Below are 57,017 nucleotides of genomic sequence, written 5' to 3'. Positions count from 1 at the left end.
ACGCGCAGGCGTTGCGCGACTCAATCCGAGACGGCAGCGCAAAAGGGTACACGGAGATTCTGGCAAAGGGCGAACTCACGATTGGCGGGTTCGACTGCTCGGGCCAGGTTAGCGAACTGCGCGTAGAGGAGCACGCTGAAGAAGACACGTCCGTCCCTCTTGACCTGACGAAATGCTTCGCCTCCGCCACGACTGAATACCTCATGCAGTCAAGCCGCCGGGGAGACGTTGTGGTTGCGGCCCCGCCCGGATTCTACTTCGCGAAGCAATCGGACCGCTACGCGAGCCACTTTTTGCGTGCGGAATCGCTACTGAGCGGCACGAGTGAAATTGAGTTACTTGCGTTGACCGTGCTGCCGCGCTTCTCAAAATTCTGCGCAGAGGAGCAGTCGGCAGCCACCATCCGCATCTTCATTGACTCCATGGCTATCTGGCCCGTTGCGCAGATGGTCGTCCAGATGCACTGCGCCAAGAATGAAGCGGCTAGACGCTGCACCATCGAAAGCTTCAGGGGCTATGAGGGACTCGCGAACTGGGGAGTGCAGCCCGGGGCCGCATTCGTCATCATCTCTGCTTCAACATCCGGCGGGCTAGAGGATAAGGTACGGCGCAAACTTGGTAAGTCAAAGAACGTTCAGCTCGTAACCCTTCTGGGGCTCGAGTCCAGCACGGACAACAACGGCGCAGCTGCAACGGACGGCGTGCAGTCGTCGTATTTGTACCGCGTGCCCCGCAAACTCTCTGGCGAACCGGGGCTCGACGGATTGCGTCCGGAATTTCTGCCAAACGTCACGAGCCTGCCCGCAGGGGCCGAGAGCGTACGCGTCATCGGCGAGCGGTTTTTGAGCCACAACAACAAGCCGAAGCTGGTTCGCCTAGCTCATAAATCTCTGTCTGCGGGAAACAAGCGCACTCTCGCCGAACTGGCAGAAGCGCATACAGTGCTCGTCGGCAGGCGCAAAGCCGTGGGAAGCAAATGGTGGTCGCTCTCACTTGACGTCAAGGCGCTGCTGGAGCGCCACACGACCGTAGTCGCCGAAGACGGCTGCCTGCTTCAGGATTGGATTCGCAACTACGCCGCGCCCGGCCCTACTGTTATCGTCTACCCGAAGGATTTGACGAATGGTGCACCCTACAATCTCCGACTTGCGCAGCGGATTGACGCAATACTCCAAGAGCGCGCGCCGGGGACAACGACGCGCATCGTTGACCACCTCACCTTGGAAAACCCTGGAGAGGAACTCGCCGTCTTCCTGAAAACCGCGGCTGCCATTGTCGCCAGCCCAATCGTGTCGAACGGGTTTATCTTCAAACAGATAAGCGCAACGCTTCGTATCGTTCAAAGGTCCGGGCCGAGGCTCTATATTGCGCTGGCAGCTCTGCCAGAGTCGGAAACTCGGTTCAAAGAACTCACGAGCGACATTGGCTCGAATTCCGCCGACAGCGCCTATCGGTTTAAGCACGCGTTCGTGCTTCCCGTGGGACGTGTCAACAGGGCCATCCAGTGGGATGACGAAGTAACGCTTATCGACGAACTCATCGAAACATGTGAAGCAAAAAGCGTCGACGTTCCTGAACGGTTGACTCGTCGACGCGACGCCTTGCAAGCTTCGGAGGGGCTTTCCGATGAGCTAGCTTTCTTGCCTTCAGCGCGAGGCGAGCCACAACCGCTCTCAGCCGGATTTCTCCTCTGGAACGAGGGCCACACCCTCGCTGGCGACAACTTCGGCGCAGGGGTCCTTCTCACGGTTGCGACCTTCCTCGAAGCCTCGAGATGTGCACGCTCTGGCGACCCGGAAACATCGCTACGCAGCGGCGTGTTTCAGCATACATTGATTGAGCCGGCGACATTCACGCGGTTCAACGATGGCGCAATCCAAGCCGCATTGCTCCGAGCAGCCTACGCGTCAGAATTGGACTATTCCGTTGACAGAGGTGCTAGCAGGGATATGACTCGCTTGATTGCAAAGTTTATCGAACTGCACACGTCTCCTGCAGGCAGTGCAGCGCCGGAGTTTGTTCTGGCACTATTGCTCAAAAAATTGGTTTTGCATCGTGATGATGTTCCGGTTATCAAAGATGCGTGTTCTGGATTGACCGGCTGGTTCGGGGAGCTGGCAAAGCAGCTTTTCAATTGACGCTAGGCGCGGTTGACTGTGCCTGAGCGTCTGGCGCGCCGCGGGAAGTGCTCGCTAGACCGCCGCAGGTCGATGGAACTCAATCAATAACTTGCACGAGGGAGCATCGTGGTGCCAGACAACCAGAAATCCACCGCGCCGTTGTGGCCATCATCTCGACCCCATTCGAGAACCGACACCATTGGTACGTAGCTCTGACGCGGGCAACACGCTCGGTCTGCGTGTTGGCGCCGAGCGCGAGTTTCAGCATTTGGATATACACCGACGCCCGTTGGGTCGTCATGAGAATCCATGCAGCCATGCTTCGACTACGTCTTGTCGCCAACGAAGGAGTTCCTGGTCATAAAGTTGAGCGCGCGGTGGTAACAGCCACGGGCGATGTTTTGCTCGCAAGATGATTGTGCGCAAGGAAAGGCCGAGCAGGTCAGCGAGTTCGTTGGCATCGAGATAGTCGTAAGGCGGAGAAGCGGAGGCTGATTTCATACAGCCTATAGCGCAACAGGTTTAGACACTCGATTTAACTGCAACCAAATCCGTCACGGCCCCGGCCTCCGTTGCAGAGGACTTTTTGTCGCGCGCTGCCCGGCAACTTTCCAGCGTTACCTGACTGTCATTGGCGAATGCAAACTGGAGCCGGCCTTTGCCTCAGCTACATTTCAGGACGCGCTGACGGCATTCGTCCTGACGTCAGGAGCGTTCGTGCAGCCAAGCTTCGGCTACGTCTTGTCGCCAACGAAATAACTGCTGGTCGTACAGGATTGCACGCTGGGGCAAAAGCCAAGGTTGACGCGTCACCCGCAGGAAGACAGCTTGGACCGATATGCCAAGCAGTTCCGGAAGCTCTAGAGCATCAAGGTAGGTGTAAGCTGAGTTCGGTTTCGAAGAGTTCATGCCACGTGTAGTACACCGCCTTATACGTTTTTGCAGCGGCGCCAGGTCAACAGCAGTCAATCACTAACTTGCAGTTTCCCTGAAGGGAGCATCTCGGTGTCTGAAAACAAGAAAGTCAGCGCGCCGTTGACCGAGGCAATTGCGACTGCGCTTGCATCGCTCGTTGGCGACGCGCAGGCCGAACGGCCAAGGGCGCCAAGCCATTCGGACCTTGCATTCCTGTTCCGAGCCCACGGACTTGAAGAACCAGACCCAGCAAAGCAGGGCTCTACTGGAAAAGCCAAGCGCGTTCGGACGGTCCTTTACTGGGCCTTGGAATTCGACAGGGACGCTGGCGAGCGACTCGTGGCCGCCATCGTTTCTCAGGTTCGAGGCAAAGGCGGGTTTCGACCTGACTCCGAAAACTACGCTGGAGCCGATGCCATCAAAAATCTGACTGACGCGTTTCGGTCAGAGGGGTATGAGCTGGCTCCGGACGGCGTTCTGAGAGCGATTCTGCTTGATGGCATGTCGGGCGCGGAGTTGACCGAAGCATTAAATGCATATGTCCGGCGCGCCAAGACCGGTGCCGGCGACGCAGCCTTGGTGACAGGGACTGGAAAAGACCTCTTGGAAGCGGTCTTGGGTCATATCCTGACCGAGCGAGTAAAGGGCTATTCGGCGAGCAGCAACTTCCCGAGTTTGCTGGCCGCGGTATTCGAGCGCCTTGGGCTGGCCTTGCCGGTGCCAGGCCAGCCACCACCTGCGGGCGAGCCTGCACAACGCCAGGTTGAACGGTCCTTGTTTGAACTGGCGATTGCGCTCAATAGACTGCGTAACAAGGAAGGAACAGGACATGGCCGCCCGTGGCTGTCGTCAGTATCAGACAGCGAGGCTCGCCTCGCTATTGAAAGCATGGGTGCAATTGCGGAGTTTTTGCTGGCAAGGCACGCGGAGTACCGCTGAGCGATTCGGTATAGCCAGCGGCCTTACCAGCTCAAGGCGTTCCTTGCCGGGCCACGCCTCAGCTTCCGACAAATTCGAATGCGCAGTCGTATGTCTCGCGCAAATAAAGCTCGGTTACCCCGAGCAGCTCGAGCTGCGCAGCACTAACGTCCTCGTTCAAAACACCCGGCTGCACGACGTAAATTTTGAGTGATAGCCGACTAGAGCGAAGCGACCGCGCAACGGTGGAGAGCGCCTTCAAGTCACCTCGTTCGAATCGCGTGCGTCCGCTGCGTTGCCGACCGACCTCGCGGTGCTGCAGGTGCTTGAACAATCGCTCGGGTTCGCCCTTCCAAAAGACACTACGCTGCGCCTGGCCACAAACCACATAAAGGTCATCAACGCGCGCCCCAGCCCTGTCACCTCCCGAGTACTTACAATGATAGAAGGAAACCGCGACCTGGCCAGGGAGAACCTTCATTGCAACTACGTCAGCCATCTCGCCGGAGCCATCATCATCAAAGATGATGTCCAGTCGGTCCTCGCCTTGGTGCGCAAGGAGACTTTCGATAACTCTTCGTTGAATCGAGTCCGCGTCTTTGTCTGCACCCTGCGATTCTTTCCGGATGTTCACGCCGTCCCAATCCCAGGCGACAAGACGTTCGCGTTCGAATGCGACCCGACGCTCAGTCGCGGGAAGCCTGAAAAGCTCGTTGTGAACGAGCGTTGAACCATCAGCGAAGTACAAACTAGGCGGCTCGGCACGGAACCACTCATCCAACGGTACGCGCTTGCGCCCCGATACGACATGCGCCGCAGTACCCCCAACGAGTACATAAGACACATCGTCAGCCGAGAAACGCACCTCATACACGGAGTCGCCGTTTGGCGTTCTGAGCCGCAAGCTTAACGGACCGTCCGCAGCGGTCGAAATCGGCTGAAGGTCAACGTCATAAAGAGCACTCAGCGTTCCGTCGATATCGACTTCGACGGCGTCCTCGCGCCGGTGCAACATTTCCTCACTCCAGTCGACGGCTATCAGCACAACCGCCGGCCGCGCCGAGACGACTTCCGGAATGACGACATTCCTGAAAATGTCTTCCGTGGAAATATCGGGATTGTTTAGCTTTTCGCCGACCTCATGACACCACTTCACCCATTTTGCAAGGTCGTAGGCGATACGATGTGACCAGAGGCGTCCCTTTTGAGAACAGCCTACCGTGACCCGCTCACCGCCTTCGTACCCACGACCGAACAAGTTAGATTTCGACCGGTTCTGGCGCAAGGCCAACGTGAGTGCATTCCCCACGTCGGCGCCGCTATACATCGAAAATTGGACCGTCTTGCTTATCAGATGGCGTAGCCCGAGGTTCATAATGAGAAACCTCGTTACGCCGTGCAATGACTTAAAGATTTGCTCGCCTTTGATTAGAGTCGTATCGGGACCACAGACAGCTCGAGCGAGCTCCTCGTGCACCGAAGAGTTGTCAGAGCTGTTGATGAACAGAAGACTTTGCGCTTCGCTCCAGTGCAATACGAACACGTTCCACGTCGTGTTCTTCAAGTCGCGTACATCGCCCCACGGAACCTGTTCTTGGTCCTTGGTAACAAATACGCTGACATGCTCTGCCGGATTATGGAAGGGCCCCGCATACATCCGCGCTGCCTTTATTGCGCGTTGAATACGTTCGGGGTCCCACGACGTACCGGTCCGATAGACCACGGCGCTCATCTTCGGCGAAATGTTCTGCAACGCAATTTGTGGCGCGGACTCTCGGAATCCTTCGAGAAACTCGGAACGCCGAATTTCGTCTTCCGTGGCCCCCTCGCTCAGTACCCTGAGCAGTTCGTTCCATTCCGCGTCTTCTGCATAAAGTGCTCGCAAGCGTTCGCCAACCTCTACATCAGCGATGTTGGCAACAACCGTCGCGTCGCCGATGTCGTCGCCCGACGTCCGTGTGAACCTTCCAGTAAATTGCAGCGTGATTGCTAGGCTCTTGTGCATATCGTGGAGCGCAGCAACCTTGAGCTGCGGCATATCGAAACCTTCGCCCAGCATATCGACGCAGACAATCACCCTAGAGACCCGTGTGCGGAGGGCCTGCAGATTGACCTGCCTGCTGACCGCGGTTTGACGGCTGTGCACTATCAGCGGGCGCAGGTCAGGCGCGTACTCGCTATAAATTTGATGTATTGCCTCGGCTCGCGAAATTGAATGGACCCGGGCCATGAGGACATGGTCACGATTTGCAGCCAAATCTGCCCGAAGCACAGAAATTGCCTCTTCCATGATGCGGTCGTCCGCGCGCTCACTGTTGTACTCAACGACGGGCCGAAAGTTCACAGACCTGAAATACCCCTCGGCCTGAGCGCGTCGAAGCGGGTAGTTGAAAATCACCTTCCCGTCGACTAATTTTCCATCGGTACGGAATGGTGTAGCTGTGAACTGGAGCACGGGCTTTTCGCCGAATTCGTCGCGGAACGCTGTCCAGGTTGCGGCAGACACATGGTGCGCTTCGTCTATGAATAGGTGCGTCGCCCATCTGGCGAGCGCTGCCCTATGGGTCGCTCGACTGTTTGCCGCAATGCTCATGGTCGCTACTACGACGTTGCAGCGCTCGAGAATGCTCTGAAGGGCTTCTGCATCCTTGGGCATTGCCTTCAGGAAACCAACCACGGGAAACTGAGCGCCAGAGCCAACGACCCCGAACTTCTTCAGCCATCCCAAAGTAACAAACTTATAACCAATCTGTTCTCGGAGTGCGTCGCTGGGAACAAGGACCAACAGCCGTGGAATACGATGCGCGACCAGCAATGCAAGCATTGTTTCGGTTTTCCCGGTGCCGGTCGGCATCACAATCGTTGCCGGCTTCGAGGAAGCTCGCCAATGACCTAACGCCGCATGTAGCGCGCCAATCTGTGGCGCACGCAATCCGGGGCGAACCGTACCGTCGTCCTCTATGCGCTCTTCACGATATAGGAAAGCGTCACCCCAACTCGCGACAACCGACGCTGTCCGCCGCGCGCTTTCATCCGTTGGCTCGGCGCCGACGCTCAATGCTTTTGGAAACGCCCAGCGCGTAGGCCGAGTCGAAAAGTCCCAGTTTGAGCCCTCAGATGGCATCTCAGACGAATCTGAGAGAACCAGAAGGCGGTCCATGCTTTCAGGCGTGGGAATCGACCTTGTCGCGACAGCGATTTTCTCGGCGTCGAAACCTTCAAGGACTAGATAACTGCGAGCGCGACCGAGTGGCTCACTCACCGAAACTTCGCACGTCCTTGCGTTTCTCGCCAGTTGAACCACTCTGTTGCCGTCAACCAGTCCGTGAACGGCATAAATCGCCGGGAAAGTAACTTCCTTTCTGAACGCCACTTGCCACCCCTTTTCCAATCTTCGTTTTAGCCGTGGAGGTGCACCTGCTCGCTCTTTGTCCAATGCCGTGCAAGTCTTCGGTTTGCGTGTCAGTCGGCACCGCAGGTGCACCAGGACATTTCTTCGGCTGTTTCTTCGGACGATTTTAAACGTAACACCGCATGAGATATCAAGGATGTGGGGCTCGACAAAGATAGGGCACCCTCGCGGCCATGCGACTGCAATGAAAGCAAAACGAATGCTTTGCAACGAAGCAACCCGCGGTTTCACATCATGAAATGATGTGTAAACCTTGAAAGCAAATCGACCCTCGCTACGCTCGGATTGACAACGACAAAGGCGTAAAAAGCTAACTTCCTGAGTTCGATCGCGTGGTGCTCGAAACGCTGCGCGAGCCGCTGGAAGCTGGCCGCATTACGATCTCGCGCGCCGCGTGGCAAGCGGATTTCCCCGCCGCCTGCCAACTGATCGCCGCAATGAACCCGTGCCCGTGCGGTTGGCGCGGCGATCCGGGCGGGCGCTGCCGCTGCACGCCGGAAGTTGCCGCGCGCTATCTGCGCAAATTATCGGGACCGCTGCTCGACCGCATCGACATCCAGCTCGACATTCCGGCGCTGACGGCCACCGAACTCGCGGCCCGCGCCGCTGGCGCTGGCGAAACGAGCGCGGCGATCGCACAGCGCGTGAGCGTAGCGCGCGAGCGGCAGCTGGTGCGGCAAGGCAAGACCAACCGCGAGCTGGACGGACGCGAAGTCGACGATGTGTGCCGGCCGGACGCGGCAGGCGAGGCGCTGCTGCGCGAAGCCGGCGAGCGCTTCGGCTGGTCGGCGCGGGCGTACTACCGGGTATTGAAGGTCGCGCGCACCGTGGCCGACCTGGCCGGCGCGGCGATGCCGAGCGCCGGGCAAGTCGCCGAGGCGATTCAATACCGCCGCGCTTTTGGCTCGTTATGAGGAGAAAAATCTACTGTCAAGACTTGACTTATTCACATGTTCGCGCTTCCGACAGATTTTGATACAACTGAAAGACTCGCTAACGAACATCTCGCCAACACATTGATTTCATTGGATTTTTTAAAATACGCCACGCTCGCGCCATTTGACGGAAGGCCCGTCCGATGGGCTTTTCCGGGCATTGGGGCCGACTTCTCAACAGAGTTATCCACAGGATGGCGCGTATAAGTCAAAAACCTCAACGTAAACCGGCAATTAGCGCGCAAACCTGCGAAGGAACTTTCACTACGCGCAACACTCTGAGGCGCGCCCGATCAGCCCAAAATACCGTTGTCAGTACAGCTGGAACGACGAAAAAAACTGGTCGACCTGATCTTGAGGCAACGGTTGATCCGCGATGATCGCAGCCTGGTACACGTGCCGGCCCCGCGCGACGAGCCGCGCATACACCGTGCGCGTCTCGTGTTGGGCGCCCGCCGCGCCGCTCACCGTCATTTCCAGACCGGGCGTCTTGCCGCCCGCCGCCAGCGGGATCTGCACCGCGTGTGCATCGGGCACCGCGCCGACGTTGCGCGCCAGTCCCGTGCGCAGGAAATCGAGCGCGGCGCGCTGCGTCGCTTCGCTGTCGTCAGACAGCATCACGGTGCCAACTGCGAATACCGCGTTACCGGCTTCGGCGGTCTGCATGGCCATCTGCATCGCGGTGCCGTCGATCTGCACCGCGCGCTGATCGTTGCCCGGCTTGGCTGGAAAGTCGACCGTGTAGCCGTTGTCGTTGTTCATCACGGTGCGCCAGTCGAAGGTCGGCGAGCATGCGCTGAGCGCTACGCCGAGCATCAGCGCGGCCGCTACCGCGTCGACGCGGCTGGCGGGCAAACGGCGGCTCAACGGAAAACGGGACAGGACACGGGCAGCAACACGGCTGACGCAAAGAGCGGTTCGGAGCATGGGACGGAAGAACGGGCTTGCGGAGCGTAAAGCGCCATTATCCGCTGATTGGCCGCCAGCCCGGCGCGCGGGGCCATGCGGTCCCGCCGCTTCGGCGCAGCCGCCCCGTTGGAGCTACAATAGAAACGCTGTTCAGCATCGGCCAGAGCGCCACCACACCGACCCATTGTTCCGCGCCGCGCGCGACTCACGAGGTTCCGTTCATGAGTTCCAATTCACCGACCGCCGCCCGGCGCACGAGCCCGCTTCGCTATCTGATCGCGCTGGCCGTGGCCGTTGCGCTCGCCGTCGCCGGTTACTTCGCGTTTGCCGGCCAACAGCGTGTGCCAGATGCGACCTTCACGCTGCTGTCGGGGCAGAAGATCACCACTGCGGACCTCAAAGGCAAGGTTTATCTCGTCAACTTCTGGGCGACGAGCTGCGACACCTGCATGAAGGAAATGCCGCAAATGGTCGAGACCTATAACCGCTTCAAGGGCCAGGGCCTCGAATTCGTCGCGGTGGCGATGAACTACGACGCGCCGATGTACGTGACCAACTACACGCAAACGCGTCAGTTGCCGTTCAAGGTCGCGATGGACGACGGCTCGGCCGCCAAGCAATTCGGCAACGTGCAGCTCACGCCGACCACCTTCGTCGTCGATAAAGACGGCAAGATCCTGAAGCGTTATGTCGGCGAGCCGCAATTCGCGGAACTCGACCAGTTGCTCGCGAAGGCGCTGAAGGGCACCTCGACTTAAGCCGGCTCAGGCAGATCCCACCCGCGCCGGCGCAATTTTTCCGCCGCCGGCGCCGCCACTCCTCACCGCTCCCCTTCCCCTTTAGCCGCAAGGCCATATCGCTTGATCTTCTCGTAGAGCGTCGCCTTGCCGAGCTGCAGCCGGTCCGCCGCTACGGCCACTACGCCGCCCGCCTGCTCCAATGCCTCGGCGATCATCGCGCGCTCGAACTGCTCGACACGCTCTTTCAGCGGGTGTGTGGTCCCGCCGTCGTCGGCAAAGGACAGCACCGGTTCGTCGGCGATGCCGAGCACGAAGCGGTCTGCGGCATTGCGCAGCTCGCGCACATTGCCCGGCCAGTCGCGTTGCATCAGGCTCGTGCGCTGCCGATCGGTAAGCATCGGCGCCGGCCGCTGATAACGGACGGCCGCATCAAGCAGGAAATGCTCGAACAGCGGCACGATGTCCTCGCGACGCTCGCTCAAAGGCGGCAGCGCGATCGTCACCACGTTGAGCCGATAGAGCAGATCGCGCCGGAACGAGCCATCCGCGACATGCTCGGCCATATCGCCCTTCGCCGCCGCGACCACGCGGCAATTGACGCGAATCGGCTGATTCGAGCCGAGCCGCTCGAGCACGCCGTCCTGCAGCACGCGCAGCAGCTTGACCTGCAACGCGAGCGGCATGCTCTCGATTTCGTCGAGAAACAGCGTGCCGCCCGACGCATGTTCGAGCTTCCCGATCCGCCGTTTGGCGGCGCCCGTGAACGCGCCCGGCTCGTAGCCGAACATCTCCGATTCGAACATCGGCTCGGGCAGCGCGCCGCAGTTCACCGCGATGAACGGCTTGTCACGCCGCGGCGACAGCTCGTGCAGGCTGCGCGCGATCAGCTCCTTGCCGGCGCCGGTGTCCCCGTTGATCAGCACGGATGCATCGGTCGGCGCGACGTTTGCGATCAGGCGCCGCACCTGCTCGATCGCCGGACTACGGCCGATGATGCGCGGCGCCACCGCGTTCTGCCCAGCCAGCTCACGGCGCAGCGCGAGGTTTTCGAGCACGAGCTTGCGGCGCTCCAGCGCGCGCCGCACGGTTTCGATCAACCGCTCGGACGCGAACGGCTTTTCGATGAAGTCGTAGGCGCCGTCGCGCATCGCCTGCACGGCCATCGATATATCGCCGTGACCGGTGACCAGAATCACCGGCACGTCGGGCGCGCGCTCGTGGCACTGCGCGAGCAGATCGAGGCCGCTAGCGCCGGGCAGCCGGATATCGCTGACGATCACCCCGGAAAAGTCCGCGCTGATCAGCTTCGCCGCAGCCTCAACCGACGCATGGCCGATCACGTCGAAGCCCGCCAGTTGCAGGCTCTGCACGCTTGCGCGCCGCACCAGTTCGTCGTCTTCGATATACAGCACTTGCAGGCCGTCGTTCATTGCGTGTTCCGGGTGATGCTTCGATCTGAAATCAGGAGCCAGCGGTAAGCGGATCGTGCGTGGAGCTCGCCTGCACGCGCGCGCGACGTAACGTCAACACGAATAATGCACCGCCGTACGGTGCGTTGCGCGCGACGAGCGAGCCGCCGCAATCGCGCGCGATCGACGATGAAATCGCAAGGCCGAGGCCGAGCCCCTGGCCCATTTCCTTCGTCGTGAAGAAGGGCTCGAACAGGTGCGGCAGCACGTCGTCGGGAATGCCGGGGCCGTTGTCGACGACCACGATCGACAGATTCGCGACGCCTGCCTCGACCTCGATCGTGATGCGCGGCGGGCTCATGCCGGCGGTGGCGTCGAGCGCGTTGCCGAGCAGGTTGATCAGCACCTGTTCGAGCCGTAGATCGTCGCAATTGGCGACCAGCTCCGGATGATCGTCGGCAAGATTCAGCGGTGTGCGCGCGCCGCCTGGCGCAACGGCGGTTCCGGCGTCGGCATCGACCAGCACGAATTCGAGCTCGACACCCTGCAGACGCTTCTGCAGCAAAGCGACGACATTGCGCAACGCCCGCACGAGCGGCGCGCGCGCACTGCGCGGCCGCGCCCGGCCGACGAACAGCTTCAGCTGGTTCGTGATCTTGCCCATGCGCTCGGTGAGCGCCGCGATCGCTTCGAGATTCTCGCGCGCCGATACCTGATCGCCGCGTTCGAGCAGCACGCGCGTGTTGTCCGAGAAACTGCGCAGCGCGGCGAGCGGCTGATTCAGCTCGTGCGTGATGCCGGCCGCCATCTGGCCGAGCGCGGCGAGCTTGCTCGCCTGGATCAGCTCGTCGTGCGCGGCGCGCAACTCCTGCTCGGCGCGCGTGCGCTCGGCGACTTCCTTGTGCAACTGCTCGTTCGCCTCGGATAGATCGGCGGTGCGTTCGGCGACGCGCTCGTTCAGCTCGGCATACGCCTTCTGCAGCAGCGCGCGGCTGCGCATCATTTCGCGCACACGCGCGCGCCGCATGCGCCAGTAGAACGCGAGCAGCACCACCGACACATAGCCGAAACCGGTGACGATGGTCGCCTTGCGTGCGTCGGCATCGACAGGATCGACCGGCGACATCGTGATCAGATGCCAGTCCGGCTCGCCCATACTGCGCCGCGACGCGAGGTAGCGCGGCGCGGAGCGCCCGCCGCCGATGCGCACGATATGCGCATCGCCTTCGAGTGTGCGCTCGATCGTCACCGGCAGCGGCGCGATCGGCTGCTGCGCGTACTGGCGCGTCTGGTAGATCGAATCGGCAACCTGGCCGGGCAGCGGCCGGATCGTGTGGTACTTCCACGCCGGCACCGACGACAGGAAGATCACGCCGTGATCGTCGGTGACGACGAGCGGCTCGGACGCGCCGACGCCCTGAAACCATTCGAGATCAAGCTTGACGACCGCCACGCCGACGATCTTGCCGTCTCGCCGCACCGGCTGCGAGATGTAGTAGCCGGGCGCCTGTGAAATCGTGCCGATGCCGAAAAAGCGGCCGACGCCGCCGTTCAGGGCCTCGACGAAATATGGCCGGAACTGATAGCTCGCGCCGACGAAGCTGCCCGGCTCGCGCCAGTTGCTGGCGGCGACGCAGTAGCCATCGAGCGAAATGATGTAGGTGACCGTTGCGCGCGCGTGGCGATTCAGGTCTTCGAGATAGAGATTCGCGCGCTTGACGTTGGCCGGATTCGGATCGATCAGCACGTCCTGCACGATCGGATGCTCGCCGAGCAGATAAGGCAGCGACTCGTAGCGCTCGAGCGTGCTCTTGAGCGCGCTCGCGGTACGCTCGGCGCGCACGGCGGCGTTGCGCCGCAGCGTGTCGACGCCGCTTTTCCACGCGAGGCTATAGGTGAGCCAGCAGGCCGCCGCGAGCCCGGTTGCGAGCGCGAAGAGAATCAGCAGGCGGCGGGTCACGGTGGCAATGTCCGATCGATTGGGATCGGACATTGTGGCATAGGGCGGCAAGGGGTCGCCCTCAGACCGACGCGCGGAGGCCGGTTTCATACGTCAGCGTCCGCGCCGGTCAAGACAGGAACAGCGAGGCGCGGCTCAAACGCCGGCCGACTCTTTGACTTCCACATCGCCGCGCAGCACCGCGTTCAGCTTTTTGCGGTCGAGCTCCTTCTCCCAGGCCGACACGACGACCGTCGCGACACCGTTACCGACGATGTTGGTCAGCGCGCGGCACTCGCTCATGAAGCGGTCGATGCCAAGGATCAGCACCATGCCCGACAGCGGAATCGTCGGCACGACGGCAAGCGTTGCCGCAAGCGTGATGAAGCCCGCGCCGGTCACGCCGCTCGCGCCCTTCGAGGTCAGCATCGTCACCGCGAGCAGCGTGAGCTGCTGGCCCCACGAGAGGTCCGTGTTGGTGGCCTGGGCGATGAACAGCACCGCCATCGTCATGTAGATGTTGGTGCCGTCGAGGTTGAACGAGTAGCCGGTCGGCACCACGAGGCCCACCACCGAACGCGAGCAGCCGAGCTTTTCGAGCTTCAGCATCAACTGCGGCAGCGCGGCTTCGGACGAGCTCGTGCCGAGCACGATCAGCAACTCTTCCTTGATGTACGCGACGAAACGCAGAATGTTGAAGCCCACCATCCGCGCGATGGCGCCGAGCACGAATACCACGAACACGATCGAGGTCAGATAGAACGTGCCGACCAGCTTGAGCATCGGCAGCAGCGAACCGATGCCGTACTTGCCGATCGTGAAGGCCATCGCGCCGAACGCGCCGATCGGCGCGAGCTTCGTGATGATGCGCACCATCCCGAACAGGATGTGCGAGATCCCTTCGATGAGGTTCATCACGGGCTTGCCCTTCTCACCGGCCGTCGCGAGCACGGCGCCGAACAGCAGCGCGATCAGCAGGATCTGCAGGATTTCACCCTGCGCGAACGCCGACGAGAGCGTGTCAGGAATGATGTGCATGAAGAAGTCGACGGTCGACTGGCCGTGCGCCTTCTCGGCATACGACGCGACGGCGCGGCCGTCGAGCGAGGCCGGGTCAACGTTGAAACCGGCGCCCGGACGCAGCAGGTGCGTAGCAGCGAGGCCGAGCACGAGCGCAAAGGTCGAGACGATTTCGAAGTACAGCAGCGCCTTGCCGCCCACGCGTCCGACCTTCTTCATGTCCTCCATGCCGGCGATGCCCGTCACCACAGTACAGAAGATGATCGGCCCGATCACCATCTTGATCAGCTTGATGAAGCCGTCGCCGAGCGGCTTCATGTCGATGGCGAGATTAGGGTAGAAATGGCCCAGCACGACACCGATGATGATCGCCACGATCACCTGGACGTACAGCACTTTATGGATAGGTTTCTTCACGATGATTCCTGCGAGGGAAATGAGCTGATGAGCCGCCGCGATGCGCGCTACGCGAACGAAACATCGTCGCGCGGGCGCACGGTAGCGGGCCCCTACAAGGCGACGAATTCAGAAATACCGGGAAGGGAAATCGGACATCGTTGTCTCCTTGCTTTTTTGTCGGGCCGTGGCGGCCACCCGCTCTCTTTCGCAAGGTCGATGCCAGTTCAATATCGGACTGGGAGCCTTGATTATTATGGATTTTTCGCCAAGGCTCGGCGCGCGCCGTCCGGGTTTCCGGAAATCCGGACGACCGCCGTCGGGGAATCCGGAATCGAGGGGGCGCGCACTTGCGGGGAAACCCGCACGGGTTTGTGCGGCACTTGCAAGCGCGGCGTCACGCCAACAGATCGATCCGATCCGTGCAGATCATGTCGACGCCCCATTGTTCGAGCAATCGCGCGCGCGCCGGGTCGTTCACCGTGTAGGCGAGCACCCGCAGCCCGGCCGCACGGATCTGCGCGACCAGCGGCTCGCTCAGATAACGGTGACTCGCGTGCAGCGAGACGCAGTCGAGTTCGCGCACGATGTCCAGCCAGTCCGCAGGCACCTGCTCGAACAGCATGCCGCGCGGCAGCGACGGCGCGGCAGCACGCGCGGCGGCGAGCGCGTCGAACGAGAACGACGACAGCAGCGGCGGTGTCTGCCCTTGCCACAGCGCGAGCGCGCCTTGGGCGACCAGGGTGCCGGTTATGACTTCGCGGCCCGGACACGGCTTGATCTCGATGTTCGCGGCGATGCCGTCGCGCGCGCAACGTTGCGCTGCGTCGGCCAGCGTCGGCAGTCGCGTGCCGGCGAACTCAGCGCCGCGCCACGCGCCGGCATCGAGAACGGAGAGTTCCTGCCATGTGTGGGTGGCCGCCGGCCCGTGGCCGTTGGTCGTGCGATCGAGCTCGTCGTCGTGCAGCAGGAACAGCGCGTTGTCGGCGGACAGCTTCGCGTCGAATTCGACCATGCGATAGCCGTAGCGCACGCAGGCGTCGAAACCGGCCAATGTGTTTTCCGGCGCGAGCGTGCCGCCGCAGCGATGCGCGACGAGCCGCGGATAAGGCCATTGCGCGGAGATCCCTCGATCCATCGGAGTTGCCACGTGTCGTTTCCTTGCTGATAAAAGGGCGGTCTAAATGAAAAGCCCGCACATCGGCGGGCTTTTCATTTCTGCGTGCGTGAAGCGAGGCGCCGGCGCGTCAGACCACGCCGGCTCCATGCGCCTGCACGTCGGCGTGATAGCTCGAACGAACCATCGCGCCCACCGCGGCGTGCGTGAAACCCATCTTGTACGCCTCTTCCTCGTACATCTTGAAGGTGTCCGGATGCACATACGCACGCACCGGCAGATGGTGCTCCGACGGCTGCAGATACTGGCCGATCGTCAGCATGTCGACGTCGTGCTCGCGCAGATCGCGCATCACTTGCAGGATTTCCTCTTCGGTCTCGCCGAGGCCGACCATCAGGCCGGACTTGGTCGCGACGTGCGGATGCAGCGCCTTGAAGTCTTTCAGCAGCTTCAGCGAATGCGCGTAGTCCGAACCCGGGCGCGCTTCCTTGTACAGACGCGGTACCGTTTCGAGGTTGTGGTTCATCACGTCGGGCGGCGCGGCGTTCAGGATGCCGAGCGCGCGATCGAGGCGGCCGCGGAAGTCCGGCGTCAGGATTTCGATGCGCGTTTGCGGCGACAGCTCACGCGTCTGACGGATACATTCGACGAAGTGCGCCGCGCCGCCGTCGCGCAGGTCGTCACGATCGACGCTGGTAATCACGACGTATTTCAGCTTCAGCGCGGCAATGGTGCGCGCGAGGTTGGCCGGTTCGTCGGCGTCGAGCGGATCGGGACGACCGTGGCCGACGTCGCAGAACGGGCAGCGGCGCGTGCACTTGTCGCCCATGATCATGAAGGTCGCAGTGCCCTTGCCGAAGCATTCGCCGATGTTCGGGCAGCTCGCTTCCTCGCAAACCGTGTGCAGGTTGTGCTCGCGCAGGATCTGCTTGATTTCGTAGAAGCGCGAATTGCCCGTGGCCGCCTTCACGCGGATCCAGTCCGGCTTCTTCAGCTTTTCGATCGGGACGACCTTGATCGGGATGCGCGCGGTCTTGGCTTGCGCTTTCTGCTTCGCGGTGGCGTCGTAGGCGGCGAGGGCCGGCACGCCTTCGGGTGCGGGGGTGGCTGCTGCGGGATTCGCGGTTACGTCAGTCATTCGTTCGATCCAGTCAGGCGGTGAGCGCACCAGCCTGCGGTTGGGCGACGGCCGCGGGATTGCCGTCGAGGTTTGCGGTGAGACTTGCTGCGAGGGTACGGGCCACGTCGTCCCAGCCTGCGGCGACGCCGAGCGTCGCCATGTCGACTGTTTCGAGCCCCGCGTAGCCGCATGGATTGATCGCGAGAAACGGCCGCAGGTCCATGTTCACGTTCAGACTCACGCCGTGATAGCTGCAGCCGTTGCGGATTTTCAGACCAAGCGCCGCAATCTTCGCGCCGGCATGCGCTCCGGCGTCGGGCCCGGGCGCCACGTAGATGCCGGGGGCGCCCGCCTTGCGTTCTCCGGCGAGATTATACGCCGCCAGGGTGTCGATCACGGCCTGCTCGATCCGGGTGACCAACTCGCGCACCATCAGCTTGCGCCGGCGCAGGTCGAGCAGCAGATACGCGACCACCTGTCCGGGTCCGTGATACGTGATCTGTCCGCCCCGGTCGACCTTGACGAGCGGAATGCTGCTGTCGGCCGCCAGCAGGTGGGCCGGATCGCCGGCCTGGCCGAGTGTGAAGACGGGCGGATGTTCGACGAGCCAGACTTCGTCGGGAGTGTCGGCGGTGCGGGCGTCGGTGAACGCGCGCATCGCGTCGAAACTGGCTTCGTAGGGTTCGCGGCCGAGCCAGCGCAGCGTGGGCGGCTCGATGGCAGGCTGAGGAGACGGAGAAACCGGGGTGGCGCACATGATTCCGGGAGTTTACCGAAATCTGGAAAACCGCGCCCGACGGGGCAGGGAACATGAGACAGCGGGCTGGCGCGCCGCCAGCCCCTTCGCTAGACACCGCGTTCCGGCCGCACCACGGTCAAACTGTGCGCCAGCCGCTGCTCACGCGCATCATCCAGCGCTCGCCGATGCGCGCAAGCCAGTTCAGCGCGCGCTCGTCGCAGCGCTTGGGTACCGAGAACGTGACCTTCGCAAACGGGGCCCCCTCGGCGCTGAGCCAGAGCCGCTCGCCGCGCCGCAGATGCAGCGTGTGGCCGGGCTGCAGCCAGTAGTCCATCGTGTCGTCGCTGCGCGTGACCCACACCGCGCCGCCGCTCACGCTCAGCTTCGTGCTGCGCGCCACCTTCAGCGGCAGCGTGTCGTCCGTGCGGATTTCATACGCAATGCTAGAGGAAATTTCTCGCATGATGCCCTCGCCAAAAATCGTTTCATGACTAGAATCCTAGGTGCAGCAAGGACTTGGGCAAAACGATCAATTTTCACGTCTATGTGAGAAATATTGCGATGGACCTTCGTCAACTCCCCGCACTGAACGCGATCAAGGCGTTCGAAGCCGCCGCCCGCCACGAAAGTTTTTCGCGCGCCGCCGATGAGCTCTTCGTCACGCACGGCGCGGTCAGCCACCAGATCCGTGCGCTGGAGGCCGAACTCGGCGTGTCGCTGTTCGCGCGCGACGGCAAGCGCGTGCGCCTCACCGAAACCGGCCGCCGCTATGCCACGCAGGTGCGCGCCGCGCTGATGGAACTCGCCGACGCGACCCGCTCGATCCGCGCCGGCGACCGCGAGCGGCGCCTCGTGATATCGATGCTGACGTCGTTCGCAGCGCGCTGGGTGACGCCGCGCCTCGGCAGCTTTATCGAGGCGCATCCGCAGTGGGATCTCGAGCTGCTAACCACCAATGCGCTGACCGACTTCGCGCGCGACGACGTCGACGTCGCGATCCGCTTCGGCTTCGGCAAATATCCGGGGCTGCACTCGGAGCTGCTGCTCGACGAGATTTTCTTCCCGGCCTGCTCGCCCAACTTCAACGGCGGCAAGCTGCCGCAAACCCCGGCCGATCTCGCCAAAGTCCCGCTGCTGCGCTCCGACGACGAGCTCTGGCGCCCGTGGTTCGACGCCGCCGGCCTGACCGACTGGCCGGAGCCGAAGCGCGGCGCGCTGTATCAGGATTCGTCGAATCTGCTGCAGGCGGCCATCGACGGCCAGGGGGTCGCGCTCACGCGCCGCTCGCTCGCGATGCATGAAATCGCGGCAGGCCGGCTCGTGCGGCTGTTCGATGTGGATGGGCCAAGCCCGTGGCAATACTATTTCATCTGCCTGCCGCGGATGCTGGAGACCGCGCGGGTCAAGGCGTTTCGCGACTGGGTGTTCGACGAGGTGGCGCGCTTCAGGCTGCTGTTCGATCTCGCCTGCGAGGCGGGTCCCGCGGCGAGTGCGCGCCTCGCGGCGGAGGGAGCGACGGCGGACGCGTTGCGCGTCGCGCCGTGAGGTGAAAAAAACGCGTGCCGGGTTACAGCACGACCTTGACCATCGGATGGCCGGTCAGCGCGCGATAGATGTCATCGAGATGCGCGCGGCTCGTCGCGCGCACGTGGACGGTCAGCCCCGTGTAGGTGCCGCTGCTCGACGGCCGCGTCTCGACGCGCGACGGATCGACGTCGCGATCGAACTGGCGCACCACTTCGACGATCGTCGCGGCAAACTCGGGGTGCGATTTGCCCATGATCTTGATCGGGAAATCGCAGGGGAACTCAAACAGTGAGTCGTTCTCGGGATTCATTCTCTACTCCTTCTTCCACCGCGGCCGCTTTGGCGGCCTTGGCTCGCTGATACGTTGCATTCACCGCGCCCGATCAGCTCCCGCCAGCCGGCGTCGAGCGAATCGTCGCAGACAGCCGGCATTGCGACGTAGCCTTTACTTCTTCTTGTTGAACATCAGCAGCAGCGAATCCCACACGCGGCCGACCACACCAGCTTGCGGAACCGGCTGCAGCGCGACCACGGGGATCTGCGCGAGCACCTTGCCGTCGGCGACGAGCTTTGCGGTGCCAACCTGCTGACCGCTCGCGATCGGCGCGACCAGCGGATCGGTGAGTTCGATCTGCGGCTTCGCCTTGTCGCCCGCGCCCTTCGGCAGCGTGATGTACTGATCGCCCTTCACGCCGACCTGCACGCTGTCCTTCGCACCCTTGTAGACGCGCGGCGTGGCCACGACCTGGTTCGCCTTGTACAGACGCGTCGTGTCGTACGCGGTGTAGCCGTAGTTCAGCATCTTCAGGCTGTCCTGGACGCGGTCGTGCTCCTTCTGCTCGCCCATCATCACCGAGACGAGGCGGCGCGACGCATCGGTCGCGCCCGGCAGCGGACGCTTCGCGCTCGCGATCAGGCAGTAGCCGGCGGCTTGCGTGTGGCCGGTCTTGAGACCGTCGACGCTCGGGTCGATCCACAGCAGACGGTTGCGGTTCGGCTGCTTGATCTTGTTGTAGGTGAATTCCTTGACCGAGAAGATGTTGTAGTAGTCAGGATAGTCGCGGATCAGGCGCGCCGACAGGATCGCGAGATCGCCCGCCGTGGTGTAGTGCTGCGGGTCGGGCATGCCGTTCACGTCGGCGAAATGGGTGTGCGTCATGCCGAGCTTCTGCGCTTCGGTGTTCATCATGTTGACGAACTGCGCCTCGCTGCCGCCCACCAGCTCGGCGAGCGCGATCGCCGCGTCGTTGCCCGACTGCACGATCATGCCGTACACGAGGTCGTGCACGGTCACCGGCTTGAGCGCCTCGATGAACATGCGCGATTCGTCGTTGCGCACGCGGCGCACGGCTTCGCTCGGCTCGATGCTCTGGTCCATCGTGATCTTCTTCGTGTCGAGCGCCTCGAACACGAGATACGCGGTCATCAGCTTGGTGAGCGATGCCGGCTCGACGCGCTCGTCGGCATTGGCGGACGCGAGCACCTGGTTGCTGGTCGCGTCGACGAGCACCCACGAGCGCGCGTTGACGCCAGGCGGCGGCACCTGCGCGAACGCGGTGCTCGCGACGAGCGTGGCCGGCAGCATGAGGCTGACGGCAATGGCACGATTAAGCGAAGGGGAAATGAAAGAAGCGACAGACGGGAATGACGTGCGGCCAGAGGAGGAGAAACGCATAAGGTCGGTTCGTGCAGAAAAATTCGTTGCGCGACAGCGCGCGGAGTTGGGGGAGCCGATCGACGGGGCATCGGGCCGTAAAACGGCGCGGCGCCCGTTCGACTGACGGCGACGCAATCGGTTCGCGAGCACAGCGCTGCGCACCCGGCCGCGCTGTCTCGCGAAACGACTCCGCGGCGCGCGAATCTGCCGGAAGGCCGGCGCTGTGCCCAAAAAAAGAGCGCCCATTATACGCGCGCTACCTAGTCAATTTCGCGCGCGCAGCGCTGATTTGCACACGTTTGCGCGCACCTGTCCCCTGCAAAACGCGCGCGACGCGTGTTTTCAGCGCCAGGCGTCGACGATGATCCGCTTCAGGATATGCAGCTTGCGATGCAGAAAATGCTCGGCGCCCGGAATCACGACGATCGGCAATTCCTGCGGGCGCGCCCAGTCGTAAACGGATTGAATGGGAACGGTCTCGTCGACTTCGCCGTGAATCACGAGCGTGCTCTCGGGAACCGGCGCGACGTCCCAGCGGCTCGCCGCGGTACCGACGAACACGATGCGCTCGATCTCCTGCCCTTCGTCGCGCAGTTTCGCCGCTACATGCGACAGCACCACGGTGCCGAACGAAAAGCCCGCGAGCACGAGCGGCAGGTCGCCGTAATCCGCATCGGCGCGCATGTGCTCGAGTACCGCGTACAGGTCGTCGCGCTCGCCGACGCCCGCGTCGTGCTCGCCCTGGGTCTGGCCGACGCCGCGGAAATTCGACCGGTACGTGACGTAGTTCAGCTGTACGAGCGTGCGCGCGAGCGTCTGCGCGACCTTGTTGTCCATCGTCCCGCCAAAGAGCGGATGCGGATGCGCGACGAGCGCGATGCCGCGCGGCGCGGCGCCTTTTTCGCGCACGTCGTCGGGCAGGTCCAGCGCGACCTCGATCTTGCCGACCGGGCCGTCGATCAGATACTTCTTCGTGTTGACGTTCATCAGGATGCCTGCGGATCGTTTTGTGGTTCGCGTTATTGATCGATCTTCAGACGCTCGACGATCTTGCCGTTCGCAAGATGCGATTCGACGATCTCGTCGATGTCGCTTTCGTCGACATAGGTGTACCAGACAGCCTCGGGATACACGACGAGCGTCGGGCCCAGCTCGCAGCGATCGAGGCAGCCGGCCTTGTTGATACGCACCTGGCCGGGACCGGCGAGGCCGAGCTGCTTCACGCGTTTTTTTGCGTACTCCTGCATCGCCTGCGCGTTGCAATTCGCGCAGCTCGGACGCTCGGCGCCGGGTTCGCGCTGATTCAGACAGAAGAAGACGTGGTGCTTGTAGAAGGAGTCCATGATGTCAGGGGGAGCAAAGCAAGGCTGAGAGGAGGTGCAAGGGCGCCGTCAGCGCACGGTCATGTGTGAAGAGGAGCGCCCGTTGTGCGGACGATTATAGCGACCGGGCTACAGAGGCGTCGGGGCCTGGCGGGCGGCGGCGGCGCCCGCGTTCGCTCATGCAGCGCTCCGTCGCGTGCGCTGCCCGCCCGTCATTGCGCGGCAACCAGCGCCTGCGAGCCGAGCCACGTGGTGATCTGCGCGACGAGGTCGTCGCTGGCCGCGGCGAGCGCCCGCGCGCCGCCGGCCGCATCCGCCGAATGCGCCGGCGCGCTCGCGACGAAGGTTTGCTGGCCGATCACCTTGCCGCCCTGCATCAGCGTCGCGCGCGCGGTGATCGCGCCGTGGCTGTCCGCCTGGCTGTCGAACACCTGCTCGAACTCGGTCAGATCGACCCGCAGCACCGGCGCGTTCACGCCGTCGGCGCCGGTCAGGACGGTACCGCGCGCGCTCAGCGCGTTGCGCAGGCGCTGCGTCAACAGTTGCGACGGCATCATCGTCCAGTGGCTGTTCGCATAGGGGGCCGTCTGCTGCGCGTCGACGTAGCTCAGCCGATAGATCAGCCGGTCGGTTTCGAGCACGGGCGGTGCGCCGACGTCGAGCACCTTGATAGCCGGCAGCCTGCTCGCGGCGGCGCTCTGCGGCGGCGGCCCGAAGTCGTAGCGGATGTCCGACACCACCGCGGACGAGCCCGCGCAGCCCGCCGCCAGCGCGCCGAACGCGAGCAGCGCCGCGAGCGCGGCGCGCGAGGACAACAGTCGGTGAATCGAGCGTGACATGGGCATCTTCCTCTGTTCTAGCCTGCGGAGTTAGTGGGATGCAGGCGCGGCGCCGGCGGCGGGCCACGTGAAGCCGGCCTCGCCCGGACCCGGCGCCGCGCGCGGCGCGCCGAACAGCACGCTGCGCGGATTGGTGCTGAAGGTGTCGGCGGCGCGGTCGATCGACTGCGCCGCCGAGCGCACGTCTTCGGTCAGAGAATTCACGCGCGGCAGCGTCTCATAGCCGACCCGCGCGGACAGGTCCTGCAGCGAGACGTTCATCTGGGCGAGCGCGTCGCCTGCCTGCTGCGCCGCCGTGCCTGCCTTGTTCAGATTGCGTACCAACGGCCCGTCCGGACGCTGCAGATTCGTGATCATCTGGTTGGTCGACGTGAGCGTGCGATTCAGTTCGTCGATCGTCCCGGGCAGCTTACCGGCGACAGGCCCCAACTGGCGGGTCAGCGTCGCGACACCCGAGGCCGCCTGCGCAATGCTCGCCGCCGTTTCGTGCAACTGGTCGACCATTTCCGGCGACAGCATGTCGTTCACGTTATCGGTGACTTTTTCGAGCTTGCGCAGCAGCACGTCGCCGCGTTGCTGCAGCTGATCGAGCAGACCCGGGCGCATCGGCAATCGCGCAACCTCGTGCGTGGACGACGGCAACGGCGTCAGGTCGCGCCCGGTATCGTCGAGCTGGATGAACGCGATGCCGGTCACGCCCTGCAGCCCGAGACTGCCGAACGTCGAATGCGTGATCGGCGCGTGCTCGTCGACATTGATGCGGATCAGGATCTGCCCCGGATGCTCCGGATCGAATTTGATCGACTGCACGCGGCCGACGTCGAGCCCGCGAAAGCGCACCGCCGCGTCCACGAAGAGGCCGGTCACGTTGGTGCGCGCGATCAGGTCGTACGGCACCCGCACGGTGCGATCGACGTTGAACAGATACGCGGCCAGCCCGATCGCCGCGGTCAGCACGACCGTGAAGAGCCCGGCCCAGAACGCATGCGCTTTGTTTTCCATTGTCAGGTTTCCTGGTTCATTGCGGCCTCGTTCACGGCGGCCGGCTTCACAGCGGCAACTCGGACGACGCCGGCTCGAGTGCCGCCTGCGGCAGCTTCGCGCGGCGCTCCGGCGGCAGCGCCTGCAGCGCGCGGCGCCCGCGCAGGCCTAGGAAATATTCGCGGATGAACGGATGATCGACGCCCGCCGCCTCCTCGACCGGCGCGTTGACGAGCACCTTGCGATCGGCGAGCACGGCCACGCGCGTCGATAGCGCGACCATCGTGTCGAGATCGTGCGTGATCATCACGACGGTGAGACCGAGCGCGCGATGCAGCCCGGAGATCAGCTCGACGAATTCGTCGGACGCCTGCGGGTCGAGGCCGGCGGTCGGTTCGTCGAGAAACAGCAGCTCGGGTTCGAGCGCGATCGCGCGCGCGATACCGACCCGCTTGATCATGCCGCCCGATAGCGCCGCCGGCATCTTCGACGCATGCTTGCATGGCAGCCCGACCATTTCGAGCTTCAGCATCACGATGTCGCGCAGCAAGTCTTCGGGCACCTTGCCGAGCTCGCGCACCGGTTGCGCGACGTTGTCGAACACGGACAGCGACGAGAACAGCGCGCCGCGCTGGAACAGCATGCCGGAGCGGCTGCGCATCAGCAGCGCGGTTTCCGGCGAGATGCTCGACAGGTCTTCGCCGAACAGCCTGATGGTGCCCCTCGACGGCCGCTCGAGGCCGAGAATCTGCCGCACCAGCGTGGTCTTGCCCGAGCCCGAGCCGCCGACGACCGCGACGATCTCGCCGCGCCGCACGTCGAAGCTCAGATGCTGATGCACGATGTTGCGGCCGTAGCGCTTGGTGATGTCGATCACCTCGATCACGGGTTCGGCAATCGACGGCACGGGTTGGCCGCGCACGGCTTCGGTCAGTGGCGCGATCATCAGAGCCCCACGTTCTGGAAGAGGATCGCGAACACCGCGTCCGCGAGAATCACGATGGTGATCGAGGTCACCACCGAGGTCGTCGTGCCTTCGCCGAGACTTTGCGAATTGGCTTTGATGCGGAAGCCGAAATGACAGCCGGCGATCGCGATCAGCATACCGAACACCGCGCCCTTGCCAAGGCCGATCCACAAATTCGCGATCGGCACCACGCTCGGCAGCTGCCGCGCGAAGAAGCTCATTTCGATGCCGAGCACGAGCTTCGCGGCGAGGGCGCCCCCCGTGAGCGAGATGATGTTGGTCCACATGACCAGCAGCGGCATCGCGACGGCCAGCGCGATCACGCGCGGCAGGATCAGCCGCAGACCGTGCGGGATGCCCATCACGCGCATCGCGTCGAGCTCCTCGGTCACGCGCATGACACCAATCTGCGCGGTGATCGCCGAGCCCGAGCGGCCTGCCACCAGAATCGCCGACAAGACCGGGCCGAGTTCGCGAATCACCGCGAGGCCGAGAATATTGACGATGAACTGGTTAGCGCCAAAGATGCGCAATTGTTGTGCCGAAAGATAGCTCAACACGATGCCGATCAGGAACGCGACGAGCGCGGTGATCGGCAGCGCGCGGGCGCCGGCGTTGTAGATGTTCGCGGAAATTTCGGTCCACGGCGTCAGCTTCGGCTTGCGTGCGATCGCGAGCAGATCAAGCACGACGCGTCCAAGCATCGTGACGCCGCCCTGCATATGCTCGAGGAACGAGAAGAGTCCGAGCCCGAGACGTGTGAACGGATCGAGGCGCGTGACCGGCTCGGCGCTCTCGCGCACCGAGTCGAGCAGCGCGATGCGCTCGAAGATGTCGCGCTGCGTGTCGGTGAGCGCGGTGCCGGGCGGCATCTTGCGGCCCCACACGCGCCACAGCGCCTGGCCGCCGACGTGGTCCATCCGGTCGACGCGCGACAGGTCCCACTCGCCGATGCCTTGCGCGCCGGTCAGCGAACGCAGCAGCGGAATCACCTGCCCGGTGTCGCGATCGCGATCGCGAGCGAGCGCGAGCGCCGTCCACTGGCCCGAGAGACGGACGATCTTGCCTTGCCTGCCGGCCGCGACTTCAAGGCCGGGCGGAGTGTCGTGGTTCAAGGATCGTGTGAATCTGGTTATAGGATTACGGGCCATTGTAGCGAAGGCTCGGCCGCTGGTCCGCACTGATCCAAGTTGGTCCGCGTCAAGTCCCGATCATCTTTGCTGTCGCTACAATATGAGACATGAATGCCTCCAAGATTCCCACCTCCCCGCCCGCAGTGGCAAGCGCCAGCACTGACTGGCGCATCGATCGCGAACGCGCGGTCAAGCTGTTCGGTGCGCACGCGCACGACTGGCCGATCGAAATCGTCGAGGAAACCGGCTCGACCAACGCCGACCTGATGGCCCGCGTAAAAGCACTGCCGCGCCGCGCCAACGCACTGCCGCGGCCGATCGTGCGCGTCGCGTATCTGCAGACGGCCGGGCGCGGCCGCCGTGGGCGTCCGTGGTACGCGGAGCCAGGCAACGCGCTGCTGTTTTCGGTGGCCTGCGTGTTGCCGCGACCGCTCGAGGGGCTCGCGGGCTTGAGCCTCGCGGTGGGCGTCGCGCTCGTCGACGGGCTGCGCTCGCTGCCGGTCGCCGGTCCCGGGCAGATTGCACTCAAGTGGCCGAACGACGTGCTGCTCGAAGGCGACAAGCTCGCCGGCATCCTGATCGAAACCGCGTGGAGCACCGACGACGCGAGCGCGGTCGTGATCGGCATCGGCACCAACGTGAAGGGCGCCGACGAACTTGCGGCGCAGGTCGGCGCGCTGAACGCCGAGGTGCCGCCGCAGGCACGCGGCACGGCGCCCACCGCGTTGCAGCGCGCGCTGCCGAACGCGAATCTGACCGACACGCTCGCCGCCGAGCTGAACGCGCTCGAGCCGATGCTGCAGCGCTTCGGCGCCGAAGGCTTCGCGCCGTTCCAGCCGCGCTGGAACGCGGTGCATGCGTACGCGGGCCGCGACGTCGTGCTGCTCGAACAAGGAGAGGAGCTCGCGCGTGGCGTGGCGGCAGGCGTCGACGAACGAGGCCTGCTGCTGCTGGACACGGCCGACGGCCGCCAGAGCATCGCGACCGGCGACGTGTCGCTGCGCCTAGCCGACGGTGCCGCATGACAGGGCACGCGCCTTATCTGCTGATCGACGCGGGCAATAGCCGGATCAAGTGGGCGCTGATGCAGCCGGATGGGACGCAGTTGGCGACTGGTGCGCTCGCGCATGACGACGTTGCCGCACCACGCACGCGGTCTGGTTCGCAGGCCGATTGGGCTGACTGGCCGACGCCATGCGGCGCGTGGCTCTCCAACGTCGCGGGCACGGAGATGGCGAGGCACATCGCCGCGCTCGTCGAGGCGCACTGGCCGCAACTGCCGCTCACGACGATCCGCGCGAGCGCCCAACAATGCGGCGTGACGAATTGCTACACGACACCGCACTCGCTCGGCAGCGACCGCTGGGCCGGCATGATCGGCGCACACGCGGCCTTTCCCGGCGAGCATCTGCTGCTCGCGACCTTCGGCACCGCGACGACGCTCGAGGCGTTGCGCGCGGACGGCGCGTTTATCGGCGGATTAATTGCGCCGGGCTGGACGCTGATGATGCGTTCGCTCGGCGAGCACACCGCGCAACTGCCGACACTCGACGCCGCGCGCGCGCGCGGTCTGCTCGACGCGGCCGAGGCGGCCCGTCGGGGTCCGTTCTTCGCGACGGATACGCCGCATTCGCTGTCGGCGGGCTGCACACTGGCGCAGGCGGGATTGATCGAGCGGATGTGGCGCGATCTGCAGGACGAGTGGCAGGTGCCGGTGCGTCTTGTGGTCAGCGGCGGCGCCGCCGACGAAGTGGCGAGCGCGCTGAAAGTGCCGCATACTCGCCACGATTCGCTGGTGCTGTCGGGGCTTGCGCTGATCGCCGCCGAGGATGCGGCGCGGCAGCGTGTCTGATTGCCTGGCGCGTGACGTACGTGTGACACGCGCCCCCAGCTCAACTTCTTCCTGGATTGGAAACACCCACAATGATTCGCTGGCCGATCGCGATACTGATTGTTGTCAACGTGCTGGCTTTCGTCGCGCTGCGTGGCGCCTTCGGCCCGGCGCCCATCGCCGGCGGACGCCAGCCGAATCTTCTGAACCGCCAGATTCATCCGGACTGGCTGAAGGTGCAGCCGGTCAGCGCCGCCGATACGGCCGATCAGGCGGTGGTCGGCGGACCCGCGCCGCAGGCGCCGATTTCGACCTCGGAGTTGCCGCAGTAACGAGGTGAGCGACGAGTGTGGTTAGATGTTCTGTTCAGCGCTCCGCCGCGCTTTGCCGCGGCAATCAGCAGCGTCAACCTTGTGCCCGCACCTTCTTCAACAGCGCGGTCGTCGAGCGATCGTGCTCGAACGCAATCGCGAGCGCCTTGCCGCCCCAGCCGCGCACGAGCGCAGATTCGGGCAACGCATCCATGTCGTAGTCGCCGCCCTTCACGAGCACGTCCGGGCGCAGCGCGGCAATCAGCTCGACCGGCGTTTGCTCGCCGAAGCCCACCACGTAGTCGACGCTTTCCAGCGCCGCAAGCAAGGCCATGCGGTCGGCCTCGTTGTTGATCGGACGGTCGTCGCCCTTGCCGAGCATCCGCACCGACGCGTCGCTATTGACCCCGACGATCAGGCACGCGCCCAGCGCCTTCGCGTCGGCCAGATAGGTCACGTGACCACGATGCAGGATATCGAACACGCCGTTCGTAAACACGACGGGCGCGCGCAGCGAAGGACGCAGTTTCACCAGGGCATCGCGCGTCAGAATCTTGCGTTCAAAGATAGCGGTCATCGCACAGTCACAGAGTTGCGGAGTTACGGAAAGAGGAATGCAAAGTGCCGTCACGATACACGGTGGACGGCGCAAAGCAAAACGGTCCGGCAAGCTCGCGCCTGCCGGACCGCCTTTTGAAACTGTACTGAAACCGCCGGATCACGGCGCCGACGTTGATGTCAACGCCCGAGCCGTTACGCGGGCTGCTGATGCGCCGGGTTCTGATCCGCGGCTTGCAGGCGCGCGACCACTTCCTTGCGATAGCGGTTCAGTTCCTGCGCGGTGTTGAACGTGCGCTCGAACAGCAGCGACAGGTTGTGCAGAATGCGCTCGACGACCTTCTTTTCCCAGCCGTCGTCGAAACGGATCTGCTCGTCGAGCCAGCGCTCGAGCCATTCCGGATCCGGCAGACGCGACTGGATCGTGTCGCGCGGGAACAGCGCCTGATTCACGTGCAGGTTGGTGGGGTGCAGCGGCTTCTCAGTACGACGCGCCGACGCCATCAACACGCCGATCTTCGCGAACGCAGCACGCGCGATGTCGCCGGTTTGCACCATCGCCTTCTTCATGTAGCGCAGATACGCGCCGCCGTGGCGGGCTTCGTCGCGCGAGATGGTTTCGTAGATGTGCTTGATGACCGGCTCGGTGTGCCATTCGGCAGCGCGGCGGTACCAGTGATTCAGGCGGATTTCGCCGCAGAAGTGCAGCATCAGCGTTTCGAGCGGCGGCGCGGGGTCGAACTCGAAGCGCACCGCGTGCAGTTCTTCTTCGGTCGGGACCAGTTCCGGCTTGAAGCGGCGCAGATACTCCATCAGCACCAGCGAGTGCTTCTGCTCCTCGAAGAACCACACGCTCATGAACGCGGAGAAATCGCTGTCGTGATGATTGTCACGCAGAAACATTTCCGTGGCGGGCAACGCCGACCATTCGGTGATCGCATTCATTTTGATCGTCGCGGCCTGCTCGTCGGTCAACAGCGACGCGTCGAATTTGTCCCAGGGGATGTCCTTCTCCATGTCCCATCGAACGGATTCGAGCGATTTATAAAGTTCCGGATAAAGCATGGTGTTCATAGTCCCACCCCTGTTCTGCACATACTGTGTGTGTCTGTTGCTGCTACGTGTAGCCGTTTTTACCTACGACGAACGGGCGTGCCGTTTATCGGCCAAGCATTCAATTTTACGCGCCAACCGGCCGCCCAGAAGCATCGGGCAACAAAGAAGTCCGGGCTTTTGAATTGGCGCCTGAAGCGTGAATCAGGTGCCGCAGCCAACCATGTGTGGGGGATACCCTTTGCCTGAGGTCGAGCCAGTTCGGCTCCACAACCGCACCGTCCAGCCCTGCGCCGGTAGTACCGGCGGCAAATGACGCGAGGGCAGCGGGATTGGTTCTTCTCAGCGCACGCCCCAAAGCCTGATCAAGCTTACACAATCATAGCACGCGCACCCCACGGAACCCGTGACAGAAGCGGTGCGAACGTGCTGTGGTGTTGACTTCTCTCAATAAAGTCGGCCATACACGCGGACGGAAATCGCCGGCGCCGGCATGGGGGCAAAAACGGGGGACGATGCGTCGCTATCGCACCCGGTGCGAGCGAGCTGCCCGCACCGCCCGTTCAGGACGACTTTTTCGGCGTTGCCGCGCGCGTGGCTTCGCCGGCCGCACGCTTCGTTGACGTCGCTGGGCGCTTCGCGGCCGGCCGTTTGGCGGCAGCCTTCGCGTTTGGCGCTTCGGCGCCCGGCGTGCCGACGCCAGGCGCTCCGGCGGCGTTCGACTGTCCCGGCTTGCCCTGCGTGCCCCCGCCCGCCGCGGCGACCGCTACGGACGGCTGCGTCATCGCGAACTGCGCGATCTGGTTGAACTGCGATTGCAGCAGATTCCACCACGCGGATGCATCGAACGCGGGCGCCGCGGGCGCTTCCTCTTCGTCGCTATCCGCTGCCGGGATCTTGTCGGGCGCGGGCTCGGCCGGCTTCGCCCAGCTCGGCGTGGGCGCGGGGCTCGAAGCAGGACTCGGTGCGCCACTCGCCACGGAGCTCGACCCAGCAGCCGCGGGCTGCGACATCGACGATTGCGCGAACGCGCCGAACGCGCGCAGCGTCGCGAGCGTGGCGCGCTGCACTTCGAGCGCCTGGATCGCCGACTGCAGCATGCTCAGATTCAGCTTCAGCCATTGCTCGACCGCGCGCATGTCGGTGATGCGCTTGTCGAGCTCTTCGACGCTGGTGAGCGGCGCCATCATGTCGGACATCATCGATAGCGACGGACTCGTGTCGCCACCCGGCTGCGCGCCCGTCATGGCAGCACCGAACGGCGACAGCCGAATCATGCTCCACATGCGATCGAGCATTTCAGCGGGCGGAAAACCGGGAAAGCCGGAAAAGGGCGGCGTACCGCCAGTGGTGTCGGTCATGCTAGTCGCCTCGGTGCTTGAAGATATGGGGGATGCGCGCAGCCGCGCGCGTTGATTCGATCATACCGTGCGGGGCGTGGCATCACGATCGTTTGGGCTGTTGTGGATCGCCCGCGCCAAAATCCGGCGCACGCCGCTCGCGCAACGAGTTCAGGCCCTCGCGCACATCCGGCCCCGCGAAGCCCATGAATTCGAGCGCGAGCGACGTATCGAACGCCGGGCCCGCCGAGCGCAGCCAGTTGTTCAGCGCGTACTTGGTCCATCGGATGGCGGTCTGCGAACCGTCGGCGAGCTTGCGCGCGACTTCGAACGCCTTCGGCAGCAGAGCGCTTTCGTCGACGGCGAGCGAGACGAGCCCGATGCGTTCCGCCTCCTCGCCGCTCACCGGCTCGCACAGCAACAGGTAGTACTTCGCCTTCGCCATCCCGCACAGCAGCGGCCAGACGATCGCCGCGTGATCGCCCGCGGCGACCCCGAGGCGTGTGTGTCCGTCGATGATGCGCGCCGTCTTCGCCGCGATCGAGATATCGGCGAGCAGCCCCGCGACGAGCCCCGCGCCGACCGCCGGACCGTGCATCGCCGACACGATCGGCTTGCCGCAGTTGATCACGTTGTAGACAAGGTCGCGCGCTTCGCGCCACACGCGCGTGCGCACGTCGAAATCGTTAGCCATGTCTTCGACGAGCTGCAGGTCGCCGCCGGCCGAAAAGCCCTTGCCCTCGCCGCGGATGATCGCGACGCGCGTGTCGGGATCGCGATCGATGTCGCGCCAGATCTCCGCGAGTTCGTAATGCATGCGCTCGTCCGCGGTCGCAAGCCCGCTTTTATTCGCGCCCTCGCCGCTCATCACGACTTCGAGCACGCCGTGCGGATGACGCTGCAAACGCAGCGAGTGGTAGTGCGCGTAGTACGCGTCGTTCTGTTGCGATGACTGAGACATGATGAGCAGTCCGTATGAGATTCATTCAGTCGCGCGAGGGAATGCCGAGTGCCGTGCACAGCGTCGCGGCACTCCGCGCGAGCCGCGTTGACACAAGCCGCGCGCGTGAACGGACGACGCGCAAGCGCGCCGATGTTCATCGGCGGGGAAGTCCAATCGCGGCATTCTGTCTCCTCACGTCGGGTTTTCGTTGTGATGTATTGCCGATGTGCTACCGATGCGTTGCTGCACGCTACGCGCTTTTCGCACCGTCCCAGCCGGTGCGCGCAAGTCAGTGTAGCCGCGCCCGCAGGCGGCGGCATCGGGCGAAACCCTTTCGCGGCCGGTGCTTCATTCGAGCGGCGCGATGCTCTGCTCGATCGCACCGAAAATCGACTTACCCGCCTCGTCGAACATTTCTATCTTCACGGTGTCACCGTACTTCATGAACTCCGTTTGCGGCGCGCCGTGTTCGATCGTCTCGAGGCAGCGCTTCTCGGCGATGCAGCAGTAGCCGCGCTTCGCGTCCTTGTTCGACACCGTGCCGGAGCCGACGATCGAACCGGCACGCAGATTGCGGGTTTTCGCCGCATGCGCGATCAGCTGACCGAAGTGAAACACCATGTCGGTGCCCGCGTCGGGCTGGCCGACCTTCCTGGCGTTCCAGTGGACGATCATCGGCCGATGCACGCGGCCTTCGCGCCAGTGTTCGCCCAGTTCGTCGGGCGTCACCGCGATCGGCGCGAACGACGTGGCCGGCTTGCTCTGGAAAAAGCCGAAGCCCTTCGCGAGTTCGGCGGGAATCAGGTTGCGCAGCGACACGTCGTTGACGAGCGTAACCAGCCGCACGCCGCGCAGTGCCTGCTCGGGTGTCGCGCCCATCGGCACGTCACCCGTGATGACCGCGACTTCGGCCTCGAAGTCGATGCCGTACTCTTCCGATGCGCACACGACGTCGTCGCGCGGACCGATGAAGTCGTCGCTACCGCCCTGGTACATCAGCGGGTCGGTCCAGAATTCCGGCGGCATTTCCGCGCCGCGCGCGCGCCGCACGAGCTCAACGTGGTTCACGTACGACGAGCCGTCGGCCCACTGGAACGCGCGCGGCAGCGGCGCCATGCACTCCTTCGCGTCGAACGAAAAGCTGTTGCGCGCGCGGCCCTGATTGAGCGCGTCGTAGAGGTCATGCAGTTGCGGCGCGTAGAAGGCCCAGTCGTCGAGCACGCGCTGCAGCGTGGGCGCGATCGTGTCGGCGATGGCCGCGGTGTGCAGGTCGCGGGACACGACGATCAATTGACCGTCGCGCGTGCCGTCCTTCAGCGAAGCAAGTTTCATAGAGCTGTGAACCGTGTGTTAGTGACGATGGAGGGAATCTATTCTACGATGGTGAATCGGCGCGGCCCAGTATCTGCGTGTTCGTCGTCGTTGTCAGTGAAACCGCCGCCATTACGATTACCGAATGCGCTGCCCGCGCCTATTGCACATGTCCGCCAACGCCCGCTCCGGTTCGATCCGCACCCGCACCGCCCCTGCGTCCGCCGACGCTCTGCTCGACCCCGGCCATGCCGCCGACGCAATCAGCGCCGACGACGAAACCGGCGAACCCGGCGAAGAAAAACTGCGCTCGGGCATCCAGTCGATCGAGGTCGGTTTCAGGCTGCTCGACGTGCTGACCCACGAACCGCGCGCGATGATGCTGCGCGATCTCGCGCACCGCGCGGGCATGAGTCCGGCGAAGGCGCATCGCTATCTGGTCAGTTTTCTGCGGCTCGGCGTGGTCGCGCAGGATCCGCTGTCGGGTCGCTACGAACTCGGCGGCTTTGCGTTGCAGTTGGGACTTGCGCGGCTTGCGCGCGTCGACGGTGTGAAGCTCGCGCGCATCGCGCTCGCCGAACTGCGCGACCGGCTCGATCTGACGGTCGGCATCGCCGTGTGGGGCAATCAGGGACCGACGATGGTGCATTGGATGGAATCGAGCCATCCGGCCAAGGCATCATTGAAACTCGGCGACGTAATGCCCTTGCTCAGCTCCGCGAGCGGTCTGCTGTTCGCGGCCTACCTGCCGTCCGGCAAGACCGCTGCGATGCTCGAGCGCGAGCTCGCCGACTCGCGGCGCTCGTCGTATAGCGGCGCGCCGCGCACCCGCGAAGACGTCGACAAGGTGCTCGCGGAGGTGCGCGAGCACGAGGCCGCGCGCGTCGAAGGTATGCTGCTGCCGACCATCCACGCGTTCTGCATGCCGGTGTTCGATTCGACCGGCGAACTCGCGCTCGGTCTCGTCGCGCTCGGCCATGAAGGCGCGTTCGATATTCGGTGGGGCGGCGAGATCGATACCGCGTTGCGCGAATGCGCGCACAAGCTGTCGTACGAACTCGGCTATAGCGCCACGCCGCGTAGCGAAAACGGCTGATACACGGGACGGTCCGTTCAACCTCTCACAAATTCAAGCGCCAATGGATTTTGCTTCCGCCACCCGCCGTCAAGATCGCCTGCCGCCGTTTGGCAGCGGGCCGCGACGCGGTGCGCGTGCGTGGCGCTGGATCGCGGTGCTCGTGGCCGTGGCGGTCGTGCACTGGATCGCGGCGCAATGGTTCGAGCGCACTCGCATGAATCTGACTTCGGGGGATCATGAGCATGTGCCCGTGCAGGTTGCGCTGCTGACGCCCGAGAGGGTCGAGCGTCAACCGGCGCAACAGCCCGCACCGGCGCCGCGTGCGCCCGCGCCCGCACATAAATCCAAGGCAAGCCCGCCGCGCGAGCGGCATGTGTTGAGCGCGTTGCAACCCGCCAAACCGAACGAGCCGGCGCTCGCGCCCGCCTCGGAAGTGGCGGCGAGCGCACCGCCCGCCGCCGCGAGCGCGGATGCATCGCCCAGTGCGAATGCGGGCGGCACCGCCGCGAGCGCGCCTGCCGCAGCCAGCGCACCGCAAGCGTCGACGGGCGTGAAGTTTTCGGTACCGCCGTCCGCCGAACTCGACTACGACACGTTCTACAACGGCGTGCGCAACGCGCCTGGCACGATCCATTGGGCGAGCAACGCACAAGGCTACGAAATGATCGTGTCGGTGCCGCTGCCGTTCGTCGGTCCGTTCATATTCTCGAGCCACGGCGGAATAGATGCGTTCGGCCTTGCGCCGGCGCAGTACAGCGAAAAGCGCGGTCGCCGCGCGGAAGACATCGCGATCTTCAATCGCAACGACAACAAAATCGCCTTCACGCGCACGCCGGCCACGTTGCCGTTGCCCGACGGTGCACAGGACCGCTTCAGCGTCGTGATGCAACTCGCGAGCCTCGTGCGCGGCGATCCGGATGCCTATAAGCCTGGCGTGACGCGACAGTTTTTTGTCATCGATACCGATAGCGGCGAAAACTGGCCGATCGAGACGATCGGCGACGAGACGATCCGCGCGGCGCAGGGCTATCTGGAGACGCGTCATTTCAAACGTCTGCCGCGGCATGACGGCGATCAGCGCCGCATCGACGTGTGGCTCGCGCAGTCGCTCGGCTGGCTGCCCGCCCGCATCCTGCAGACAGAACCCAACGGTACACAGTTCGAACTGGTGTGGCGCGGCAAGCTGAATGTCGATGAGGCAGCGCCGCATGACGGTGGCAATGGCGGCAATGCTGGCGCGGCGACTGCGGCTGCCATGCCGGCGGCGCCCTCTGCTGCCGCTCCTACAACGCCCGCGCCCGCCGACGCATCGGCAGCAACGCCCGACGCCGCTCCCGCCGCGCCGGTCGATTCGACCGCTCCCGCCATCATCAAACCGTGACATGTTTCGTGACAGACTGGCACGAGCAAATCCTCACGATATCGGCGAAACTTCCTTTGCAACGCTGACTCGCACGTCATTGGCGCCCCCGTTCGCGCGAACGAGGCGACCCACCGCGCTATTTCACTGCGTTTCCTTCGAAGGAGTCCGCATGCAAGTGAACATCAACGGTATCGAAACACGCTACGTGCTGAGTAACGAAGGTGGCGGCCCGTGGCTCACGTTCATCCATCAGTTGGGCGGCGATCTTTCTATCTGGGATCAGATGGCCGGCTATTTCCGCGACGATTACACGGTACTGCGCTACGACGTACGCGGTCACGGCCACAGCGCGGTTGCGCGCGAGCCGTTCGCCATGCGCGATCTGGCCGACGATCTCGCCAATCTGCTCGATGCGCTCGGCGTGCGGACGACGCACGTGGTCGGCCTGTCGCTCGGCGGCATGATCGCGCAGCAATTCGCGCTCGATCATTCATCGCGGATCGACACGCTGACGATCGCCGACAGCACCGGCGGAACCCCACCCGAAAACCGTGCAATATGGGATGAGCGCGCACATACGGCGCGCAGCGACGGCATGGCGGCGCTCCTGCCGTCGACGATCGCGCGCTGGCTCACCCCCGGCTTTCAGACTGCGCATCCCGAAGCAGTCGAGCCGATCAGCGAGACATTTGCACGCACGCCGTCTGAAGGTTTTGCGATGGCCTGCGAGGCGCTGCGCGATTTCGACCTGCGCGGCCAGCACGGCGTGATCCGCTGTCCGACGTTGACGGTGGCCGGACGGCACGACACTGGCACGCCACCTGCTGCTACACAGGCGATAGCGGAGGCAATCGAAGGCGCCCGCTTCGAGATGCTGGACGCCGCGCATCTCGCGCCAATCGAGCAATCTCACCGTTTTGCCGCGTTGCTTGAATCGTTTCTGGAGCGGCGAGTCTAATGGTCAGGTCCGGAGTTTTTTTACTAGCGTCGTCCGGACCCACCCCTTGAATTCCATCTCACATGCTCCACCTAGGATGCAGAGCAGGGCAGGAGCCCAACGGAAATAAGGAGTGTCGCCATGCAAATGATCTATAACAGCCCTAACTACTGTGTCGTCGAGTTTCCGCCACAGGAAGGTCAGCTGGCCATGAAGTCGGGCGGCTACGAGATTGTCGACAAGAACATGCAGCGTGAAATCTACCTCGACGGTGCAATGGCGGCGCAATTTCGCGAGCATGTGCAAAAACTGATCGAAGGCGCGCCGACGCTGGACGAGGTCGACGAATTCCTCGGCCAGTTCGACAGCCTCATGCATCAACCTGTGATCCTTCATTAACCGGAGGAGGTTGAGCACACGCTCTGGCGACATCGAACGACCGCATCGCGCGGCTTTCTCGGCGCGTTTCATCAGGCGGTCGGCGGCAGCGAAACGGCCCGGCAGGCTTCGGCTTGCCGGGCCGTTTTTTTGCGTCGCTTTTTGGTTCGTTTGTTAGCGCATTTCTGAATTCTTCGTGCGGCGCGTCTTTGTCGGTCGATCCTGCCGTTCGCGCTCTGCCCGGCCCGCGCGCCGGGCGGATCCGTCCGGCAGCGGCTACAATGACAAGTTTTCCGCAAACGCCGGCGCAAGCCCTCGTCCGCCATGACCCAGCCTGCTCAAACCGCCACGCCAGTCCGCTCCGAACCCGCCTACACGCGCGGCGCAGCGCTGCCCGCGCTGCTGAATTCACGCATCCTGATCCTGGACGGCGCGATGGGCACGATGATCCAGCGCTACAAGCTCGACGAAGCCCGCTATCGCGGCGAGCGCTTCAAGGACTACGCACGCGACATCAAGGGCAACAACGAACTGCTGTCGATCACGCAGCCGCAGATCATCACCGAGATTCACGAGCAGTATCTGGCGGCGGGCGCGGACATCATCGAAACCAACACGTTCGGCGCGACCACGGTCGCGCAGGCCGACTACGGCATGGAGTCGCTCGCCGTCGAGATGAACCTCGAATCGGCGAAGCTCGCGCGCGCTGCGTGTGACAAATACTCGACGCCGGACAAGCCGCGCTTCGTCGCCGGCGCGATCGGACCGACCCCGAAAACAGCGAGCATTTCGCCGGACGTCAACGATCCGGGCGCGCGCAACGTGACCTTCGACGAACTGCGCACGGCCTACTACGAGCAGGCGAAGGCGCTGCTCGACGGCGGAGCGGACCTGTTCCTCGTCGAAACGATCTTCGACACGCTGAACGCGAAGGCAGCGCTGTTCGCGCTCGACGAACTGTTCGAGGACACCGGCGAGCGCCTGCCGATCATGATCTCGGGCACCGTTACCGATGCGTCGGGTCGCATTCTGTCGGGCCAGACCGTCGAGGCGTTCTGGAACTCGCTGCGTCACGCGAAGCCGCTTACGTTCGGCCTGAACTGTGCACTCGGCGCGGCGCTGATGCGCCCGTACATCGCCGAACTGGCGAAGCTCTGCGACACCTACGTGTCGTGCTATCCGAACGCCGGCCTGCCGAATCCGATGAGCGACACCGGCTTCGACGAACTGCCCGCGGATACCTCGGGATTGCTGAAGGAATTCGCCGAAGCGGGTCTCGTGAACATCGCGGGCGGCTGCTGCGGCACGACGCCCGAGCACATCGCGGCGATCGCGAAGGCACTGGCCGAACTGAAGCCGCGCAAGTGGCCGACACAGTATCGCGACGCGGCCTGAGCCGGCCTGACGCACTTCACCCCGACGCTCGCACGCCCCTGCCCGCCCCTTAACGCACGCACCCGACTCGCACTCACGCCATGACCGATCACACCATGCGCCTTGCCGGCCTCGAGCCGTTCAACGTCACGTCCGGGACGCTCTTCATCAACGTTGGCGAACGCACCAACGTGACAGGCTCGAAGGCGTTCGCGCGAATGATCCTGAACAATCAGTTCGACGAAGCATTGGCCGTCGCGCGCCATCAGGTCGAAAACGGCGCGCAGGTGATCGACGTGAACATGGACGAGGCGATGCTCGACTCCAAGGCGGCGATGGTGCGCTTCATGAATCTGATCGCGTCGGAGCCGGACATCGCGCGCGTGCCGATCATGATCGACTCGTCGAAGTGGGACGTGATCGAGGCGGGCCTGAAGTGCGTGCAGGGCAAGGCGATCGTCAACTCGATCTCGCTGAAGGAAGGCAAGGAGCAATTCGTTCATCACGCGAAGCTGATTCGCCGCTACGGCGCGGCCAGCGTCGTGATGGCGTTCGACGAAAAAGGCCAGGCTGATACCTTCGCGCGCAAGAAGGAAATCTGCCAGCGCTCGTACGAGATTCTCGTCAACGAAGTCGGCTTCCCGCCTGAAGACATCATCTTCGACCCGAACATCTTCGCGGTCGCGACCGGCATCGAGGAGCACAACAACTACGCGGTCGACTTCATCGAGGCAACGCGCTGGATCAAGCAGAACCTGCCGTATGCGAAGGTGAGCGGCGGCGTGTCGAACGTGTCGTTCTCGTTCCGCGGCAACGACCCGGTGCGCGAGGCGATTCACACCGTGTTCCTCTATCACGCGATCCAGGCGGGGATGGACATGGGCATCGTCAACGCGGGGCAGCTCGGCGTGTATGCCGAACTCGATCCGGAACTGCGCGAGCGCGTCGAAGACGTCGTGCTGAATCGCCGCGAAGACGGCACCGACCGCCTGCTCGAAATCGCCGACAAGTTCAAGAGCGGCGCCGCGAAGAAGGAAGAGAACCTCGAGTGGCGCAACCAGCCGGTGGAAAAGCGCCTCGCGCATGCGCTCGTGAGCGGCATCACTACGTTCATCGTCGAAGACACAGAGGAAGTGCGCGCGAAGATCGCCGCCGCCGGCGGCCGTCCGATCAACGTGATCGAAGGTCCGCTGATGGACGGTATGAACATCGTCGGCGACCTGTTCGGCCAGGGCAAGATGTTCCTGCCGCAGGTCGTGAAGTCGGCGCGCGTGATGAAGCAGGCGGTCGCGCATCTGATCCCGTTCATCGAGGAAGAAAAACGCCAGCTCGCGGCGGCCGGCGGCGACGTGCGCGCCAAGGGCAAGATTGTCATCGCGACCGTGAAGGGCGACGTGCACGACATCGGCAAGAACATCGTGTCGGTGGTGCTCCAGTGCAACAACTTCGAAGTGGTCAACATGGGCGTGATGGTCCCGTGCAGCGAGATCCTCGCGAAAGCGAAGGTCGAGGGCGCGGACATCATCGGGTTGTCGGGCCTCATTACGCCGAGTCTCGAAGAGATGGCCTATGTCGCGGCGGAAATGCAACGTGACGACTACTTCCGCGTGAAGAAGATTCCGCTCCTGATCGGCGGTGCGACGACCTCGCGGGTGCATACCGCGGTGAAGATCGCGCCGCACTACGAGGGACCGGTAGTCTACGTGCCGGACGCGTCGCGCTCGGTGTCGGTCGCGTCGAGCCTGCTGTCGGACGAGGGCGCCGCGAAGTACATCGACGAACTGAACGCCGATTACGACCGCATCCGCAATCAGCACGCGAACAAGAAAGCGCAGCCGATGGTCACGCTCGCCGAAGCGCGCGCCAATAAAACAAAAATCGACTGGACGGGCTACCAGCCGGTCAAGCCGAAGTTCATCGGCCGTCGTGTGTTCAAGAACTACGATCTGAACGAGCTCGCGAACTATATCGACTGGGGTCCGTTCTTCCAGACGTGGGATCTCGCCGGCCCGTATCCGGCGATTCTCAATGACGAGATCGTCGGTGAATCGGCGCGGCGCGTGTTCTCCGACGGCAAGTCGATGCTCGCGCGCCTGATTCAGGGCCGCTGGTTGCAGGCCAATGGTGTGATCGCGCTGCTGCCGGCCAACACGGTGAACGACGACGACATCGAAATCTACACGGACGAATCGCGCACCGAAGTCGCGCTGACGTGGCGCAATCTGCGTCAACAGAGCGTGCGGCCGGTGGTCGACGGCGTGATGCGGCCGAACCGCTCGCTTGCCGACTTCATCGCGCCGAAGGACTCGGGCGTCGCCGACTACATCGGCATGTTCGCGGTGACGGCGGGTCTTGGCGTCGACGTGAAGGAACGCCAGTTCGAGAAGGATCACGACGACTACAGCGCGATCATGTTGAAGGCGCTCGCGGATCGCTTCGCCGAAGCATTCGCCGAAGCGATGCACGCACGCGTGCGGCGCGATCTGTGGGGCTACGCGAACAGCGAAAACCTGTCCAACGACGAGCTGATCGCCGAAAAATACCGCGGCATCCGCCCGGCGCCCGGCTATCCGGCCTGCCCCGACCACCTCGTCAAGCGCGACATGTTCGACGTGCTGCAGGCGAACGAAATCGGCATGAGCGTGACCGAATCGCTGGCGATGCTGCCGGCGGCGAGCGTGTCAGGCTTCTACCTCGCGCATCCGGACAGCACCTATTTCTCGGTCGGCAAGATCGGCACGGATCAGCTCGACGACTACGCGCAGCGGATGTCGCTCACGAAAGCGGACGCCGAGCGCGCGTTGGCGCCGTTGCTATAAGCGTGAGACGGCACGTGGCGCGGGCCGCGCGGCCCGCGTTCGCCACTATATCGAGTCCGAAAGACTGAATATTTGCGGCCACGGCAATTTCGGCTTTGTAGACTAAGTCGGCTTTCATCCCGTCAGGCGCGGCCGCAACGCGCCGGCTCACCGAGATTGCAACCGTCACCGGAGAAAATCGTATGAAGAAGCTGACGCTGTTATTGACCGCTGTTTCGCTGGCCGTCGGCACGTCCGTGGCACTCGCGCAACCCGCCGCGCCGACCGGCTCGAGCTCGGTCAGTTCCTACTCGCCGCCGACCGAGGCGCACGTCAAAAAGGCGAAGAAGCAGAAAAAGAAGCCAGGCGCGGCAGCGCCGGCGGACTCGGCGAGCCAATAAGCGGCACAGCGCAGACGCCTTCCGAATGACAAAGAGCCCGCGGCGAGCGGGCTCTTTTCCTCATTGCGCCAAAACGCTGACAACCCGCTCCGATGGGGCCGCAGCGCTCGGGATCCAGCAGAAATCAAAGCCCCCAGACGATATCCGCGTTTTCCTTCTGCGCCGCACGCAGCATGTCGAGGAACGGATACGCGCGCTGCGCGAGTCCAGGCGGAATCTCATGACGATCGTGGCCGTCCTCGCCCTCGTGGAAATGGCCCTCGTGCTCGGCACGCTCCTGCTTGTCGGAGATGATCGCCGCTTCGAGCTTCTCGATGGCCGGGCCCAGTTCGTCGTGAGTGATGACGCCCCGCTGCCCAAGGCGTTTGCCGACAATGCCGACCAGATATTGCGCCAGATTCTCCAGCATCATCACGTCCGGGCAGGCGCGGCACTTGAAAGTAATCAGCATGACTGTTCCCTTTTTCGTTATGGCGGGTTGACGCACGAGTCTCCCGCGGGCGGCAACAGCGCGCGCCTGACGTGGCGCCGACAAGGCGCGCGGCGGCCACAGCCCCTCGCGGGCATCTCATTGAACATATTAGCACCTGCTAAAATCCGTCTGAACGGAAAAGCGCGCCGCCCAGCGCCGCGTACGGCGAGGCTCGACGAGCATTGCGCACGGGTATGACCGGGGGCGTCGAATCATCGGTCGCAATCCGCATGCCGCGCGAGGTTGCCTAACGGCGCCCACCGCGTTGCGCAGTCTGGGTTGGGTTTCGTCGCACCGCCCTCGGGGGCAGTCTGCCGGCGGCGCCAGCAGCGCCGCAAAGCGCGCGGCCGCGTTCCACGCTTCCGACACCGGCCGCGGCCGGCGCCTCTTCCGCCTTACCGGATTGCCTCACTGGACTCGCAACAAGCATGCTGCCCGCACATAAACACACACTCGAAACACTGCTCGCCGAGACGGTGAAGCAGGTCGCGATTGCCACCCAAGGCGCGACCGAAGCCGCTTTCGTCTCGCCCGCCATCGCGCTGGAGCGCCCGAAAGTCGCCGCGCACGGCGACGTAGCGTGCAACGTCGCCATGCAACTCGCCAAGCCGCTGCGCGCCAATCCGCGCCAGCTCGCGCAACAGATCGTCGATGCGCTGCTCGCCAATGTGCAGGCCAAAGGCCTGATCGACACCGCCGAAGTGGCGGGCCCCGGCTTCATCAACCTGCGCCTCACGGCCGCGGCCAAGCAAGGCGTGATCGCCGCCGTGTTCGCCGAGCAGGGCGCATACGGCCGCTCGCAGCGCGACGCCGGCAAGCATGTGCTGATCGAATTCGTGTCGGCCAACCCGACCGGTCCGCTACACGTCGGTCATGGCCGCCAGGCCGCGCTCGGCGATGCGCTCGCGCACGTGCTCGCGTCGCAGGGCTGGGACGTGCACCGCGAGTTCTACTACAACGACGCCGGCGTGCAGATCCACACGCTCGCGCTGTCGACCCAGGCACGCGCTCGCGGCCTCGCCCCCGGCGACGAAGGCTGGCCCGCGTCGGCCTACAACGGCGAGTACATCGCCGACATCGCAAAGGACTATCTGAACGGCGTCACGGTCGAGGCGAGCGACGGCGAGCCCGTCACCGGCGCGCGCGATGTCGAGAACCTCGAAGCAATCCGCCGCTTCGCTGTGACGTACCTGCGTCGCGAGCAGGACATGGACCTGCAGGCGTTCGGCGTGAAGTTCGACCAGTACTATCTGGAATCGTCGCTGTATACGGAAGGCCGCGTCGAAAAAACGGTCGACGCGCTGATCGCCGCGGGCAAGACCTACGAGCAGGAAGGCGCGCTGTGGCTGCGCACCACCGACGACGGCGACGACAAGGACCGCGTGATGCGCAAGACCGACGGCACCTACACGTACTTCGTGCCGGACGTCGCCTATCACGTCGCGAAGTGGGAGCGCGGCTTCACGAAGGTCATCAACGTGCAGGGCTCGGACCACCACGGCACGATCGCGCGCGTGCGCGCAGGTCTGCAGGGTCTCGGCATCGGTATCCCGAAGGGCTACCCCGACTACATCCTGCACAAGATGGTCACGGTCATGCGCAACGGCGAAGAAGTGAAGATCTCGAAACGGGCGGGTAGCTACGTGACGGTGCGCGATCTGATCGAATGGTCGGGCGGCGCGACGCCGGGCTCGGAAGCGGCCATCGATCTGATCGACGAGGAAACCATTCGCCGCGGCCGCGACGCGGTGCGCTTCTTCCTGATCTCGCGCAAGGCGGACACCGAGTTCGTGTTCGACATCGACCTCGCGCTGAAGCAGAACGACGAGAACCCGGTGCACTACGTGCAATACGCGCACGCGCGCATCTGCTCGGTGATCGCCGAGTGCAACGCGCGCTACGGCCTCGACGAGAGCACGCTCGCGAGCGTGGACCTCGCGCCGCTCACGAGCGAGCGCTCAATGGCGCTGCTCAACAAGCTCGCCGAATTCCCGGACATGCTGCAGCACGCCGCAGACGAGCTCGCTCCGCACGCGGTTGCGTTCTATCTCCGCGAACTCGCCGGAGAATTTCACTCGTTCTACAATGATCGTGCCGAGCGCGTGCTGGTCGACGATGCGGCCGAACGCAACGCTCGCGTCGCGCTGCTCGCGGCCACGCGCCAGGTGCTGGCCAACGGTCTCGCGACGATCGGCGTCTCCGCCCCCGTCAAGATGTAACTCCTCCAGCGTAATATGCGCGCGGCCGTCGTTATAATCGACGGCCGTTCCTGGATTCTTTTTGCAGGTGATTCGTACGATGGCAAAACCACGCCGCACAACAAAGCAATCGAAGCAAACCGGGGGCACTTTTCTCGGGATCGTGCTGGGCCTGATCGTCGGCCTGGCGATCGCGGTCGTGGTGGCGCTCTATATAACCCGTGCACCTACGCCGTTCGTGTCGAAGGTCGCCCCGCCGGCGGCGACGGACAACGGCGCGAGCCAGGCGCAATACGATCCGAACCGTCCGCTGCAAGGCAAGACGCCGGGCCAGCCGGTGCCGCAGGCCGCGCAACCCGCACCGCCGAACACTGCGCCGGGTCAGACCAACGCGCAAACCCAGACGGGCATGCTCGAAGAACCGCAGATCGTCGAAGTGCCACCGTCGGCCGGCAATGCGAACACCAACGGCACGGCGGTTGCGCCGAATGCCGCGCAGGATAACGGCACCGGCGGCATCGTCGCGCCGGCGAAGAAGCCGCAAACGTCGAGCGCGCCGGCCGCCACCGCGGCAGGCTCCGCGCCGAAGGGCACGAGCGCGGCCATCGTGGCCAATGTCAAACCGGGCTCGGCCGCCGCGCCGGCTCCAGCGCCGGCCGACGCGAACACCGGCTACTTCCTGCAGGTGGGCGCGTACAAGACCGCCGCCGACGCCGAACAGCAGCGCGCGCGTCTTGCGTTCCAGGGCTTCGAATCGAAGGTCACGCAACGCGATGCCGGCGGCGTCACGTACTATCGCGTGCGAATCGGGCCGTTCTCGAAGTTCGAGGACATGAATTCGAGCCGTCAGCGTCTGTCGGACGCGGGTGTCGATACCGCAGTGATCCGTTTCACCAAACAATAAATAAACGGTAACGCCGGCTCGCGCGGCACGCCGAACTATCGGCGCGGCGCGCAGGTCACAAGCACGATGGCCGCTTCGAGCTGTATTGTGTCGGGCGGCCACGCCGAATCCGACCAGCGGTGACGGGCCTTTCGCGACGCGTCACCGCGCCACCGCCTTATCTGGGTCTACACAACATGAAAAAACTGCTGAGCATCCTGTTCCTCTCGCTGGGCCTGATCGCGGCCAGCGCGCATGCGTCGCCGTCCGCGCCGGTCGCCGGCAAGGACTACACCGTGCTGGCCACGCCGCAGCCGACCGACGTGCCGGCCGGCAAGATCGAAGTCACCGAATTCTTCTGGTACGGCTGCCCGCACTGCAATGAATTCGATCCGTTCCTCGAAGCGTGGGTCAAGAAGCAGGGTCCGGACGTCGTGTTCCGCCGCGTGCCGGTCGCCTTCCGCGACGACTTTATCCCGCACTCGAAGATGTACCACGCGCTCGACGCACTCGGCGTCGCGAACGAACTGACACCGAAGGTCTTCAACGAAATCCACGTCAACAAGAACTATCTGCTGACGCCGGAAGACCAGGCCAAATTCCTCGCGAAGTTCGGCGTCGATCCGAAGAAGTACATGGAAGCGTACAACTCGTTCTCGACGCAAAGCGCGCTGCAGAAGGACAAGAAGCTGCTCGACGACTACAAGATCGACGGCGTGCCGACGCTCGCGGTGCAGGGCAAGTATGAAACCGGCCCGGCCGCGACCGGCACCCTGCCGGGCACGACCCAGGTGCTCGACTACCTCGTCTCGCAAGTCCGCGCCAAGAAGATGTAATCAAGAGGCGCCGGTATGACCTCACCGCTGAAGGTTTTCATTACCGGCGCTTCGAGCGGCATCGGCCTCGCGCTCGCCGGCGAATACGCACGGCGCGGCGCGATTCTCGGCCTCGTCGCCCGTCGCGGCGAAGCGCTCGCCGCGTTCCAGAACGCCCATCCCCAGAACACCGTCTCGATCTATGCTGTCGACGTGCGCGACGCGGAAGCGCTCGCCGATGCGGCCGCGCGCTTCATCGCCGAACACGGCCTGCCCGACGTCGTGATCGCCAACGCCGGCATCAGCCGCGGCGCGCTGACCGGTCACGGCGATCTGCGCACGTTCCGCGAGGTGATGGACATCAATTACTTCGGCATGGTCGCGACGTTCGAACCTTTTGCCGCCCTGATGGCCGACGCGAAGCGTGGCACGCTGGTCGGCATTGCGAGCGTCGCCGGCGTGCGTGGCCTGCCGGGCTCGGGCGCGTACAGCGCGTCGAAGTCGGCCGCGCTCAAGTATCTCGAAGCGTTGCGCGTCGAGATGCGGCCGTTCGGCGTCGGAGTCGTCACGATCGCGCCCGGCTATATCCGCACGCCGATGACCGAGCACAACCCGTACAGCATGCCGTTCCTGATGGACGCCGAGCGCTTCGCGGCAAAGGTCGCGGGTGCGGTCGAACGGCAGACGGCGTTCGCGGTGTTTCCGTGGCAGATGCGCGTGGCCGCGATGCTGCTGCATGTGTTGCCGCGCTGGCTCTACGACCGCGTGTTCGAACGCGCGCCGCGCAAGCCGCGCGCCGTCACCGAGTAGACCATGCCACCCCGTGCGATCGACGCAGCCGGCGTCTCGCACGATTTCGCGGGCGCCGATGCGCGCATCGTCTCGCTGGTGCCGAGCCTCACCGAAACACTGTTCGCGCTCGGCCTCGAGCGGCAGATCGTCGGACGCACCGGCTTTTGCGTGCATCCGCGCGACAAGGTCCGCGCAGTACCGAAGGTCGGCGGCACGAAGGCCGTCAAGCTCGACGCGATCCGCGCGCTGCACCCCACCCACCTTCTCGTCAATGTCGACGAAAACGAACGCGACACCGTCGAGCAACTGCGCGCGTTCGTGCCGCACATCGTCGTCACCCATCCTCAGACTCCGCGCGACAACCTCGCGCTGTACGCGCTGCTCGGCGCGATCTTCGGACGCGAAGAGGAAGCGCAGCGTTTGAGCCGCGCGCTCGATGCGCGTCTGCGCGAAGCCGCCGCTCACACTTTCACCGCGCAAAACGTGCTGTATCTGATCTGGCGCGAACCGTGGATGAGCGTCGCGCGCGACACCTATATCGCCGCGATGCTGCGCCTCGTGAACTGGCACACGCTGCCCGACCTGCGCGGCGGCAGCGCGGGCGCCGCGCGTTACCCCACGCTCGACTTCGACGACGCGCCGTGGCTCGCGCAACTCGACCGCGTGTTGCTGTCGAGCGAGCCGTACCGCTTCACGGCCGCGCATCGCGATGTGCTCGCGCGCGATCCGCGTCTAGCCGGCAAGCGCATCGAGCTCATCGATGGGGAAATGACATCGTGGTACGGCGTGTGCGCGATCGACGGCATTGGCTATCTGCTACGCCAGGCCGCGGCCGCTTGAAGCGGCAACGTGGCCGCGCCGTTCCACATGGATATGTCGATTAAATGGTTGTCGCCATAATGGCCCTTCGATAAGCTTTCGCGAAGGCGCGGCGCCGGGAACGTATCACAATCGTGGCGACGCGCACGCGGGGACCGCTCACGCATCGCCGCCATAAACACAACCAGACGCACTGCCTGACTGCGCTCGTTACCGGAGATCCTATGCGCTTCAAACTGCTCGCTGCCGCCATCCTGTTCACGGCGCCCGCGCTCGTGCTTGCCAAACCATTGACCGTCTGCACCGAATCGAGCCCCGACGGCTTCGACGTGGTGCAGTTCAACTCGCTCGTCACGACCAATGCATCGGCCGACGTGATCTTCAATTCGCTGGTGTCGTTCGACGAAGCCGCCAAAAAGGTCGTGCCCGCGCTCGCCGAGAAGTGGGAAGTGAGCCCCGACGGCCTGACCTACACGTTCCACCTGCGCCCGAACGTGCAGTTCCAGACCACCGACTACTTCAAGCCGACCCGCACGCTCAATGCCGACGACGTGATCTTCACGTTCGACCGCATGCTCAACGACAGCAATCCGTGGCACAAGGTGGCGGGCGCGAGCGGCTTCCCGCACGCGCAGTCGATGGGACTGCCGAAGCTGATCAAATCGATTACCAAGGTCGACGACAGCACGGTCAAGTTCGAGCTGAACGAGCCGAACGCGACGTTCGTGTCGATCCTGACGATGGGCTTCGCGTCGATCTATTCGGCCGAGTACGCGGACCAGTTGCTGAAAGCCGGCCAGCAGGTCGACCTGAACGCGAAGCCGATCGGCACCGGCCCGTTCGTGCTGAAGAGCTATACGAAAGACGCGGTGATCCGCTACGACGTGAACCCGACCTACTGGGGGGTGAAGCCGAAGATCGACCGCCTGATCTACGCGATCACGCCCGACGCGACCGTGCGCGCGCAGAAGGTGAAGGCCGGCGAATGCCAGATCGCGCTGTCGCCGAAGCCGCAGGATCTCGCCGGTGCGAAGAATGACCAGTCGCTCGCGATCGTGCAGACGCCCGCGTTCATGACGGCCTTCGTCGCGTTGAACACGCAGCAGAAACCGCTCAACAATCAGAAGGTGCGCGCCGCGCTGAACATGGCGTTCGATCGCACGACGTATCTGAAGACCGTGTTCGACAACACCGCGACGCCGGCCGTGAACCCGTTTCCGCCTAACACATGGAGCTACAACCACTCGATCAAGGGCTGGCCGTACGATCCGGCGAAGGCGAAGAAGCTGCTCGCCGACGCGGGCTATCCGAACGGCTTTGAAACGACGATCTGGGTGCGTCCGAATGGCAGCGTGCTGAATCCGAATCCGAAAGCCGGTGCCGAACTGCTGCAGGCCGACTTCGCGAAGATCGGCGTGAAGGCCGACGTGAAGGTGATCGAATGGGGCGAGCTGATCAAGCAGGCGAAGCAAGGCCAGCATGACACCCTGTTCATGGGCTGGGCGGGCGACAACGGCGATCCGGACAACTATATGTCGCCGCTGTTCAGTTGCAACGCGGTGAAGTCGGGTATCAACTTCGCACGCTTCTGCGATCAGGATCTCGACAAGCTGATCGCCGATGGCAAGGCCACGGCCGATATCGGCAAGCGCACGAAAGCGTATGAAGCCGCACAGCAGATCATCCACGACGAAGCGCTGTGGATTCCGCTCGGCTATCCGACCGCTGCCGCGATCACGCGTACGAACGTGAGCGGGTATCACGTGAGTCCGTTTGGGCGGCAGAATTTTGGGGCGGTGGTGGTGCAGTGATTGCGCGGTGCGATTGCAGCAGGTAGGGCTATGCGCACAATAAAACTGATCTGTTTGGGCCTGGCCGCCTGCCTGCCAACAATGGTCCTCGCGGCCTCGACTGCCCCCGTTGCGAGCGAGCATGCTCTGCGAGAGGAATGCAGCGCGTTCTCGCAAGCAGGAATGCGGGACTGTCTGGCAGAAAAAGCAAAGAACAGTCAGACGGCCCTCAGGCAAGCCGAGGAGAAGATGGCCGGCGCCCTCTCCAAATGGGATGAAGACAGCAGGTACGTCAACGAGGCCAAGGCAAAACTCGTCACGTCAAACAAGAAATTCGTTGAGTACCGCGAGACTCAATGCGGATTTTCAGCTGCACCAAGTGGTGGCGGAGCCGGCAATGCGCACGAATCGGGCCGTTTGGCTTGCGTTTCGGAACTCAACAACCGACGAGCCGAGCAACTTCGCGATGCTGCATCCGACTTGCTGTTGAAGTAGTTCGCATGAGTAGACCCGGATCGTTGCGCTGCCCGCAGCTAATGGTGCCGAATCATTCAAAAAGCCCGGTTGTGCTGACGCGCAACCGGGCTTTTCCATCAGCGGAACGAATCGAAAAAGATCAATACATCAGGATCACACCACCGCAAACCGAATCACCCCATCGGCATCCTGCGTCCGCTTCACATCCCCCGCCCGCCACAGCAGATGCAAATGCGCGAGCGCCTCACCCATCGCAAACGTCATCTGATGGACATCGAGCTGGCGCCTGAACATCAGCGGCACGATATCGGCGGCGCTACGCGGCTTTTCCGCGCACGCTTCGCGCACTTCAGCAAGCCGTGCGTCGTGATGCTCCCGTAGCTGACGAATCCGCGTGCGCACACCGCGAAACGGCTTGCCATGCGACGGCAGCACCAGCGTGTCCTCGGGCATCGTCTCGTAGCGGCCGAGCGACTCCAGATACAGTTCGAGCGGCGAGCCCTCCGGCTCGATATCGAACACCGACACGTTGGTCGAAATGCGCGGCAGCACCATGTCGCCGGAAATCAGCGTGCCGGTTTCCGCGCAGTACAGCGCACAGTGTTCCGGCGAATGACCGAAGCCGGTCACCACGCGCCACGCCCTACCGCCGATCCTCACGTCCTCGGCTTCGCGCAAACGGCGGTATTGCCCCGGAATCGCCGGCACGAGGCTCGCGTAATAGCTCTTGCGATTGCGCAGTTGGTCGAGCGATTCGACGTCGTTCAGACCGTGCCGCGCGAAGTGCCGCGCCGCTGCCTCACCGCCCGCGTTCGAGCCGTCGCCGGTCGCCATCACGCGCGCCTGCATGTATTCGCCAAGCGTCATCCACAGCCGCGCGTCCCAGCGCTTCTTATCGCCGCCGCCGCACACCCAGTGCGCGAGGCCGATGTGATCAGGATGGCAATGCGTGACGATCACGCGCAGCACCGGCAGGCCGTCGAGCACCGAGTCGAACACGCTCTCCCAATTCGCCTTGATCGTGTCCGACGTGATGCCGCAATCGACCACGGTCCAGCCTTGCTCGCCGTCGATTTCATCGCGCAGCAGCCACAGGTTGATATGGTCCAGCGCGAACGGCAGCGGCATGCGCAGCCATAGCACGCCGGGCGCGACTTCTATCGTGCGGCCCGCGTCGGGCATGGTGTCGTTGAAGGGGTATTGGAGTTGATGTTCGAGTGCATTCATGGGGACTGTCTTCCTCCGACGACGCTCCAGCATGGCGAGGTGTGCGATGCCGGTCGGCCTGGTTGTGGTTGCTTTCCGCTCAGGTTGACGATAACGTAAACGTCGATTCTATCGTCCAATCCGGTTTTGTGCCCGGCCACGCGGCCACGAGATGTCCCGATGAATACGCAATACACCATCACCGAGCTTGCGCGCGAATTCGACGTCACGCCACGCGCGATCCGTTTCTACGAAGACCAGGGTTTACTCTCGCCGAGCCGCGAGGGTTCGAGCGGCTTGCGGCGCGTTTATTCGGGCCGCGACCGCACGCGCCTGAAGCTCACGCTGCGCGGCAAGCGGCTTGGCTTTACGCTGTCGGAGATCCGCGACCTGCTCGACGTCTACGAATCGCCGACCGACACCGTGCCGCAACTGCATGCGTTTCTCGCCACGGTCGTACGCCATCGCGAAGTGCTCGAACGTCAGCGCGAAGATCTCGACGCAACGCTCGAAGATCTCGCGCAGTACGAAGCGCAGGCGCGCGCGCTGCTCGACGGCGCAAGGCACGACGCGAAGCCTGCCTGAATTGGCCTGAAGTTGCCTGACTCTGACCGGCGTTTGCGGAGCGCGCGTGATGAATCACTTCCCCAAGCTGTTATCGTCGCAAATCGGTTTCGACGTCGCGCAGACGATGCTCGAAGGGTTCGACCGTCACTACCGGATCTTTCGCGACGCCGCGATCAACGCAAAGACGCTGTTCGAAGCCGGCGACTGGCATGGCCTGCAAAAGCTCGCGCGCGATCGCATCACGTCGTACGACGATCGCGTGCGGGAATGCGTGCAACTGCTCGAAGACGAGTACGACGCGGAGAACATCGACAGTGAAGTGTGGCAGCAGATCAAGCTGCACTACATCGGCCTTCTGACCACGCACCGTCAGCCGGAATGCGCGGAAACGTTTTTTAATTCGGTCTCCTGCAAGATTCTGCACCGCTCGTACTTCAACAACGATTTCATTTTCGTGCGTCCGGCGATCTCGACCGAATACATCGAGAACGACGAACCGGCCGCGAAGCCAACCTATCGTGCGTATTACCCCGGTACAGACGGACTTGCCGCGACGCTGGAGCGGATCGTCACGAACTTTCAGCTCGATCCGCCGTTCGAAGATCTGAGGCGCGACGTCGCCTGCGTGATGCAGTCAATTCACGAAGCGTTCGGCGTGTTCGACGAAGCACCGAACTTCCAGATTCACGTCTTGTCCTCGCTGTTTTATCGCAACAAGGCCGCGTATATCGTCGGTCGCATCATCAACGGGGACGCACTGCTGCCGTTCGCGGTGCCGCTGCGTCACGTCAAACCGGGCGTGCTCGCGCTCGACACGGTGCTCCTCAAGCGCGAGCAGTTGCTGATCATCTTCAGCTTCTCGCATTCGTATTTTCTGGTCGACATGGAAGTGCCGTCGGCGTATGTCGAATTTCTGCGCACGGTCATGCCCGGTAAGCCAAAGGCGGAAATCTATACGTCTGTGGGTCTGCAGAAGCAGGGCAAGAATCTGTTCTATCGCGACCTGCTGCATCATCTGAAGCATTCGAGCGACCGCTTCATCGTCGCGCCCGGCATCAAGGGGCTCGTGATGCTGGTGTTCACGTTGCCGTCGTTTCCGTACGTGTTCAAGCTGATCAAGGACAGCTTTCCGCTGCCGAAGGAAACCACGCGCGCGCAGATCCAGCAGAAGTATCTGCTCGTCAAACGTCACGACCGGCTTGGCCGCATGGCCGACACGCTCGAATATTCGAGCGTCGCTCTGCCGCTCGCGCGGCTCGACGAAAATCTGTTGCGCGAACTCGAAAGGGAAGTGCCGTCGCTGATCGAGTACGACGGCGACAATCTCGTGATTCGCCACATGTACATCGAGCGACGCATGGTGCCGCTCAATCTGTTCCTGCAGAACGGCAACGACGACGACGTCGAGCACGGCATCAAGGAGTACGGCAACGCGGTGAAGGAACTGATGCAGGCGAACATCTTCCCGGGCGACATGCTGTACAAGAACTTCGGCGTCACGCGCCACGGCCGTGTCGTGTTCTACGACTACGACGAGATCGAATACCTGACCGACTGCAACGTGCGCGCGGTGCCGCCGCCGCGCAACGAGGAAGACGAAATGTCGGCCGAGCCGTGGTACGCGGTCGGTCCGCACGATATTTTTCCGGAGACGTACGGCACGTTCCTGCTCGGCGATCCGCGCGTGCGCCGCTCGTTCATGCGGCATCACGCGGACATTTTCGAGCCCGAGTTGTGGCAGCGGCACAAGGATCATCTGTTGAGGGGCGAGTTGCCCGATTTTTTCCCGTACGACCAGAGCGTGCGCTTTTGCGTGCGTTATCCGGAGCGGTTCGCCGACGCACCCGATGCGCAGGCGGACGAACCTGATGTGCGCGTGGCCTGATGAATCCCACGAGGGTTCGCATCAGGCCACACGCGACAGTAGCCATCCAGCTATGACCAAGGAGCTCAAACATGAGTGACGCAAACTACAGTGGTATCCAATCCGATCCGATCGTGATCGTCAGCGCGGCGCGCACGCCGATGGCCGGCTTTCAGGGCGACTTCGCGTCGCTGACCGCGCCACAGCTTGGCGCGGTCGCGATCAAGGCGGCCGTCGAGCGCGCGGGTCTGAAGCCCGAACAGATCGACGAAGCGGTGATGGGCTGCGTCCTGCCTGCCGGCCTCGGCCAGGCGCCCGCGCGCCAGGCAGCGCTCGGCGCGGGTCTGCCGCTCGCCACCGGCTGCACGACGGTCAACAAGATGTGCGGCTCCGGCATGCGCACGGCGATGTTCGCGCACGACATGCTGGTCGCGGGCTCGCTCGACGTGATCGTCGCGGGCGGCATGGAGAGCATGACGAACGCCCCGTATCTGCTGCCGAAAGCGCGCGGCGGCATGCGCATGGGCCACGGCCAGGTGCTCGACCACATGTTCTATGACGGCCTCGAAGACGCCTACGACAAAGGCCGTCTGATGGGCACCTTCGCCGAGGAGTGTGCGGCGTCGTTCGACTTCACGCGCGAGGCGCAGGATGCGTTCGCGGTCGAATCGCTGAACCGCGCGAAGCGCGCGAACGAGGACGGCTCGTTTGCCTGGGAGATCGCGCCGGTCACGGTAGCGGCCCGCAAAGGTGACGTCACGATCGCACGCGACGAGCAGCCATTCAAGGCTAACCTCGACAAGATCCCCACTTTGAAGCCTGCGTTCAGCAAGACCGGCACCGTGACGGCGGCGAACTCATCGTCGATCTCGGACGGCGCCGCCGCGCTCGTGATGATGCGCGAGTCGACCGCGAAACGGCTCGGCGTGACGCCGCTGGCGCGCGTCGTCGGTCATTCGACGTTCGCGCAGGAGCCCGCGAAATTCACCACCGCACCGGTCGGCGCGATCCGCAAGCTGCTCGGGAAAAACGGCTGGCGCGCCGGCGACGTCGATCTGTACGAGATCAACGAAGCGTTCGCGGTCGTCACAATGGCCGCGATGAGAGAGCACGATTTGCCGCACGACAAGGTCAACGTGAACGGCGGCGCCTGCGCGCTTGGCCATCCGATCGGCGCCTCGGGCGCGCGCATTCTCGTTACGCTGATCGGCGCGCTCAGAAAGCGCGGTCTGAAACGCGGTGTCGCGTCGCTGTGTATCGGTGGCGGCGAGGCGACCGCGATGGGTATCGAACTGATCTGACACATCCCCAAAAACTTCGAGGAATACGATGAAAACAGTGTTGATTATCGGTGCGTCACGCGGCATCGGCCAGGAATTCGTCCGGCAGTACAGGAAGAGCGGCTGGCGCGTGCTCGCGACCGCGCGCGACGGCGCCGCGCTCGACGCGCTCAACGAACTCGGCGCCGAAACCTTCGCGCTCGACGTCACCGCGCCCGAAGAGATCGCGGCGCTCGGCTGGAAGCTCGACGGCGAACGGCTCGATGCGGCAATCCTGGTGTCGGGCGTGTATGGCCCGCGCACCGAAGGCATCGAGACGATCACCGCCGAGGACTTCGATCACGTGATGCACACGAACGTGCGCGGCCCGATGCAATTGCTGCCGATCCTGCTGCCGCTCGTCGAGGAAACGGACGGCGTGCTCGCGGTGATTTCGAGCCGCATGGGCAGCATCGCCGATGCGAGCGGCACGACCGGCTGGCTGTATCGCGCGAGCAAGGCGGCATTGAACGACGTGCTAAAGCTTGCGTCGCTCGATGCGCAGCGCGCGACCTGCGTGTCGCTGCATCCGGGCTGGGTGCGCACCGACATGGGCGGCGCGCAGGCCGCGCTCGACCCCGCGCACAGCGTCGCCGGCATGCGCGAGGTGCTGGCACAGGCGGCGGCATCGCGCGACGAATTCCACGGCCGCTTCTTCCAGCACGACGGCACGCAGCTCGACTGGTAAGGAGACGTTCATGGTGCTTGATCAGGATCACCTGATGGTGCGCGACGCGCTGCGCACCTTCGTGCGCGAAGCAATCACGCCATACGCCGCGCAATGGGACCGCGAGCGCACCTTTCCACGCGATGTGCACCGGCAGCTCGCCGAGCTCGGTGCTTATGGCGTGCTGGTGCCCGAAGCGTATGGCGGCGCCGGCATGGATGCGCTCGCGCTCGCGCTGATCCTCGAAGAAATCGCGGCCGGCGACGGCGGCACATCGACCGCGATCTCGGTGAACAACTGCCCGGTCTGCAGCATCCTGCTGACTTACGGCAACGACGCGCAGAAGCGCGACTGGCTCACGCCGCTCGCGCGCGGCGAGATGCTCGGCGCGTTCTGCCTGACCGAACCGCAAGCGGGCTCGGATGCATCGGCGCTGCGCACCACCGCGGCGCGCGACGGCGACACGTACGTGCTGAACGGCGTCAAGCAGTTCATCACGAGCGGCAAGAACGGCGACGTCGCGATCGTGATGGCCGTCACCGACAAGACCGCCGGCAAGCGCGGCATCAGCGCGTTCATCGTGCCGACCGCTACGCCCGGTTACGTGGTCGCGCGCGTCGAAGACAAGCTCGGCCAGCATTCGTCGGATACCGCGCAGATCGTGTTCGAGGAGTGCCGCATACCGGCCGAGAATCTGATCGGCGCGGAAGGCGAAGGCTACCGGATCGCGCTGTCGGGGCTCGAAGGCGGGCGCATCGGCATCGCCGCGCAAAGCGTCGGCATGGCGCGCGCCGCGTTCGAAGCCGCGTTGACTTACTCGAAGGAACGCGAGAGCTTCGGCGCGCCGCTGTTCTCGCACCAGGCGGTGCAGTTCCGTCTCGCCGACATGGCGACGCAGCTCGAAGCCGCGCGTCAATTGATCTGGCACGCGGCTTCGCTGAAGGACGCGGGCCTGCCATGTCTGAGCGAAGCCGCGATGGCGAAGCTGTTCGCATCCGAAGCGGCCGAGCGCATCTGCTCGGCCGCCTTGCAGATTCACGGCGGCTACGGTTATCTGAGCGACTTCCCGGTCGAGCGGATTTACCGCGACGTGCGTGTGTGCCAGATCTACGAAGGCACGAGCGACATCCAGAAGATCCTGATCGCTCGCGCGCTCAACTGAAATTTTCATGAACAAGCCATTGTTGTCACTGCAAAGACCTGTCGACTGTCCGTGCGGCGGCGCCACGCCCGACGCACGCGCGGGCGCCGCAAACAAAGCGCCGCGTTTTGCGCAATGTTGCGGCCGTTATATCGATGGCGGCGAAGCGGCGCCGCGCGCGCTCGAACTGATGCGCTCGCGCTATAGCGCGTACGT

The 57,017-nt window shown here is 63.9% G+C and carries 50 protein-coding genes and 2 pseudogenes (2 of these 52 only partly in view); 28 read left to right on the top strand and 24 right to left on the bottom strand.

All coding sequences use genetic code 11. From position 1 onward, the window contains the following. Both L0U81_RS01290 and L0U81_RS01285 read left to right on the top strand, forming a co-directional pair. Window positions 1–2,138 carry the 3' portion of a hypothetical protein gene (locus tag L0U81_RS01290; RefSeq protein ID WP_233799798.1) on the top strand. It extends 172 nt beyond the left edge of the window, so only the last 2,138 of its 2,310 coding nucleotides appear in the window; its start codon lies beyond the left edge, outside the window; the stop codon is at window positions 2,136–2,138. 987 nt (window positions 2,139–3,125) lie between these two features. After that, complete coding sequence (locus L0U81_RS01285) at window positions 3,126–3,974, top strand: abortive infection family protein (protein ID WP_233799797.1); 849 nt, start codon at window positions 3,126–3,128, stop codon at window positions 3,972–3,974. 58 nt (window positions 3,975–4,032) lie between these two features. On the opposite strand, the gene L0U81_RS01280 is transcribed toward L0U81_RS01285, so the two are convergent. Further along, on the bottom strand, window positions 4,033–7,113 hold the full coding sequence (locus tag L0U81_RS01280; protein ID WP_233799796.1) for a DEAD/DEAH box helicase: 3,081 nt from the start codon (window positions 7,111–7,113) through the stop codon (window positions 4,033–4,035). Window positions 7,114–7,679: 566 nt separating this feature from the next. Here L0U81_RS01280 and L0U81_RS01275 point away from each other — a divergent pair. After that, window positions 7,680–8,279, top strand: a pseudogene (locus L0U81_RS01275) (ATP-binding protein); the annotation flags it as partial. A 333-nt stretch (window positions 8,280–8,612) separates the two neighbouring features. Here the strand turns inward: L0U81_RS01275 and L0U81_RS01270 are convergent. Further along, entirely contained in the window at window positions 8,613–9,227 is a 615-nt protein-coding gene (locus L0U81_RS01270; protein ID WP_233799795.1) for a hypothetical protein, read from the bottom strand. Between the two features lie 203 nt (window positions 9,228–9,430). Here L0U81_RS01270 and L0U81_RS01265 point away from each other — a divergent pair, with 203 nt between their 5' ends. Then, window positions 9,431–9,967 (top strand): TlpA disulfide reductase family protein, encoded by a 537-nt coding sequence (locus L0U81_RS01265; protein ID WP_233799794.1) that lies wholly within the window; start codon window positions 9,431–9,433, stop codon window positions 9,965–9,967. Window positions 9,968–10,029: 62 nt separating this feature from the next. Here the strand turns inward: L0U81_RS01265 and L0U81_RS01260 are convergent, their stop codons facing one another. From L0U81_RS01260 to L0U81_RS01230, 7 genes are all read right to left on the bottom strand, one after another. Continuing rightward, window positions 10,030–11,379, bottom strand: coding sequence for a sigma-54-dependent transcriptional regulator (locus L0U81_RS01260; RefSeq protein WP_233799793.1), 1,350 nt, complete (start codon window positions 11,377–11,379; stop codon window positions 10,030–10,032). Between the two features lie 31 nt (window positions 11,380–11,410). Next, window positions 11,411–13,408, bottom strand: a complete 1,998-nt coding sequence (locus tag L0U81_RS01255; RefSeq protein WP_233799792.1) for a sensor histidine kinase — start codon at window positions 13,406–13,408, stop codon at window positions 11,411–11,413. A gap of 45 nt (window positions 13,409–13,453) precedes the next feature. Next, a complete protein-coding gene (locus L0U81_RS01250) occupies window positions 13,454–14,734 on the bottom strand; it encodes a dicarboxylate/amino acid:cation symporter (protein ID WP_233799791.1) in 1,281 nt (426 codons plus the stop codon). A gap of 376 nt (window positions 14,735–15,110) precedes the next feature. After that, a complete protein-coding gene (gene ugpQ / locus L0U81_RS01245; RefSeq protein WP_267956876.1) occupies window positions 15,111–15,851 on the bottom strand; it encodes a glycerophosphodiester phosphodiesterase in 741 nt (246 codons plus the stop codon). A 109-nt stretch (window positions 15,852–15,960) separates the two neighbouring features. Then, complete coding sequence (gene lipA, locus L0U81_RS01240; protein WP_233799789.1) at window positions 15,961–16,968, bottom strand: lipoyl synthase; 1,008 nt, start codon at window positions 16,966–16,968, stop codon at window positions 15,961–15,963. A 13-nt stretch (window positions 16,969–16,981) separates the two neighbouring features. Beyond that, window positions 16,982–17,707 carry a lipoyl(octanoyl) transferase LipB gene (gene lipB, locus L0U81_RS01235; protein WP_233799788.1) on the bottom strand — a complete coding sequence of 242 codons (726 nt, stop codon included), beginning with the start codon at window positions 17,705–17,707 and terminating at the stop codon, window positions 16,982–16,984. A gap of 118 nt (window positions 17,708–17,825) precedes the next feature. Continuing rightward, entirely contained in the window at window positions 17,826–18,152 is a 327-nt protein-coding gene (locus L0U81_RS01230) for a DUF2917 domain-containing protein (protein WP_233799787.1), read from the bottom strand. Window positions 18,153–18,250: 98 nt separating this feature from the next. Between L0U81_RS01230 and L0U81_RS01225 the strand changes: the two genes are divergently transcribed. After that, window positions 18,251–19,234 (top strand): transcriptional regulator GcvA, encoded by a 984-nt coding sequence (locus L0U81_RS01225; protein ID WP_233799786.1) that lies wholly within the window; start codon window positions 18,251–18,253, stop codon window positions 19,232–19,234. A 22-nt stretch (window positions 19,235–19,256) separates the two neighbouring features. On the opposite strand, the gene L0U81_RS01220 is transcribed toward L0U81_RS01225, so the two are convergent. From L0U81_RS01220 to L0U81_RS01185, 8 genes are all read right to left on the bottom strand, one after another. After that, on the bottom strand, window positions 19,257–19,526 hold the full coding sequence (locus L0U81_RS01220) for a DUF493 family protein (RefSeq protein WP_233799785.1): 270 nt from the start codon (window positions 19,524–19,526) through the stop codon (window positions 19,257–19,259). Between the two features lie 135 nt (window positions 19,527–19,661). Continuing rightward, window positions 19,662–20,891 (bottom strand): D-alanyl-D-alanine carboxypeptidase family protein, encoded by a 1,230-nt coding sequence (locus tag L0U81_RS01215; RefSeq protein ID WP_233799784.1) that lies wholly within the window; start codon window positions 20,889–20,891, stop codon window positions 19,662–19,664. A 324-nt stretch (window positions 20,892–21,215) separates the two neighbouring features. Further along, entirely contained in the window at window positions 21,216–21,860 is a 645-nt protein-coding gene (locus tag L0U81_RS01210; RefSeq protein ID WP_233799783.1) for an alpha/beta hydrolase, read from the bottom strand. Window positions 21,861–21,892: 32 nt separating this feature from the next. Next, window positions 21,893–22,216: a (2Fe-2S) ferredoxin domain-containing protein gene (locus L0U81_RS01205; RefSeq protein WP_062125718.1), complete on the bottom strand. Its 324-nt coding sequence runs from the start codon at window positions 22,214–22,216 to the stop codon at window positions 21,893–21,895. A gap of 191 nt (window positions 22,217–22,407) precedes the next feature. Continuing rightward, complete coding sequence (locus tag L0U81_RS01200; protein ID WP_233799782.1) at window positions 22,408–23,034, bottom strand: ABC-type transport auxiliary lipoprotein family protein; 627 nt, start codon at window positions 23,032–23,034, stop codon at window positions 22,408–22,410. Between the two features lie 30 nt (window positions 23,035–23,064). Continuing rightward, window positions 23,065–24,036 carry an MlaD family protein gene (locus L0U81_RS01195; protein ID WP_233799781.1) on the bottom strand — a complete coding sequence of 324 codons (972 nt, stop codon included), beginning with the start codon at window positions 24,034–24,036 and terminating at the stop codon, window positions 23,065–23,067. Window positions 24,037–24,082: 46 nt separating this feature from the next. Then, window positions 24,083–24,961: an ABC transporter ATP-binding protein gene (locus tag L0U81_RS01190; protein WP_233799780.1), complete on the bottom strand. Its 879-nt coding sequence runs from the start codon at window positions 24,959–24,961 to the stop codon at window positions 24,083–24,085. Continuing rightward, entirely contained in the window at window positions 24,961–26,097 is a 1,137-nt protein-coding gene (locus L0U81_RS01185) for an MlaE family ABC transporter permease (RefSeq protein WP_233799779.1), read from the bottom strand. Before L0U81_RS01185 ends, L0U81_RS01190 begins: the two co-directional genes overlap by 1 nt. Window positions 26,098–26,222: 125 nt before the next feature. Between L0U81_RS01185 and L0U81_RS01180 the strand changes: the two genes are divergently transcribed. The 3 genes from L0U81_RS01180 (at window position 26,223) to L0U81_RS01170 (ending at window position 28,278) form a co-directional block, all read left to right on the top strand. Continuing rightward, window positions 26,223–27,140 carry a biotin--[acetyl-CoA-carboxylase] ligase gene (locus L0U81_RS01180; RefSeq protein ID WP_233799778.1) on the top strand — a complete coding sequence of 306 codons (918 nt, stop codon included), beginning with the start codon at window positions 26,223–26,225 and terminating at the stop codon, window positions 27,138–27,140. Next, the gene (locus L0U81_RS01175) at window positions 27,137–27,967 is read left to right on the top strand and encodes a type III pantothenate kinase (RefSeq protein WP_233799777.1); all 831 of its coding nucleotides are present in this window, start codon (window positions 27,137–27,139) and stop codon (window positions 27,965–27,967) included. Before L0U81_RS01180 ends, L0U81_RS01175 begins: the two co-directional genes overlap by 4 nt. Window positions 27,968–28,038: 71 nt before the next feature. Next, window positions 28,039–28,278 (top strand): hypothetical protein, encoded by a 240-nt coding sequence (locus L0U81_RS01170; protein WP_233799776.1) that lies wholly within the window; start codon window positions 28,039–28,041, stop codon window positions 28,276–28,278. A gap of 73 nt (window positions 28,279–28,351) precedes the next feature. Here L0U81_RS01170 and rfaE2 read toward each other — a convergent pair whose 3' ends face one another. The 5 genes from rfaE2 to L0U81_RS01145 form a co-directional block, all read right to left on the bottom strand. Then, window positions 28,352–28,834, bottom strand: a complete 483-nt coding sequence (gene rfaE2, locus L0U81_RS01165) for a D-glycero-beta-D-manno-heptose 1-phosphate adenylyltransferase (RefSeq protein WP_233799775.1) — start codon at window positions 28,832–28,834, stop codon at window positions 28,352–28,354. A 176-nt stretch (window positions 28,835–29,010) separates the two neighbouring features. Then, window positions 29,011–29,889 (bottom strand): ferritin-like domain-containing protein, encoded by an 879-nt coding sequence (locus L0U81_RS01160; RefSeq protein WP_233799774.1) that lies wholly within the window; start codon window positions 29,887–29,889, stop codon window positions 29,011–29,013. A gap of 542 nt (window positions 29,890–30,431) precedes the next feature. After that, window positions 30,432–31,229 (bottom strand): PhaM family polyhydroxyalkanoate granule multifunctional regulatory protein, encoded by a 798-nt coding sequence (locus L0U81_RS01155; protein WP_233799773.1) that lies wholly within the window; start codon window positions 31,227–31,229, stop codon window positions 30,432–30,434. 82 nt (window positions 31,230–31,311) lie between these two features. Further along, a complete protein-coding gene (locus tag L0U81_RS01150; RefSeq protein ID WP_233799772.1) occupies window positions 31,312–32,169 on the bottom strand; it encodes an enoyl-CoA hydratase/isomerase family protein in 858 nt (285 codons plus the stop codon). Window positions 32,170–32,499: 330 nt separating this feature from the next. Beyond that, the gene (locus tag L0U81_RS01145; RefSeq protein WP_233799771.1) at window positions 32,500–33,483 is read right to left on the bottom strand and encodes a fumarylacetoacetate hydrolase family protein; all 984 of its coding nucleotides are present in this window, start codon (window positions 33,481–33,483) and stop codon (window positions 32,500–32,502) included. 148 nt (window positions 33,484–33,631) lie between these two features. On the opposite strand from L0U81_RS01145, the gene L0U81_RS01140 reads away from it, so the two are divergent. From L0U81_RS01140 to L0U81_RS01110, 7 genes and pseudogenes are all read left to right on the top strand, one after another. Then, entirely contained in the window at window positions 33,632–34,558 is a 927-nt protein-coding gene (locus L0U81_RS01140; RefSeq protein ID WP_233799770.1) for an IclR family transcriptional regulator, read from the top strand. Between the two features lie 43 nt (window positions 34,559–34,601). After that, window positions 34,602–35,921 (top strand): DUF3108 domain-containing protein, encoded by a 1,320-nt coding sequence (locus tag L0U81_RS01135; protein WP_233799769.1) that lies wholly within the window; start codon window positions 34,602–34,604, stop codon window positions 35,919–35,921. Window positions 35,922–36,072: 151 nt separating this feature from the next. Then, window positions 36,073–36,861, top strand: a complete 789-nt coding sequence (locus L0U81_RS01130) for an alpha/beta fold hydrolase (RefSeq protein ID WP_233799768.1) — start codon at window positions 36,073–36,075, stop codon at window positions 36,859–36,861. A 120-nt stretch (window positions 36,862–36,981) separates the two neighbouring features. Continuing rightward, on the top strand, window positions 36,982–37,239 hold the full coding sequence (locus L0U81_RS01125) for a BTH_I0359 family protein (RefSeq protein ID WP_233799767.1): 258 nt from the start codon (window positions 36,982–36,984) through the stop codon (window positions 37,237–37,239). Between the two features lie 303 nt (window positions 37,240–37,542). Then, entirely contained in the window at window positions 37,543–38,613 is a 1,071-nt protein-coding gene (locus L0U81_RS01120) for a homocysteine S-methyltransferase family protein (RefSeq protein ID WP_233799766.1), read from the top strand. Between the two features lie 68 nt (window positions 38,614–38,681). Continuing rightward, window positions 38,682–41,411, top strand: a pseudogene (gene metH / locus L0U81_RS01115) (methionine synthase); the annotation flags it as partial. 182 nt (window positions 41,412–41,593) lie between these two features. After that, window positions 41,594–41,791, top strand: coding sequence for an acid-shock protein (locus L0U81_RS01110; protein ID WP_233799764.1), 198 nt, complete (start codon window positions 41,594–41,596; stop codon window positions 41,789–41,791). Between the two features lie 124 nt (window positions 41,792–41,915). Here L0U81_RS01110 and L0U81_RS01105 read toward each other — a convergent pair whose 3' ends face one another. Further along, window positions 41,916–42,242 (bottom strand): DUF1840 domain-containing protein, encoded by a 327-nt coding sequence (locus L0U81_RS01105; RefSeq protein WP_233799763.1) that lies wholly within the window; start codon window positions 42,240–42,242, stop codon window positions 41,916–41,918. A 449-nt stretch (window positions 42,243–42,691) separates the two neighbouring features. On the opposite strand from L0U81_RS01105, the gene argS reads away from it, so the two are divergent. The 7 genes from argS to L0U81_RS01070 all read left to right on the top strand — a co-directional run bounded on the left by argS (window position 42,692) and on the right by L0U81_RS01070 (window position 50,055). Beyond that, the gene (gene argS / locus L0U81_RS01100; protein WP_233799762.1) at window positions 42,692–44,482 is read left to right on the top strand and encodes an arginine--tRNA ligase; all 1,791 of its coding nucleotides are present in this window, start codon (window positions 42,692–42,694) and stop codon (window positions 44,480–44,482) included. Between the two features lie 79 nt (window positions 44,483–44,561). Then, window positions 44,562–45,365, top strand: coding sequence for an SPOR domain-containing protein (locus L0U81_RS01095; protein ID WP_233799761.1), 804 nt, complete (start codon window positions 44,562–44,564; stop codon window positions 45,363–45,365). A gap of 176 nt (window positions 45,366–45,541) precedes the next feature. Continuing rightward, entirely contained in the window at window positions 45,542–46,180 is a 639-nt protein-coding gene (locus tag L0U81_RS01090; RefSeq protein ID WP_233799760.1) for a thiol:disulfide interchange protein DsbA/DsbL, read from the top strand. 15 nt (window positions 46,181–46,195) lie between these two features. Continuing rightward, the gene (locus L0U81_RS01085) at window positions 46,196–46,969 is read left to right on the top strand and encodes an SDR family oxidoreductase (protein ID WP_233799759.1); all 774 of its coding nucleotides are present in this window, start codon (window positions 46,196–46,198) and stop codon (window positions 46,967–46,969) included. A gap of 3 nt (window positions 46,970–46,972) precedes the next feature. Then, a complete protein-coding gene (locus L0U81_RS01080) occupies window positions 46,973–47,791 on the top strand; it encodes a helical backbone metal receptor (protein ID WP_233799758.1) in 819 nt (272 codons plus the stop codon). Window positions 47,792–47,994: 203 nt separating this feature from the next. After that, entirely contained in the window at window positions 47,995–49,581 is a 1,587-nt protein-coding gene (locus L0U81_RS01075; RefSeq protein WP_233799757.1) for an ABC transporter substrate-binding protein, read from the top strand. A gap of 30 nt (window positions 49,582–49,611) precedes the next feature. Continuing rightward, on the top strand, window positions 49,612–50,055 hold the full coding sequence (locus L0U81_RS01070; protein WP_233799756.1) for a lysozyme inhibitor LprI family protein: 444 nt from the start codon (window positions 49,612–49,614) through the stop codon (window positions 50,053–50,055). Window positions 50,056–50,190: 135 nt separating this feature from the next. On the opposite strand, the gene L0U81_RS01065 is transcribed toward L0U81_RS01070, so the two are convergent. Then, window positions 50,191–51,264 carry an MBL fold metallo-hydrolase gene (locus L0U81_RS01065; RefSeq protein ID WP_233799755.1) on the bottom strand — a complete coding sequence of 358 codons (1,074 nt, stop codon included), beginning with the start codon at window positions 51,262–51,264 and terminating at the stop codon, window positions 50,191–50,193. 159 nt (window positions 51,265–51,423) lie between these two features. Between L0U81_RS01065 and L0U81_RS01060 the strand changes: the two genes are divergently transcribed. From L0U81_RS01060 to L0U81_RS01035, 6 genes are all read left to right on the top strand, one after another. Continuing rightward, a complete protein-coding gene (locus tag L0U81_RS01060) occupies window positions 51,424–51,828 on the top strand; it encodes a MerR family transcriptional regulator (RefSeq protein WP_233799754.1) in 405 nt (134 codons plus the stop codon). A 49-nt stretch (window positions 51,829–51,877) separates the two neighbouring features. Continuing rightward, the gene (aceK, locus tag L0U81_RS01055) at window positions 51,878–53,695 is read left to right on the top strand and encodes a bifunctional isocitrate dehydrogenase kinase/phosphatase (protein ID WP_233799753.1); all 1,818 of its coding nucleotides are present in this window, start codon (window positions 51,878–51,880) and stop codon (window positions 53,693–53,695) included. A 71-nt stretch (window positions 53,696–53,766) separates the two neighbouring features. Beyond that, the gene (locus L0U81_RS01050) at window positions 53,767–54,975 is read left to right on the top strand and encodes an acetyl-CoA C-acetyltransferase (RefSeq protein ID WP_233799752.1); all 1,209 of its coding nucleotides are present in this window, start codon (window positions 53,767–53,769) and stop codon (window positions 54,973–54,975) included. Between the two features lie 28 nt (window positions 54,976–55,003). Then, the gene (locus tag L0U81_RS01045; protein WP_233799751.1) at window positions 55,004–55,681 is read left to right on the top strand and encodes an SDR family oxidoreductase; all 678 of its coding nucleotides are present in this window, start codon (window positions 55,004–55,006) and stop codon (window positions 55,679–55,681) included. A 10-nt stretch (window positions 55,682–55,691) separates the two neighbouring features. Beyond that, entirely contained in the window at window positions 55,692–56,822 is a 1,131-nt protein-coding gene (locus L0U81_RS01040) for an acyl-CoA dehydrogenase family protein (protein ID WP_233799750.1), read from the top strand. A 7-nt stretch (window positions 56,823–56,829) separates the two neighbouring features. After that, a protein-coding gene (locus L0U81_RS01035) for a YchJ family protein (protein WP_233799749.1) crosses the window boundary here: on the top strand, window positions 56,830–57,017 show its 5' portion. Its footprint extends 268 nt past the window's final position; 188 of the gene's 456 nt are visible here — the first part of the coding sequence; the start codon lies at window positions 56,830–56,832; its stop codon lies beyond the right edge, outside the window.

Origin of the sequence: Paraburkholderia sp. HP33-1 (assembly GCF_021390595.1) — a bacterium.
Taxonomy (GTDB): Bacteria; Pseudomonadota; Gammaproteobacteria; order Burkholderiales; family Burkholderiaceae; genus Paraburkholderia.
The sequence above is the reverse complement of the archived record's forward strand: the minus strand, read 5'-3'. Positions and strand labels throughout refer to the sequence as shown.

Excerpts from the sequence above, each read along its gene's own strand:
- L0U81_RS01280 (WP_233799796.1), bottom strand. The coding sequence starts at position 7,113 with ATGGACCGCCTTCTGGTTCTCTCAGATTCGTCTGAGATGCCATCTGAG.
- L0U81_RS01270 (WP_233799795.1), bottom strand. The coding sequence starts at position 9,227 with ATGCTCCGAACCGCTCTTTGCGTCAGCCGTGTTGCTGCCCGTGTCCTG.
- L0U81_RS01265 (WP_233799794.1), top strand. The coding sequence starts at position 9,431 with ATGAGTTCCAATTCACCGACCGCCGCCCGGCGCACGAGCCCGCTTCGC.
- L0U81_RS01260 (WP_233799793.1), bottom strand. The coding sequence starts at position 11,379 with ATGAACGACGGCCTGCAAGTGCTGTATATCGAAGACGACGAACTGGTG.
- L0U81_RS01255 (WP_233799792.1), bottom strand. The coding sequence starts at position 13,408 with ATGAAACCGGCCTCCGCGCGTCGGTCTGAGGGCGACCCCTTGCCGCCC.
- ugpQ (WP_267956876.1), bottom strand. The coding sequence starts at position 15,851 with ATGGATCGAGGGATCTCCGCGCAATGGCCTTATCCGCGGCTCGTCGCG.
- lipA (WP_233799789.1), bottom strand. The coding sequence starts at position 16,968 with ATGACTGACGTAACCGCGAATCCCGCAGCAGCCACCCCCGCACCCGAA.
- lipB (WP_233799788.1), bottom strand. The coding sequence starts at position 17,707 with ATGTGCGCCACCCCGGTTTCTCCGTCTCCTCAGCCTGCCATCGAGCCG.
- L0U81_RS01230 (WP_233799787.1), bottom strand. The coding sequence starts at position 18,152 with ATGCGAGAAATTTCCTCTAGCATTGCGTATGAAATCCGCACGGACGAC.
- L0U81_RS01225 (WP_233799786.1), top strand. The coding sequence starts at position 18,251 with ATGGACCTTCGTCAACTCCCCGCACTGAACGCGATCAAGGCGTTCGAA.
- L0U81_RS01220 (WP_233799785.1), bottom strand. The coding sequence starts at position 19,526 with ATGAATCCCGAGAACGACTCACTGTTTGAGTTCCCCTGCGATTTCCCG.
- L0U81_RS01215 (WP_233799784.1), bottom strand. The coding sequence starts at position 20,891 with ATGCGTTTCTCCTCCTCTGGCCGCACGTCATTCCCGTCTGTCGCTTCT.
- L0U81_RS01210 (WP_233799783.1), bottom strand. The coding sequence starts at position 21,860 with ATGAACGTCAACACGAAGAAGTATCTGATCGACGGCCCGGTCGGCAAG.
- L0U81_RS01205 (WP_062125718.1), bottom strand. The coding sequence starts at position 22,216 with ATGGACTCCTTCTACAAGCACCACGTCTTCTTCTGTCTGAATCAGCGC.
- L0U81_RS01200 (WP_233799782.1), bottom strand. The coding sequence starts at position 23,034 with ATGTCACGCTCGATTCACCGACTGTTGTCCTCGCGCGCCGCGCTCGCG.
- L0U81_RS01195 (WP_233799781.1), bottom strand. The coding sequence starts at position 24,036 with ATGGAAAACAAAGCGCATGCGTTCTGGGCCGGGCTCTTCACGGTCGTG.
- L0U81_RS01190 (WP_233799780.1), bottom strand. The coding sequence starts at position 24,961 with ATGATCGCGCCACTGACCGAAGCCGTGCGCGGCCAACCCGTGCCGTCG.
- L0U81_RS01180 (WP_233799778.1), top strand. The coding sequence starts at position 26,223 with ATGAATGCCTCCAAGATTCCCACCTCCCCGCCCGCAGTGGCAAGCGCC.
- L0U81_RS01175 (WP_233799777.1), top strand. The coding sequence starts at position 27,137 with ATGACAGGGCACGCGCCTTATCTGCTGATCGACGCGGGCAATAGCCGG.
- L0U81_RS01170 (WP_233799776.1), top strand. The coding sequence starts at position 28,039 with ATGATTCGCTGGCCGATCGCGATACTGATTGTTGTCAACGTGCTGGCT.
- rfaE2 (WP_233799775.1), bottom strand. The coding sequence starts at position 28,834 with ATGACCGCTATCTTTGAACGCAAGATTCTGACGCGCGATGCCCTGGTG.
- L0U81_RS01160 (WP_233799774.1), bottom strand. The coding sequence starts at position 29,889 with ATGAACACCATGCTTTATCCGGAACTTTATAAATCGCTCGAATCCGTT.
- L0U81_RS01155 (WP_233799773.1), bottom strand. The coding sequence starts at position 31,229 with ATGACCGACACCACTGGCGGTACGCCGCCCTTTTCCGGCTTTCCCGGT.
- L0U81_RS01150 (WP_233799772.1), bottom strand. The coding sequence starts at position 32,169 with ATGTCTCAGTCATCGCAACAGAACGACGCGTACTACGCGCACTACCAC.
- L0U81_RS01145 (WP_233799771.1), bottom strand. The coding sequence starts at position 33,483 with ATGAAACTTGCTTCGCTGAAGGACGGCACGCGCGACGGTCAATTGATC.
- L0U81_RS01140 (WP_233799770.1), top strand. The coding sequence starts at position 33,632 with ATGTCCGCCAACGCCCGCTCCGGTTCGATCCGCACCCGCACCGCCCCT.
- L0U81_RS01135 (WP_233799769.1), top strand. The coding sequence starts at position 34,602 with ATGGATTTTGCTTCCGCCACCCGCCGTCAAGATCGCCTGCCGCCGTTT.
- L0U81_RS01130 (WP_233799768.1), top strand. The coding sequence starts at position 36,073 with ATGCAAGTGAACATCAACGGTATCGAAACACGCTACGTGCTGAGTAAC.
- L0U81_RS01125 (WP_233799767.1), top strand. The coding sequence starts at position 36,982 with ATGCAAATGATCTATAACAGCCCTAACTACTGTGTCGTCGAGTTTCCG.
- L0U81_RS01120 (WP_233799766.1), top strand. The coding sequence starts at position 37,543 with ATGACCCAGCCTGCTCAAACCGCCACGCCAGTCCGCTCCGAACCCGCC.
- L0U81_RS01110 (WP_233799764.1), top strand. The coding sequence starts at position 41,594 with ATGAAGAAGCTGACGCTGTTATTGACCGCTGTTTCGCTGGCCGTCGGC.
- L0U81_RS01105 (WP_233799763.1), bottom strand. The coding sequence starts at position 42,242 with ATGCTGATTACTTTCAAGTGCCGCGCCTGCCCGGACGTGATGATGCTG.
- argS (WP_233799762.1), top strand. The coding sequence starts at position 42,692 with ATGCTGCCCGCACATAAACACACACTCGAAACACTGCTCGCCGAGACG.
- L0U81_RS01095 (WP_233799761.1), top strand. The coding sequence starts at position 44,562 with ATGGCAAAACCACGCCGCACAACAAAGCAATCGAAGCAAACCGGGGGC.
- L0U81_RS01090 (WP_233799760.1), top strand. The coding sequence starts at position 45,542 with ATGAAAAAACTGCTGAGCATCCTGTTCCTCTCGCTGGGCCTGATCGCG.
- L0U81_RS01085 (WP_233799759.1), top strand. The coding sequence starts at position 46,196 with ATGACCTCACCGCTGAAGGTTTTCATTACCGGCGCTTCGAGCGGCATC.
- L0U81_RS01080 (WP_233799758.1), top strand. The coding sequence starts at position 46,973 with ATGCCACCCCGTGCGATCGACGCAGCCGGCGTCTCGCACGATTTCGCG.
- L0U81_RS01075 (WP_233799757.1), top strand. The coding sequence starts at position 47,995 with ATGCGCTTCAAACTGCTCGCTGCCGCCATCCTGTTCACGGCGCCCGCG.
- L0U81_RS01070 (WP_233799756.1), top strand. The coding sequence starts at position 49,612 with ATGCGCACAATAAAACTGATCTGTTTGGGCCTGGCCGCCTGCCTGCCA.
- L0U81_RS01065 (WP_233799755.1), bottom strand. The coding sequence starts at position 51,264 with ATGAATGCACTCGAACATCAACTCCAATACCCCTTCAACGACACCATG.
- L0U81_RS01060 (WP_233799754.1), top strand. The coding sequence starts at position 51,424 with ATGAATACGCAATACACCATCACCGAGCTTGCGCGCGAATTCGACGTC.
- aceK (WP_233799753.1), top strand. The coding sequence starts at position 51,878 with ATGAATCACTTCCCCAAGCTGTTATCGTCGCAAATCGGTTTCGACGTC.
- L0U81_RS01050 (WP_233799752.1), top strand. The coding sequence starts at position 53,767 with ATGAGTGACGCAAACTACAGTGGTATCCAATCCGATCCGATCGTGATC.
- L0U81_RS01045 (WP_233799751.1), top strand. The coding sequence starts at position 55,004 with ATGAAAACAGTGTTGATTATCGGTGCGTCACGCGGCATCGGCCAGGAA.
- L0U81_RS01040 (WP_233799750.1), top strand. The coding sequence starts at position 55,692 with ATGGTGCTTGATCAGGATCACCTGATGGTGCGCGACGCGCTGCGCACC.